General features: G+C 55.5%; 40 protein-coding genes, 3 tRNA genes and 1 pseudogene. 42 read left to right on the top strand and 2 right to left on the bottom strand.

Annotated elements, in window-relative coordinates; translation table 11 throughout:
- The coding region (locus ACR0QW_RS04060) for an IS3 family transposase (protein WP_432642436.1) at positions 1 to 78 on the top strand (78 nt) is incomplete at its 5' end.
- A 150-nt stretch (positions 79 to 228) separates the two neighbouring features.
- Here the strand turns inward: ACR0QW_RS04060 and ACR0QW_RS04055 are convergent.
- On the bottom strand, positions 229 to 1,431 hold the full coding sequence (locus ACR0QW_RS04055) for a Fic family protein (protein ID WP_432642435.1): 1,203 nt from the start codon (positions 1,429 to 1,431) through the stop codon (positions 229 to 231).
- Positions 1,432 to 1,614: 183 nt separating this feature from the next.
- On the opposite strand from ACR0QW_RS04055, the pseudogene ACR0QW_RS04050 reads away from it, so the two are divergent.
- The 20 genes and pseudogenes from ACR0QW_RS04050 to ACR0QW_RS03955 all read left to right on the top strand — a co-directional run.
- A pseudogene (locus ACR0QW_RS04050) lies at positions 1,615 to 1,720 on the top strand (IS30 family transposase); the annotation flags it as partial.
- A gap of 17 nt (positions 1,721 to 1,737) precedes the next feature.
- Positions 1,738 to 1,956, top strand: coding sequence for a helix-turn-helix domain-containing protein (locus ACR0QW_RS04045; protein ID WP_432642434.1), 219 nt, complete (start codon positions 1,738 to 1,740; stop codon positions 1,954 to 1,956).
- A gap of 138 nt (positions 1,957 to 2,094) precedes the next feature.
- The gene (gene lpxB / locus ACR0QW_RS04040) at positions 2,095 to 3,231 is read left to right on the top strand and encodes a lipid-A-disaccharide synthase (protein WP_432642433.1); all 1,137 of its coding nucleotides are present in this window, start codon (positions 2,095 to 2,097) and stop codon (positions 3,229 to 3,231) included.
- Entirely contained in the window at positions 3,228 to 4,997 is a 1,770-nt protein-coding gene (gene msbA / locus ACR0QW_RS04035; RefSeq protein WP_432642432.1) for a lipid A export permease/ATP-binding protein MsbA, read from the top strand. The genes lpxB and msbA overlap by 4 nt, the downstream gene beginning before the upstream one ends.
- 63 nt (positions 4,998 to 5,060) lie before the next feature.
- Complete coding sequence (lpxK, locus tag ACR0QW_RS04030) at positions 5,061 to 7,592, top strand: tetraacyldisaccharide 4'-kinase (RefSeq protein ID WP_432642431.1); 2,532 nt, start codon at positions 5,061 to 5,063, stop codon at positions 7,590 to 7,592.
- Positions 7,589 to 8,338, top strand: a complete 750-nt coding sequence (kdsB, locus tag ACR0QW_RS04025; protein WP_432642430.1) for a 3-deoxy-manno-octulosonate cytidylyltransferase — start codon at positions 7,589 to 7,591, stop codon at positions 8,336 to 8,338. The genes lpxK and kdsB overlap by 4 nt, the downstream gene beginning before the upstream one ends.
- 3 nt (positions 8,339 to 8,341) lie before the next feature.
- On the top strand, positions 8,342 to 9,166 hold the full coding sequence (gene kdsA, locus ACR0QW_RS04020; RefSeq protein WP_432642429.1) for a 3-deoxy-8-phosphooctulonate synthase: 825 nt from the start codon (positions 8,342 to 8,344) through the stop codon (positions 9,164 to 9,166).
- A gap of 3 nt (positions 9,167 to 9,169) precedes the next feature.
- Positions 9,170 to 10,135, top strand: a complete 966-nt coding sequence (locus ACR0QW_RS04015) for a KpsF/GutQ family sugar-phosphate isomerase (protein WP_432642428.1) — start codon at positions 9,170 to 9,172, stop codon at positions 10,133 to 10,135.
- A complete protein-coding gene (locus ACR0QW_RS04010; protein WP_432642427.1) occupies positions 10,136 to 10,678 on the top strand; it encodes a KdsC family phosphatase in 543 nt (180 codons plus the stop codon).
- Entirely contained in the window at positions 10,678 to 11,547 is an 870-nt protein-coding gene (locus ACR0QW_RS04005) for a lysophospholipid acyltransferase family protein (RefSeq protein ID WP_432642426.1), read from the top strand. Before ACR0QW_RS04010 ends, ACR0QW_RS04005 begins: the two co-directional genes overlap by 1 nt.
- 15 nt (positions 11,548 to 11,562) lie before the next feature.
- On the top strand, positions 11,563 to 12,117 hold the full coding sequence (gene lptC, locus ACR0QW_RS04000) for an LPS export ABC transporter periplasmic protein LptC (protein WP_432642425.1): 555 nt from the start codon (positions 11,563 to 11,565) through the stop codon (positions 12,115 to 12,117).
- Positions 12,117 to 12,962: an LptA/OstA family protein gene (locus tag ACR0QW_RS03995; RefSeq protein WP_432642424.1), complete on the top strand. Its 846-nt coding sequence runs from the start codon at positions 12,117 to 12,119 to the stop codon at positions 12,960 to 12,962. Before lptC ends, ACR0QW_RS03995 begins: the two co-directional genes overlap by 1 nt.
- Positions 12,963 to 12,973: 11 nt before the next feature.
- Positions 12,974 to 13,693, top strand: coding sequence for an LPS export ABC transporter ATP-binding protein (gene lptB, locus ACR0QW_RS03990; RefSeq protein WP_432642423.1), 720 nt, complete (start codon positions 12,974 to 12,976; stop codon positions 13,691 to 13,693).
- A 7-nt stretch (positions 13,694 to 13,700) separates the two neighbouring features.
- Positions 13,701 to 14,792 (top strand): LptF/LptG family permease, encoded by a 1,092-nt coding sequence (locus ACR0QW_RS03985; protein WP_432642422.1) that lies wholly within the window; start codon positions 13,701 to 13,703, stop codon positions 14,790 to 14,792.
- 372 nt (positions 14,793 to 15,164) lie between these two features.
- Positions 15,165 to 15,578 (top strand): ribonuclease Z, encoded by a 414-nt coding sequence (locus ACR0QW_RS03980; protein WP_432642421.1) that lies wholly within the window; start codon positions 15,165 to 15,167, stop codon positions 15,576 to 15,578.
- Positions 15,569 to 16,315 (top strand): DNA/RNA non-specific endonuclease, encoded by a 747-nt coding sequence (locus tag ACR0QW_RS03975; protein ID WP_432642420.1) that lies wholly within the window; start codon positions 15,569 to 15,571, stop codon positions 16,313 to 16,315. Before ACR0QW_RS03980 ends, ACR0QW_RS03975 begins: the two co-directional genes overlap by 10 nt.
- 501 nt (positions 16,316 to 16,816) lie before the next feature.
- Entirely contained in the window at positions 16,817 to 18,037 is a 1,221-nt protein-coding gene (locus ACR0QW_RS03970; RefSeq protein ID WP_432642419.1) for a DUF3084 domain-containing protein, read from the top strand.
- The gene (locus ACR0QW_RS03965; RefSeq protein ID WP_432642418.1) at positions 18,030 to 18,449 is read left to right on the top strand and encodes a Holliday junction resolvase RuvX; all 420 of its coding nucleotides are present in this window, start codon (positions 18,030 to 18,032) and stop codon (positions 18,447 to 18,449) included. Before ACR0QW_RS03970 ends, ACR0QW_RS03965 begins: the two co-directional genes overlap by 8 nt.
- 341 nt (positions 18,450 to 18,790) lie before the next feature.
- The gene (locus tag ACR0QW_RS03960) at positions 18,791 to 20,062 is read left to right on the top strand and encodes an S-layer homology domain-containing protein (RefSeq protein WP_432642417.1); all 1,272 of its coding nucleotides are present in this window, start codon (positions 18,791 to 18,793) and stop codon (positions 20,060 to 20,062) included.
- A 266-nt stretch (positions 20,063 to 20,328) separates the two neighbouring features.
- Positions 20,329 to 21,588 (top strand): S-layer homology domain-containing protein, encoded by a 1,260-nt coding sequence (locus ACR0QW_RS03955; RefSeq protein ID WP_432642416.1) that lies wholly within the window; start codon positions 20,329 to 20,331, stop codon positions 21,586 to 21,588.
- A 112-nt stretch (positions 21,589 to 21,700) separates the two neighbouring features.
- Here the strand turns inward: ACR0QW_RS03955 and ACR0QW_RS03950 are convergent, their stop codons facing one another.
- Positions 21,701 to 22,981 carry an SH3 domain-containing protein gene (locus ACR0QW_RS03950; RefSeq protein WP_432642415.1) on the bottom strand — a complete coding sequence of 427 codons (1,281 nt, stop codon included), beginning with the start codon at positions 22,979 to 22,981 and terminating at the stop codon, positions 21,701 to 21,703.
- A 658-nt stretch (positions 22,982 to 23,639) separates the two neighbouring features.
- Here ACR0QW_RS03950 and ACR0QW_RS03945 point away from each other — a divergent pair.
- The 21 genes from ACR0QW_RS03945 to queE all read left to right on the top strand — a co-directional run bounded on the left by ACR0QW_RS03945 (position 23,640) and on the right by queE (position 40,563).
- Positions 23,640 to 24,284 carry a YigZ family protein gene (locus ACR0QW_RS03945; protein WP_432642414.1) on the top strand — a complete coding sequence of 215 codons (645 nt, stop codon included), beginning with the start codon at positions 23,640 to 23,642 and terminating at the stop codon, positions 24,282 to 24,284.
- 119 nt (positions 24,285 to 24,403) lie between these two features.
- Positions 24,404 to 26,236, top strand: a complete 1,833-nt coding sequence (locus ACR0QW_RS03940) for an SH3 domain-containing protein (protein ID WP_432642413.1) — start codon at positions 24,404 to 24,406, stop codon at positions 26,234 to 26,236.
- A 109-nt stretch (positions 26,237 to 26,345) separates the two neighbouring features.
- Positions 26,346 to 26,870: an SH3 domain-containing protein gene (locus ACR0QW_RS03935; protein WP_432642412.1), complete on the top strand. Its 525-nt coding sequence runs from the start codon at positions 26,346 to 26,348 to the stop codon at positions 26,868 to 26,870.
- A gap of 66 nt (positions 26,871 to 26,936) precedes the next feature.
- A complete protein-coding gene (locus tag ACR0QW_RS03930) occupies positions 26,937 to 27,575 on the top strand; it encodes a hypothetical protein (protein WP_432642411.1) in 639 nt (212 codons plus the stop codon).
- A gap of 64 nt (positions 27,576 to 27,639) precedes the next feature.
- Entirely contained in the window at positions 27,640 to 28,545 is a 906-nt protein-coding gene (locus ACR0QW_RS03925; protein WP_432642410.1) for a VirK/YbjX family protein, read from the top strand.
- A gap of 15 nt (positions 28,546 to 28,560) precedes the next feature.
- Complete coding sequence (locus ACR0QW_RS03920) at positions 28,561 to 29,970, top strand: hypothetical protein (protein WP_432642409.1); 1,410 nt, start codon at positions 28,561 to 28,563, stop codon at positions 29,968 to 29,970.
- A gap of 177 nt (positions 29,971 to 30,147) precedes the next feature.
- Positions 30,148 to 31,776: an OstA-like protein gene (locus tag ACR0QW_RS03915; protein WP_432642408.1), complete on the top strand. Its 1,629-nt coding sequence runs from the start codon at positions 30,148 to 30,150 to the stop codon at positions 31,774 to 31,776.
- A complete protein-coding gene (gene gmhA / locus ACR0QW_RS03910) occupies positions 31,757 to 32,347 on the top strand; it encodes a D-sedoheptulose 7-phosphate isomerase (protein WP_432642407.1) in 591 nt (196 codons plus the stop codon). Before ACR0QW_RS03915 ends, gmhA begins: the two co-directional genes overlap by 20 nt.
- Entirely contained in the window at positions 32,340 to 33,818 is a 1,479-nt protein-coding gene (rfaE1, locus tag ACR0QW_RS03905) for a D-glycero-beta-D-manno-heptose-7-phosphate kinase (protein ID WP_432642406.1), read from the top strand. Before gmhA ends, rfaE1 begins: the two co-directional genes overlap by 8 nt.
- Positions 33,815 to 34,783 carry an ADP-glyceromanno-heptose 6-epimerase gene (rfaD, locus tag ACR0QW_RS03900; RefSeq protein ID WP_432642405.1) on the top strand — a complete coding sequence of 323 codons (969 nt, stop codon included), beginning with the start codon at positions 33,815 to 33,817 and terminating at the stop codon, positions 34,781 to 34,783. The genes rfaE1 and rfaD overlap by 4 nt, the downstream gene beginning before the upstream one ends.
- Positions 34,780 to 35,307 (top strand): D-glycero-alpha-D-manno-heptose-1,7-bisphosphate 7-phosphatase, encoded by a 528-nt coding sequence (locus ACR0QW_RS03895; RefSeq protein ID WP_432642404.1) that lies wholly within the window; start codon positions 34,780 to 34,782, stop codon positions 35,305 to 35,307. The genes rfaD and ACR0QW_RS03895 overlap by 4 nt, the downstream gene beginning before the upstream one ends.
- Complete coding sequence (gene waaF / locus ACR0QW_RS03890) at positions 35,304 to 36,359, top strand: lipopolysaccharide heptosyltransferase II (RefSeq protein ID WP_432642403.1); 1,056 nt, start codon at positions 35,304 to 35,306, stop codon at positions 36,357 to 36,359. The genes ACR0QW_RS03895 and waaF overlap by 4 nt, the downstream gene beginning before the upstream one ends.
- A complete protein-coding gene (locus ACR0QW_RS03885) occupies positions 36,352 to 37,377 on the top strand; it encodes a glycosyltransferase family 9 protein (protein WP_432642402.1) in 1,026 nt (341 codons plus the stop codon). The genes waaF and ACR0QW_RS03885 overlap by 8 nt, the downstream gene beginning before the upstream one ends.
- A gap of 95 nt (positions 37,378 to 37,472) precedes the next feature.
- Positions 37,473 to 37,548: transfer RNA gene (locus ACR0QW_RS03880), tRNA-Lys, on the top strand.
- 9 nt (positions 37,549 to 37,557) lie between these two features.
- A tRNA-Glu gene (locus tag ACR0QW_RS03875) sits at positions 37,558 to 37,632 on the top strand.
- A 7-nt stretch (positions 37,633 to 37,639) separates the two neighbouring features.
- A tRNA-Val gene (locus ACR0QW_RS03870) sits at positions 37,640 to 37,715 on the top strand.
- Between the two features lie 70 nt (positions 37,716 to 37,785).
- A complete protein-coding gene (locus tag ACR0QW_RS03865) occupies positions 37,786 to 38,181 on the top strand; it encodes a C-GCAxxG-C-C family protein (RefSeq protein WP_432642401.1) in 396 nt (131 codons plus the stop codon).
- Between the two features lie 251 nt (positions 38,182 to 38,432).
- On the top strand, positions 38,433 to 38,897 hold the full coding sequence (queF, locus tag ACR0QW_RS03860; protein WP_432642400.1) for a preQ(1) synthase: 465 nt from the start codon (positions 38,433 to 38,435) through the stop codon (positions 38,895 to 38,897).
- Entirely contained in the window at positions 38,890 to 39,588 is a 699-nt protein-coding gene (queC, locus tag ACR0QW_RS03855) for a 7-cyano-7-deazaguanine synthase QueC (protein ID WP_432642399.1), read from the top strand. Before queF ends, queC begins: the two co-directional genes overlap by 8 nt.
- 2 nt (positions 39,589 to 39,590) lie before the next feature.
- Positions 39,591 to 39,917, top strand: a complete 327-nt coding sequence (gene queD, locus ACR0QW_RS03850; protein WP_432642398.1) for a 6-carboxytetrahydropterin synthase QueD — start codon at positions 39,591 to 39,593, stop codon at positions 39,915 to 39,917.
- Positions 39,907 to 40,563 (top strand): putative 7-carboxy-7-deazaguanine synthase QueE, encoded by a 657-nt coding sequence (queE, locus tag ACR0QW_RS03845; protein ID WP_432642397.1) that lies wholly within the window; start codon positions 39,907 to 39,909, stop codon positions 40,561 to 40,563. Before queD ends, queE begins: the two co-directional genes overlap by 11 nt.
- Positions 40,564 to 40,802 lie beyond the last annotated feature (239 nt).

Raw genomic sequence — 40,802 nt, 5'->3', positions numbered from 1 at the left:
TACAATGAGCAAAGGATTAAGGAAAGATTAGGTTGGAAGAGTCCTGTCCAATACAGACTCTCGCAACAGGCTGCATAAAAAAGTAACGAGATGGCACAACCATCTCGTTACTAAGGTCTAACTTTTTGGGGTCACATCAAATTTACAGGATAGCTCTTTTTTGATGTGTTATAATGTTCCATAATAAGCTCCATTCTATATATAGATGAAAGCTTATAAAAATAGTAATTATTTAAAAACAATTAAATTAAGCTTATAATAATACGTTTTTCCTTTCTTTTCAATAGACAAATGATTTCTTGGAATAGAATCTATTCTTTTTTGAACTGTATTTCGAGCTTTTCCTGTAATTTTCACCAATTCGGAAATTGTTATTCCGCGTCCATAAAAGAAAGAGGCTTGTAATAGAATAAAGTAGATATGATTCAATAAAACATCACTAAGTTCGAAAGCATCAATTTTCTTTTTATACTTTTTCAATTGATCATGTTTTCTCTTTAGTAGACTAATTGTATCCTCAATGGTTCCAAGTACAATTTGCAAAAAGCCAATAATAAACGGCGTTAAATCACCACGATTGATCTCACTATCAGCTTCGGCAAAAAGTTGGTAGTATTTGGCTTTGTTGCGTTTTATATATACTGATAATCGCAAGCCGAGAAGTTTGTGGAATCCTTTCTTCAGAAAATAGGACGTGATAAAACGATCAGTCCGTCCGTTTCCATCATAAAAAGGATGAATATATGCGAAGAAATAATGGAATAGTCCCAACCGTACCAATAATGGAAAATCAGAAGAATGTAATAGCTGCAGTGCAGACTCCATTGTTTTTATGATTTTCTCTTCAGGGTATATTCCACGATGAATAATCTTACCTGTCCCTGATTCTATATCAACAGGGTCTTTACGAAAAATTTTGCCATCCAAAGCATGCTCAGGATTTTCCTTTGCAATTTCATTGTGAGTAAAATCATCATAAAAGTTACGGACATCCTGGCAACTATCAAAAGGAATCTCGACATTGTCCATTAAACTAGCATACTTATTTACAATGCTCTCCAAGCGATTGGATCTGGTCACATTTCCGTCTAAGATATCGCGTATTTCTTTGCGTGTACTATGAACTCCTTCGATGTCATTAGTGGACTTTACCTCATTCAGGATACTGAGTAAAGTAAATTGATTCAAAATAACAGGTGGAACGCTATTGACCAGATATAAAAAACGCTCATAAGCAGAATAAATCTTCTCAGTATACAAGGCGTATTCTTTCGTATAATACAAAAAAGCAGGGAATGCCAATGGGCGATGATATTGTTTGATGTTAATACCGAGATGAAAAGTAAAAGGCGCATCATATCGGTTGCGGTATACGTTCTCATACGCATCTGGGGATTTATAGTATATTTTCGTTAACGTTGCAGTTTCCATAGGATTCGGTCCTTTAATGAAATTCGATTTCAAAATTAGCATTTTTTAAAATCAAAGGAATGATTCAATTTCCAAAAAAGCATTTTTTAAAATTAAATAGTATACACATATTCTACTAAATAAATTGGTAAAAATAAAATACTTTATTTCCGGATGCTTTTAAAGAGTTAAACAGGCGGCCATAGAGAAAAAGAGCTTTCCAAACATGCGAAAGTTATGGAGACTCTAGATGGCCGTAAAATTCTATTTTCCCAAGCCTCATCAGCCCTGGCAGAGAGGAACCGTGGAAGAATTAAGGAGGAATCAATGATGACTACGATCAGAGAAGCCCGGCTCCGTGCCGGGCTTACACAACAGGCGATGTCGGATCGCTTTGAAATCGGTCTTAGGACAATTAAGGACTGGGAAGCAGGTACACATCACCCTCCCAAATGGGCGGAGCGGCTTGTTATCAGAGAGCTGGAACAAATTGCCATCATTAGGCTGGCGGCAGAAGAACGGCAGAAAGCTTCCGGGAATAAATAGGAAATGCGGTAGTTACGAAAGTATGGTTCTTCGTGACCACCGCATTTTTACTTAGTTTATTGTATATATTGGAATCAGCCCTAAATCCGTGGTAAAATATACTGTATCATTATGTTCAAAATGAGAGGAGACAACAGGGTGACCAAAGTTTTCATTTCCGCAGGGGAAGCTTCCGGCGATTTGCATGCCGCTGCGCTGACCCGTGCCATCCTGCAGCAGGACCCCACGGCCCAGGTCTTTGGCATGGGCGGAGAGGCCCTGGCCGCAGCCGGTGGTGAAGTGGTGTTCAACTATAAAGAATACAGCGTCATGGGCTTCGTGGAAGTGGTGAAAGCCCTGCCCCGGCTGTTTGGTCTGAAAAAGGCTTTCTGCCGGCTGATGGAAGAGCGGCGGCCCGACGTGTTCGTTACCGTGGACTATCCTGATTTCAATATGCGGGCGGCCAGAGAAGCCAAAGCCCTGGGTATTCCGGTGTTTTCCTACATCCCGCCGTCCGCCTGGGCATGGCGCCGGGGAAGAGCCAAAATGGTGGCCGGACTGTGTACGAAAGTGGCCTGTATCTACCCCTTTGCCGCCAAAGTCTACAGAGAGGCCGGTGCCCCGGTGGAATTCGTGGGGAATCCGCTGGTGGATATCGTCCAGCCGGAAATGAGCCCCCAGGAGGCGGAAGCCTTCATCGGCAGGCGGCCCGGCCGTCCGGTGGTCCTGCTGCTGCCCGGCAGCCGGGTAAAAGAAATCACCGGGGTGCTGCCGGTGATGCTCCAGGCCCTGCCTCTTATCAGGAAACAGCAGCCCCATGTGGATTTCATCCTTCAGAAGGCCCCTTCCATTGAACGGAGCCTGCTGGATTCCATCCTGGCCCGGTCTTCTGAACCGGTACGGGTGGTGGAGGGCCACAACTACGATGTGATGGCTGCCTCTGATGTGGCCCTGGCTACCAGCGGCACTGTCACCCTGGAAGCCGCTCTCTGCGGCCTGCCCAGCGTGATCTGCTACTGCGCCAGTGCCCTGAGCATTTTCCTTGCCAGACATCTGGTCTATGTGAAATACATCGGCCTGCCCAATATCCTGGCCGGAAAGGAAATCCTTCCGGAACTGATCCAGGAAAACATGACCCCTGAACGCATGGCGTCCTCGGTACTAGCCTTCCTGGAACCGGAAGGCGCCGCAAAAGTACGTCGCGAGCTGCAGCAGGCGGTGGCCAAGCTGGGGAAATCCGGCGCGGTGGACCGTACGGCAGCCCTCATCCTTGAAACAGCAAAGGAGAAAGAATGAACCTGTATCTGCGCATCCTGAAATTCATCAAACCATACCTGCCCCGTCTGGCACTGGCAGGGGTCTGTACGGTGCTTACTTCGGCCGCCAACCTGTACGTTCCCTGGATCGTCCGGGACGTGATCGACAAGGTATTCATTAACAACGACAGCGATCTGCTGAACCTGATCGCCGTGGGTATCGTGGTGATCTTCTTCGCCCGCGGCATTACCTACTACGGCCAGAACTACCTGATGAACTACGTAGGTGAAAGCGTGGTCATCGACATCCGGGGCCTGGTATTCAAGAAGATGATGGAACTGGATACCCGGTTCTACGATACCAACAAACTGGGAACCATCATGAGCTACGTGACCAACGACGTACAGGCCATGCAGTCTGCCATGGTGGACAACTCTGTGGAAATCATCACGGAAACGTCCGTACTCATCGGTTCCATCTGCGCCATGGTGTATCTGGACTGGAAACTGACCCTGTTTGCATTCTGCACCTTCCCGGTGGTACTGTTCTTCATGGATTTCTTCGGCAAGAAGATCCGCAAGACCGGCCACCGGATCCAGCAGGCCACGGCCGACATCACCTCCGTGCTGCAGGAAACTCTGTCCTCCAGCCGGGTAGTGAAATCCTTCGTACGGGAACCCTATGAAATCGCCCGGTTCGAACGGACCAACCGCCAGAATTTCGATGCCAACATGAAGAGCGTGCGGCTCATGGGCACCCTGTCCCCTGTCATTGAATTCATTGCCGCCCTGGGCGTGACGGCTATCATCTGGTTCGGCGGGCGGGGAGTACTCAGCGGCGACATCACTGCCGGGTCCCTGATTGCCTTCCTGGTGTATGCTGTGAACATCTCCAACCCCATCAAGCGGATTGCCCGGGTGCTGGGGAATATCCAGAAGGCACTGGCTGCTGCCGACCGTGTATTCGGTATCCTGGACCTGGATGAAGAAATCCCTGAAAAGGCAGATGCCCTTGCCCTGCCTCCGGTAAAGGGCAAGGTAGAATTCCGGGATGTGTCTTTTTCCTACAATCCGGATGAACCCATCCTGAAGCACCTGGACTTCGAGGCAGAACCCGGCCAGGCCATTGCTCTGGTAGGGCCCAGCGGCGCCGGCAAATCCACCATCGCCAACCTGCTGCCCCGGTTCTATGATGTGACCGACGGAACCATTTTCATCGATGACCATGATATTCGGGACGTGACCGTTGCCTCCCTGCGGGAGCAGGTGGGCATTGTTCCACAGGAAACCAATCTGTTCAACGATACGGTATACAACAACATTCTGTACGGGCGGCTGGATGCCACAAGGGAAGAAGTGGTGGCGGCAGCCAAGGCGGCCAATGCCCATGAATTCATCATGCAGCTGCCCCAGGGGTATGATACCCATCTGGGCGACCGGGGCATCAATGTGTCCGGCGGTCAGCGCCAGCGCATTGCCATTGCCCGGGCCATCCTGAAGGATCCCCGGATCCTGATCCTGGACGAAGCCACCTCCGCCCTGGATACGGAAAGCGAACGGCTGGTGCAGGAAGCACTGGACCGGCTGATGGTCGGCCGTACGTCCTTCGTCATTGCCCACCGGCTGTCCACCATCCAGAACGCCAGCAAGATCCTGGTACTGGACCACGGCGAAATCGTGGAATCCGGTACCCACGAGGAACTGATGGCGCTCCATGGTCTGTATGCCCATCTGCATGATATCCAGTATCGGGAAAAACAGGAAGAGGAATTGGCCGATGCGGCCCCTGCTGCCGTCACTGAATGACCGGGAACGGCGGCCCTTTCCCAAGTCGAACAGTCGATAGCCCTATGAAAACGAGGTCAAAGCATGTATTATCTATATAATTTCCTGGCCACAGTCTTATTCATCTTCGTGATCCTGCCCTACTTCACCGTGCGGTATTTCCGGGAAAAAGGATTTCCCCGCCGCTTCCGGCAGAGCATGGGCTTTATCCGGGATGACGAGATTGCAGCCGTCGCCCATAAAAACTGCATCTGGATCCACGGTGCCTCTGTCGGGGAAATCGTGGCCACCAGCCCGTTAGTGAAAGAAATCCGCAAGACCATGCCCGATGCCAAGATCCTGGTATCCGCGGTGACCACCGGAGGTTACAACATGGCCCACCAGATCATTCCGGAAGCCGATGCCATCATCTACTTTCCCCTGGATCTGCCCTTTGTGTCCGAATCCTTCGTGAAGCGGATCATGCCCCGGATTTTCATGCCCGTGGAAACGGAACTGTGGCCCAACTTCCTGCGGGCCATCAAGCTGCGCCGCATCCCCGTCATGATGGTGAACGGCCGGATTTCCGACAAATCCGTGAAGAGCTATCGTTACCTGTTCGGCATCCTGGCCGACATGATGGGAAGTGTGACCCGGTTCTGCATGCAGTCCTCCATTGATGCGGAATACATCGCTCACCTGGGCGCCGAAAAACGCCGGATCTTTGTGACCGGCAACACCAAGTTCGACCAGACCTATGCGGAAGTGACACCCGCTGATCTGCAGCAGTACAAAGAGGAACTGGGCTTGGGGGATGATTATCCGGTAATCGTGGCCGGCAGCACCCATCCCACTGAAGAAGAGATCCTGTTCCAGAGCTTCCAGGGAATCCGGAAGGAATTCCCCAAAGCCCGCCTGATCATCGCTCCCCGGAAGCCGGGACGGATCCATGAAATCAGCAGGCTGGCAGAAAAATACGGCCTGAGCCTGGGCCTGCGTTCGGCCCTGAAGGCCATGAGCAATCCCCGGCCCCGGTATGAGGTGGTACTCATTGATACCATCGGCGAACTGGGCCGGATCTATGCCGTAGGGGATGCGGTGTTCGTGGGCGGCAGCCTCATCAAACACGGCGGTCACAATGTACTGGAACCGGCGGCCCATGCAAAACCCATCATCGTGGGACCCAGCATGTCCAACTTCAAGGATTCCTTCGCCCTCCTGAGCAAAGTGGGGGCCTGCGTCCAGATCAAAGACGGCAGGGAACTCACGGAAGAATTCCTGAAGATCTTCAAGGATGATGCTCTGCGCAAAAAGATGGGGGACGCTTCCCTTCAGGTCATCAAGGAAAACCGGGGGGCTGCGGTGCGGACCATCCAGTACCTCCAGGAACTGCTGAAGCTCACCGCTACCGAAAGCATGGTGAATACCCATTACAAAATCAATACCCGGAACATCAACGATGAAGTGAGCCCGCGCATGCGCCCTGGCGATGCCGTTACCCAGTACCTGATCCAGCTGTCCCACGGCGAGGACAACGGCATCCTGGACTGGTGCGTGCTGGCTTTTCTCCGTGTGCTGTCCGTGCTCTATGAGGCAGGCGTACGGCTGAAGCTGTTCTGCTACAACGCCGGCATCGTACCCCGCACCAAATTGGACTGCTGCGTCATCAGCATCGGCAATATCACTGTAGGCGGCACCGGCAAGACTCCTACCGCCCAGAAAGTGGCCCTGATGATCCAGAAGCTGGGGTACCGGGTGGTCATCCTGAACCGGGGCTATCGGTCCCACTGGGAAGAAAAGATCGGTGTGGTGTCCGACGGCAAGAAAATCTATATGACCGCCTATGAAGCCGGCGACGAGGCCTTCCTCATGGCCAAGCAGCTGCCCGGCATTCCGGTGGTCATCGGGAAGGAACGGGCCATTACCGGCCAGTTCGCCGTGGATAAATTCAAGGCGGAAGTCATCATCCTGGACGACGGTTATCAGCACTGGCAGCTGTACCGGGATCTGGATGTGGTGCTGGTGGATACCTTGAACATGTTCGGCAACGGCTGCATCCTGCCCCGGGGCACCCTGCGTGAACCCCTGAACAACTTGAGCCGGGCCGGCCTGTTCCTTCTGACAAAATGTGACCAGAGCTCGCCCATTTCCCGGGCTACCCTGTGTGACACCCTGCACAGATACGCTCCGGCAGCTCCCATTGCCGAAAGCATCCATAAACCCTGCGATTACATCGAGATTGCAGACTGGTATAAGAATGATACGTCCAAGGCCCTGCCCCTGGAGGCTCTGCGGGGGAAACATGTGATGGTCTTCTCGGCCATCGGCAACCCGTCCTCTTTTGAGCAGACCATGACGGCGGAAGGCCTGAACATCGTGGAAGCTATCCGCTACCCGGATCACCACGACTACGGCATGGTGGAAATGCAGTACATCATGGACCGGGCCATCAGCCGGGGCGTGAAAGCCCTGGTCACCACCGGGAAAGATGCTGTTAAGATCCCGACCGAGTTCATTTACCTCCATCGGGATGTGCCTCTCTATATCCTTGATATGGAAATTCAGATTACAAGCGGCGAAGAAGCTTTTGTGGATACCATTAAAGCCGCGATGAAAAAGGAGAAACCTGCGAAATGAAAGTACTATGTGTGATTCCGGCCCGTTACGGTTCGACCCGTCTGCCGGGCAAACCCCTGGCACTGATCCAGGGCAAACCGGTGATCCAGCGTGTGTATGAGCGTGCTTCTCTGGCCCGCATCCCTGACCAGGTACTGGTGGCCACCGATGATCAGCGCATCGCCGATGTGGTGACTGCCTTCGGCGGCAAGGCCGTCATGACCTCTGCCGACCATCCCAGCGGCACCGACCGTCTGGCCGAAGTGGCCCTGAACTACGAAGATGTAGATGTAATCGTCAACGTCCAGGGGGATGAACCCATGATCCCGCCCCAGGTCATCGATGATCTGGCTCACGCCTTCGAAGAGAATCCTGACCTGGAAATGGCTACCATGAAAACGGAAATGCAGCCGGAAGATTACCAGAACCCGAATGCGGTGAAGGTGGTCACTGATCAGAACGGCTATGCCCTGTATTTTTCCCGCAGCCTGATCCCCTATCCCCGCAACGAGGAACCGGAAGTGAAGGTGTGGAAGCACATCGGCATCTATGCCTATAAGCGGGATTTCTTGCTGAAATTTGCAGCACTCCTGCCCACGCCCCTGGAAAAGGTGGAAGGGCTGGAACAGCTGCGGGCCCTGGAAAACGGGGTCAAGATTAAGGTGCTGGCCACCGATTTCCAGGGTGTGGGTATCGATACCCGGGATGATCTGGAACGGGCCAACGAAATCTTCAGCAAACTGATCGCCGAAGGAAAGGAGCAGTAACCCATGCAAATCGTCAAGATCGGGCCCTATGAAGCAGGTCAGGGCCATCCGCTTCTCATCATGGCCGGCCCCTGTGTACTGGAAGGTTACGAACGGAGTCTGGCCATCGGCAGACGGGCCAAGACCATCTGTGAAAAACTGGGTCTGCCGTACGTGTTCAAAGCTTCTTTTGATAAAGCCAACCGTTCTTCCCTGGATTCCTTCCGGGGACCGGGGCTGGAAGAAGGGCTGAAGATTTTGGCCCAGATCAAGAAAGACCTGCAGGTGCCCATCATCAGTGACGTGCACGAAACCTGGCAGGTGGAAAAAGCCGCCGAAGTACTGGACATCATCCAGATTCCGGCATTCCTGTGCCGGCAGACCGATCTTCTGGTGGAAGCCGCCCGCAGCGGCCGGGTGGTCAATGTGAAAAAAGGCCAGTTCCTGGCACCCTGGGATATGAAGAACGTGATCCACAAGGTAACCGGCTCCGGCTGCAACCAGCTCATGCTTACCGAACGGGGCGTCAGCTTCGGTTACAACACCCTGGTGACCGATATGCGCAGCCTGCCCATCATGCGGGAAATGGGTTTCCCCGTGATCATGGACGTGACCCACAGCGTACAGATCCCCGGAGGTCAGGGCACCAGGAGCGGCGGCCAGAGCAAGTTCGCCCCCCATATGGCACGGGCGGCCGCAGCCGTGGGTGTGGACGGGCTGTTCCTGGAAGTCCACGACAATCCGGCAGAGGCTCTGTCCGACGGGCCCAACATGATCGCCCTGGACAAACTGGAACAGGTACTGGCCGATGCCAAAGCCATTGACGCCATCGGCCGCAGGGAGGCGTGAGCCATGTTTGAAAAAGCCAAAGAAGCCCTGAAAATCGAAGCCGATTCCATCCTGGAACTGATTCCCCGGGTGGATGGACATTTCGGGCAGGCACTGGATATGATTCTCCACTGCAGGGGCCGGATTATCGTTACGGGCATGGGCAAAAGCGGCATCATCGCCCGCAAGATTGCAGCGACCCTGGCCAGCACCGGTACCCCGGCGTTCTTCCTCCATCCGGCGGAAGGCATCCACGGGGATCTGGGCATGGTCACGGAACACGATGTGGTGCTGGCCCTCTCCAACAGCGGGGAGACCGGTGAAGTCCTGAACATCCTGCCCAGTGTGCGGCGCATCGGCGCCCGGATCATCGCCATGGTGGGGAATCCCGAATCCACCCTGGCCAGGAATGCGGATATCGTCCTGAATGTGGGCGTGAAGCGGGAAGCCTGCCCCCTGGGCCTGGCTCCCACCAGCAGCACTACGGCAGCCCTGGCCTACGGGGATGCCCTGGCCATGGAACTGCTGAGCGCCCGCAAGTTCACGCCGGAAGAATTCGCCATCTTCCATCCCGGGGGCAGCCTGGGACGGAAACTGCTGCTTACGGTGGATGACGTGATGCATAAAGGTGATGAGAATCCTCTGGTGCCCTCCACGGTCAGCGTGAAGGATGCCCTGTTCGTCATTACCGACAAGGGCGTGGGTGCTGTTTCTGTGGTGGACAAGGACCATCATCTGGAAGGCCTGCTCACCGATGGGGATATCCGCCGGGGCATCGCCAAGGACCTGGATTGTCTGAACCGTCCTGTCGCCGAGATGATGACCAAACATCCCAAGACCATCCAGGATCACAAACTGGCGGCGGAAGCCCTTCATCTGATGGAATCCAACAAACCCCGGCCCATTACGGTGCTGCCGGTGGTGGGCAAAGACGACAAAGTGGTGGGGCTGCTGCACATTACAGATCTGGTCCATCAAGGAGTGGTATAAATGGTAACGGAAGAACAACTGGCAAAGCTCCGCCTGCTGGCCCTGGACGTGGATGGTGTACTGACAGACGGCAGTATCATCATCGGCCAGGAAGGAGAACTGAGCAAGCACTTCGATGCCCGGGACGGCATGGGCATCAGCCTGGCCATGCGCCATGGCATCCAGGTGGCCCTGATCACCGGACGCCACAGCGAGATCGTGCTCCATCGGGCCATGGAACTGGGCATCAGTTCTGTATATGAAAATGTGATCTATAAGGGAAAGACCCTGGAACAAGCTTCGAAAGAACTGAATGTGCCCCTGGAGGAAACCGCCTTCATGGGGGACGATCTGAACGATCTGCCGGCGTTCGGCCGTGCGGCGGTGACCTTTGCCCCGGCCGATGCAGCACCGGAAGTGCGGGAACGGGCCATGCTGATCTCCAATCACAACGGGGGCCATGGGGCCGTGCGGGATGTCATCGAGCGCATCCTGAAGGCCAAGGGCCTGTGGGACCAGATCGTACAGGAATACGAAGTCCAGGGGCAGGGAGACAAACAGTAATGCTTTATGGATTTTTGAAAGCCACAAGCTGGTTCATTTCCCATCTGCCCTACAAGTTCGTAGTGCGGCTGGGCAGAAATTGTGGTAAACTATACTGGCATATCGCCAAAAAACAGCGGATCCGGGCGGAAAAGACCATCCAGGAACGGATGGGCGTATCCTCCCGGCAGGCCCGGGAAATCATCCATCGCCTGTTCCTGAATCTGGGGATGACGGCCATGGAGATGTTCTACATGCCCGCTCTGAACAAGGACAATATCCGGGGTCTGGTCACTTTCGACCGGCCGGATATCCTGTGGGAAGCTCTGGCCAAAAAACATGGCGTGGTCATGCTGGCCTGCCATATGGACAACTGGGAATGGCTGGGGGCGGCCCTGGCCCTGAACGGTTTTCCGCTGAGCGCCGTGGAGAAACCCCAGCCCAATCCGGTGTACAGTGATTTCATGAATGAACTGCGCCGGGGCGTGGGACAGGAAATCTTCGCCCGGGGGACCAACGAGATCCTGGGCTGTGCCCGGGCCATGAAGAAAGGCCGCATGCTGGGGCTGATCGCCGACCAGGACGGCGGCTATCACGGTATTTTCGTACCCTTCTTCGGCAAAATGGCTTCCACCCCCGAGGGGCCGGCCTATTTTGCCCGCAAGTTCAAGGCACCGGTAGTACCCATCTTCATTGTGCGCAAACCCAGCGGGTATGGCCATCAGGTCTTTGTGAAAGAACCGATCTACTATGAAGATACGGGCAACCGGGAAAAGGATGATTACCGGATTACCCTGAAAATGACCCAGGAAGTGGAAAAGATCATCCGGCAGTATCCGGACAACTGGATCTGGTTCCAGCACCGCTGGAACACTCCCTGGAACGGTTAAAGAAAGGATGCCTTCATGCAAGTGCAAGCACACAAACGTACCATACTGGTGATCGTGGCCGCCGTGCTCCTGATGGGTGGCGTCATTGCCTGGCTGCTGAGCAGCAAGCCTACCACGGGCAAGGTGCAGGATAACGGCAAGGACGTACTCCAGGAAGTGAACGGTTCCACCATCCAGGAAACGAAAAATGGCCGGAAAGTCTGGGAGCTGACTGTTGAGTCCATGCTCTACGACAAGAAGACCCAGATCGACAAGCTGAAGGGCATCAAGGGGACCTTTTACCAGGAAGACGGACGGAGCATGACTGTCACGGCTGATGAAGGGGAAGTCCATATGGATACCAAGGACGTGATCCTGAGCGTGAATCCCCACGGCACCACTTCCGACGGGGGAGAAGCCAAAGCCGACAGGTTCACCTGGGTGAACAAGGACCAGACGGTGCTGGCTGAAGGCAATGTATACCTGAAGAAGGGTGACACCGTGGCCACTTCGAAAAAAGCTGCGTTCAACGTGGCGCTGGACCATGCCAGACTGGAACAGGATGCCAGCGTACAGAAGGGAGAATTCTAATGCTGAAACTGAAGAAATTTGCAATGCTGGGAATCCTGGCAGGCCTTCTGTCCGTGACCACTGCCTGCTGGGCTGCGTCCTCCATTTCCGCCGATGCGGTGGAATACGATTTCAAGACCGGCCAGGCGGCTGCCGAAGGCAATGTGCAGATCCGGCATGATGATGGCTCGGCCAGTGCTGCTTCTGCCGATTACAATACCAAGACCGGGGAAGGCAAACTCACCGGTTCTGTAGTGGCTGACCAGAAGGATGCCCATCTGACCAGCGGTACGCTGGTCATCAGGAACAAGGGCAAGTTCCTGTCCGCCATCGGCAATGCCGTGCTGCGGAAAGCCGACAAGACCCTGCGGGCCGACCAGGTGGATTACGATTCCGATGCCCAGTTCGCCCAGACCGTGGGGGATTGGGCCCAGCTCACCATGGATGACGGATCCAGCCTTGATTCCGCCAGTATGAAGTACAACATGCAGAGCGGCGTAGCCAATGCCGACGGCAACGTACGGCTGGTGAGCCCGCCCCGGAACCTGACGGCACGGGCCGACCGGGCCATCTACAATACGAAGGAAGCGGACGGAACCATCCGGCTGATTGGCCATGCCACCGCCACCCAAGACGATGATACAGTCAGCGGGGATACTCTGACCATTACCGGCGCCGGCGGCAAGGTGGCCATGGCCGAAGGGAACGTCAAGATGGTGGTGCTGCCCCAGCAGAGCCAGCCGGCGGTGAAAGAAGAGACACCGGTCTTCAGCCTGGCCGGGCTGACGGGCATTCCGGCCTTTGTGTACAAGTTCTATAACTGGCCCGGACAGATACTGTCTTATGGCCAGACCGAAATAGGGTAAGGGAGTCAAGAGTGAAGATACGTGCGGAGAAACTGGTAAAAGAATATGGCGGCCGGCGGGTCGTGAATGAAGTCAGCCTGGAAGTGGAGCAGGGGACCATCGTGGGCCTTCTGGGACCCAACGGTGCGGGCAAGACCACGTCCTTCTATATGATCGTGGGACTGGAACATCCCGACCGGGGTCATGTGTACCTGGACAACGAGGATGTCAGCGATCTGCCCATGTACAAGCGGGCACTGAAAGGCATCGGCTACCTGCCCCAGGAAGCTTCCATCTTCCGGAAACTCACCGTGGAAGAGAACATCATGGCCATCCTGGAACAGATCGAAAGCGACCATGCCAAACGGCAGCAGAAGATGGAAGACCTGATCCAGGAATTTCACATCGACCATATCCGCAAGAGCAAGGGCAGTGCCCTGTCCGGCGGCGAGCGGCGCCGGGTGGAGATCGCCCGTGCGCTGGCTACCGACCCCGGCTTCATTCTGCTGGATGAACCCTTTGCCGGTATCGACCCCATTGCCGTGGCCGATATCCAGGTAATGGTGGCCCATCTGGCCAAACGGGGCATCGGTGTGCTGATCACCGACCACAACGTGCGGGAAACCCTGAGCATCGTGAACCGGGCCTATATTTTGAGCGCCGGCAAGATCCTGGTGGAAGGGACCAGCCAACAGGTGGCGGAAGACCCTGTGGCCCGGAAGTTCTATCTGGGCGATAACTTTAGAATGTGAGGCTGTCATGTCCATTTTAGATAAGTACATTTTAAAACAGATGATGCAGCCCTTCGTGTTCGGGGTGGCTGCCTTTTCCACCATCTTCGTGGCCAGTTCCTTTCTGTTCCGGGTGACCCAGTACATCACCCAGTACGGGGCCAGTTACTGGTCCCTGCTCCGGCTGTTCCTGTGCCTGATGCCCGAAGTCATCAACTATACATTCCCCATGTCCATGCTGCTGGCATCCCTGCTCACCATGGGCCAATTGTCCAGCAACAGCGAAATCACGGCCATGCGCAGCGGCGGCCTCAGCTTCCGGCGCATTGCGGCCCCCATCCTGGCGGCCGGCTTCATGGTCAGCCTGTTTTCCGTGGTGTGGGCCGAAAAGGTGGTCCCGCCGGCCAAGTCGGAATACGAACGGATCATCAAAGTGGAAATCAAGCGGGATGCCAAGCCCCGGACCCAGGATCACGTCATCATCAAGCAGGTGTCCAAGGGCAAGCTGGTGCGGCTGACCTATGCCCGGACCTTCGATGAGAAGCAGGGACTCATGAAGGACATTACCGTTGAGGACTGGGACAACGGCAAGGTGGCCCGGATCCAGCGGACGCCCCAGGCCAAATGGACCCAGGGCAGCTGGATCATGGAAGACGGGACCATCACCGATTTGACCGGCAAGGACGGGATTGCCCGGACCATGACGTTCAGCAAACAGGTACTGCCCATCAGCGAGACGCCGAAAGCCATTACCCTGGACCAGAAAGACCCGGACCAGATGACCATCGGTGAACTGAAAATGTACATCAACATCCTGAAGAAACAGTATATGCCCACCAGCAAGTACGAAATGGAAATCTACCGCCGGTTCACCGTGCCTCTGGCCAGCTTCTTCTTCGCCCTGATCGGCGTGCCCCTGGGCGTACAGTCCCAGCGGACCGGGGCTTCCATGGGCCTGGGATTTTCTGTGGTGATCATCTTCATCTACTACTCCGTCATGACGTTCATGACCGGCCTGGGCCAGGGAGGGGTCATCCCGCCCATCATTGCCGCCGCCACGCCGAACCTGTTGTGCGGGGCGTTCGGATGCTGGATGATCTATAAAAAAGATAACGTGTAAAAAAGCTGCCTTCGGGCAGTTTTTTTATGGGAAGATTTTCAGGCCAGGGAAGGGCGCACCGGGCGATATTTTGCCTGCGGCAAAAATCTTGGTGCGCCCCTACGGTGTAGAGGCGTATTTTCGTTTTTTCGACGTGGGGTTTTATCAAACGGATTTGTATCCGTATTTTTGTTTTTTCACCGTAGGGGGTTACCAAGACCGGCCGAGAAAGGCCGTGTCGCCCGGTAACCCCGTCCCTGGCCTGAAAGATTATTTTTGTTCCACATGGTGAACTTTTGTTCACAATCTGCTATAATATTTTTATCCATATCCACTAAATCACCAATCACTCATCCACTAAATCCCCAATCCCCCCAAAGGAGGTCCTTACTCATGATCCTCATGACCACCATCGACGATTCCGGCGGTCTGCTCTTCAACCATCGCCGGCAAAGCCAGGACCGGATCCTGCGCCAGCGGATGCTGGACATTGCCGGCCCGTCCGGCCTGTGGATGGACAGCTACAGTGCCGCCCTGTTCACCGGCCAGGAAGCCGGGATCCATGTTTCTGAGACGTTTTTGGATGAGGCGGGGACCGGCACCTGTGCCCTGCTGGAAGACCGTCCGGCGGCGCCCTACGCATCCAGGATCGAAAAGCTTTACCTGTACCACTGGAACCGGGCTTATCCCGGCGACCTGTTTTTCGACATCGACGTAACGAAGGGCTGGCAGTTGATTTCCACCACGGAGTTTGCCGGTTCATCCCATGACAAGATTACCGAGGAGGTCTATGTCCCATGCAAGTGAAGAAACTCACATCCATCCTGGCGTCCCTGCTGGTGGCCGCCTCTCTGTTCGTAACGGGCTGCGGCTCGGCCAGCACCACTGCCAAAAAGAACGCACCGAAGGATACCACGAAACAGACCCGGCAGATCGGTAAGAACCAGCCGTCCTTCGATCTGTCTTCCATCCCGGACTTCACCAACAAGCCCTATGTGGTGCTGAACAATAATGTGCCCGATTTTCCGGACACTGACAAGACCTCCAAAAAGGCCTTCGAGCATTACAGCAGTCTGGACAGCCTGGGCCGCTGCGGCCCGGCTTACGCCAATGTATGCCTGGAAACCATGCCCACCCAGAAGCGGGGGCCCATTGGCCAGGTGAAGCCATCCGGCTGGCAGACCGTGAAGTATGACGGTATCGACGGCAAGTACCTGTACAATCGCTGCCATCTGATCGGGTATCAGCTCACTGCGGAAAATGCCAATCCGAAGAATCTGATCACCGGTACCCGGTATTTGAACGTTACCGGCATGCTGCCTTTTGAGAATATGGTGGCCGATTACGTGAAAGAAACGAAGCATCATGTGCTGTATCGGGTGACACCCATTTTCAAGGGCAATGACCTGGTGGCACGGGGCGTGCAGATGGAAGCCTACAGTGTGGAAGACAAGGGCGCCGGTGTCCAGTTCAACGTGTTCGTGTATAACAACCAGCCCGGCATCACCATTGATTACAAAACGGGTAAAAGCAAGCGGGGGTAAAACCGTCAGGCCAGGGATGGGCGCACCGGGCGATATTTTGCCAAGGGCAAAAATCTTGGTACGCCCCTACGGATTGAAAAGGAACATCCGTCCTGACGCCGCAGGGGGTTACCAAGACCGGCCGAGAAAGGCCGTGTCGCCGGGTAATCCCGTTCCAGCCCAAAGGGACATCCGTCCAGACGCCGTAGGGGGTTACCAAGACCGGCCGGAAGGCCGTGTTGCCGGGTAATCCCGTTCCAGTCCAATGGGACATCCGTCCAGACACCGTAGGGGGTTACCAAGACCGGCCGGAAGGCCGTGTCGCCCGGTAACCCCGTCCCTGGCCTCCCAGAGGTTTCTTCCGCTGGTAGCGAGGTGTGAAAAAGCATTTTTCACACCGGCTTTTCTTTTTATAAAACAAATTTATGCTATAATAATTTAGAATCAGGATGCCAGAGAAAAACGCCAGATGGCAGCTTTTTTTCTGCCATCTCATTGAGTTACGAAAGGAGAGCGCATACCATGACCGGTATTACCCTGATCCTGGTCCTGGCCCTCATGGGCGGCCTGATTGCCTATCTGGGGGACAAACTGGGAAGCAAGATCGGCAAGAAACGGCTCCGGCTTTTTGGCCTGCGCCCTCATGATACCTCCGTAGTCATGACCATCGTCAGCGGCATGCTGGTCGCCGCCCTGACCATTACCGTCCTGACCGTATCCTCCAAGGAGGTCCGTACTGCTTTGTTCGGAATGAAGCAGATGCGCCGTGAAATCGCCTCCCTGACTACGGCACGGGATCAGGCCAACCAGGAACTCAGCGCCCAGAACGCCAAAATCCAGGAACTGGACAAAAAAATCACCGAGGCCACAGAAGCAGCTGACGCCGCCAGGAAACAGGAAGCTGCGGCCAAAGCCCAGATGGTACAGGCCCAGGCCCAGATGCAGCAGGCCCGTGCCGACCTGGGCGCACTCCAGGCCCGGTACAACGAAGCCAGTGCCCGGCTGCAGCAGGCCCAGACCCAGGTGAAAGAAGCCGAAGCGGCCCGTGACAAACTCCAGCAGGACGTGAAATCCCTGGAAAACACTGCCAAAAAGCTCAAGGAAGGCATCGTGGCCATCCGGGAGGGCAATGTGGTATTCCGCAGCGGGGAAATCCTCTATTCCGGCGTGCTGAAAGGCGGCCAGAATCAGGAAGCGACCCAGAAGCAGGTACAGGATTTCCTGAACCAGGCCAATATCCAGGTGGCCGGCCGCATCGGCGTGGATCCTTCCACGCCTGTGATCTGGCTCAGCCGGGAAGCAGTGGAAGACGCTGCCCAGGAACTGTCCAGAGCCAAGGAGGATATGTACGTGCGGGTCTGCGCCGCCGGCAACATCCTGTCCGGCGAAGTGGTGGTTTCCCGTCTGGAAATGGTGGGAGATCAGGTGGTGTATCCGAAAGGTACCCTGATCCTCAGCCAGGCGATCAGCGTCAATCCCTACAGCAACGAAAGCGATCTGGCCCTCATGGCCTTCCTGAAGGATGTGAACCGGGCAGCCCAGGCCGATGGGGTCATTCCCAATCCCATTACCGGGGATGTGGGGGCCATCACCAGCAGCGAACTGACCCAGGCCAGTGAAAAGATCCGCAGCCTGGGGGGCAAGGTGCTGATTTCCGCCAAAGCGCGGCACGATATTACCGTGGCCGGCCCGGTGGTGCCGGATCTGGAAATCCGGGCAGTGGGAGGACGCAGCGATGGATGAGCCCATGGAACTGTACCTGGGGGTGGATCCCGGACGGGATAAGACCGGGGCGGCCCTGGTATGGGAAAACGGCAGGATCTTCAAGCAGGAAATCCTGCCCACAGATGATTTCTCCCGCCACTTGCAGCAGTTCCTTCCGGAGCAGCCCCTGGCGGGCTGTATCCTGGGGGATGGGACCACGTCGAAGACCATGGCAGCGCAGCTGGAGAAAGATTTTCCCCAGCTGCCTCTTTTTACGGTCAATGAGTACGGAAGCACCCAGGAGGCAAAGAAGCTGTACTGGCAGCTGCATCCGCCCAAAGGCTGGAAACGCCTGCTGCCCACGGCTTTGCTGGATGCACCGTCTGCAGTGGATGGACTGGCTGCCGTGGTGCTGGTACAACGGTATCTCCGTGATAAAACTATAAAATGACTGGCTGGTCACGTGAAAAACAAGACCAATACAAAAAGAACGATTCCTAACAATCGTCCTTTTTCTGTACCATAAACTGTCAAACAATGTGATAAAACAGCGAGCAGAAAGAAAATAATCATATAACAATGTAACTCTAGTTTAAAATTATTTCACAAATTTGCGTTTTTCTGTATCCTTATGGTAAAATAAGCATGTGACAAAGAGTTGTCACAATAGCTATGTGAAAATCCCCAAGGGCAGAAAGTTGACGAGACCAGAGGAAACAAGGATACTCGCGGCAGAAGTCAGCCGGACGCTCCCAGGGAATTTCACTCTGTCATTCCTAAGGAGGAATTCCCATGAAAAAGTCTTTAGTATTTGCTATGGCTATGGCTCTGGGTGTCAGCGCTACTGCTTTTGCTGCCAACCCGTTCTCCGATCTGCCTGCCGGCCACTGGGCTTACGGCGCTGTTGCCAAACTGGCTGCTGCCGGCGTAGTTGACGGTTATCCTGATGGCACCTTCAAAGGCGACAAGACCATGACCCGTTATGAAATGGCTCAGATCGTTGCCAAGGCTCTGGCCAAAGGCGCTATCGGTGCTGATGACAAACTGGTCAGCGAATTCGCTGATGAACTGGACAACCTGGGTGTCCGCGTTGCCAAACTGGAAAAGAACGCTGACAACGTAAAAATCACCGGCAACATCCGTACCCACTATGCTCATTCCACTGGTGATTTCGGTAAAAACAGCGTAAGCAAGACCCGTTCCCGTCTGTTCTTCACCGGTGAAGTAAATGACAACTGGCATTATGTTGGTATGCTGGAAAACAACCAGACCTGGAACAACGATGGCAAAAATGATGCCGGTGATAACAACACTTCCTTCCAGAGAGCTTTCCTGACCGGTAACATCGGTGTTGTGAACCTGACTGCTGGCCGTTACAATGGCACCTATGCCGAAGGTAACGTGTACGATACCCGTGTGGATGGGGTAACCGCCAATGTGAAATCCGGCGCTACCTACCTGGGCGCAACTTGGGGTAAACTGGCCAATAAAGATGTATTCGGCGATGGCGCTAATCAAGCTGTCGGCGGTGAATATGTAAATGCTGTTCTGGGCGGCGACATTGGCAACCTGAACCTGGAAGCAAACTACATCCATGCAAAAGATTTGAACACCAAACAAGCTACCAATACCGTTTATACGAAGGGTTGGGTAACTGGCTCTGATAACATCTGGACCGCTGCTGCCACTTACAAAGCTGGCGACTGGACTGTTGGCGCTATGTATCTGCATGGTGATGCTGATGATAAGATTGATGGCGTAGAACCTGATCATGATGGCTGGGTAGCAAAACTGGGTTACAAGGGTGCTGTTGCTTCCAAGGCTGGTTCTTGGGGCCTGTTCGGTAAATACTACGATCAGGGCGGCGCTACCTATATCGCTCATACCATGAACGGTGACTACACCAACTTTGGGCCTGACGGCTTCAAAGGCTGGATGGTCGGTGGCAACCTGGCTGTAGCCAAGAACATGGTAGCTCAGGTTGAATACTATGACCTGAAAGACAAAGGCAGCACCAGCAATCATGCAAAGACCCTGTGGTCTCAAATGGTTGTTACGTTCTAATCTCAGAACGAATTCAAAAAGACGATCTCGCAAGAGATCGTCTTTTTTTATGCAAAAAACAATGATATTTGCAAAAAAGTTGTACAAAAACAGCAATAATATCCGCCCTTGCCAAACCTTTTCTGTTCGTGTATAATTTAGAACGTAATAGTTATATTAAACTAACTGCATTTCATTTAAGTTTTGCAAAACAAGCGGAGGAAACATGGAAACTCCTGGTTGTGGCAGGACTTTGGGATGCAGGGGACACAAGGAGGAATCTTTTTATGGACAAGAAACTGGTAATGGCCATGGCCATGGCTCTGGGTATCAGCGCAACAGCTTTTGCTGCCAACCCGTTCTCCGACCTGCCGGCCGGCCACTGGGCCTACGGTGCGGTAGCCAAACTGGCAGTTGCCGGTGTGGTGGATGGCTATCCGGACGGCACTTTCAAGGGCGATAAGACCATGACCCGGTACGAAATGGCCCAGATCGTGGCCAAGGCACTGGCCAAAGGCGCTATCGGTGCCGATGACAAACTGGTCAGCGAATTCGCTGATGAACTGGACAATCTCGGCGTTAGAGTTGCCAAACTGGAAAAGAATACTGACAACGTAGCCATCACTGGTGAAGTGCAGATGAGCTACCGGAACGATAACGGTGCCGCCACCGGCAAGGGCAGCGAATCCGACCTGCGGACCCGTCTGTGGTTCACAGGAGAAGTGAATGACAACTGGCATTATACTGCGATGCTGGAAAACCATCAATACTTCGGCGGCCGCAATGAATCCGGTGACAGCGATACCGACTTCCAGCGGGCTTTCCTGGACGGCAATATCGGGGCTGTGAACCTGAAAGCCGGTCGGTATGACGAATTCCTGGCGGACGGGAATCTGTACGATAACCCGGTGGACGGGATCAAAGCCCAGGTGCCTCTGGGCCATGCTTCCTACCTGCAGGCAGCCTGGGGCAAGCTGGCTGATGTGAATAACCTCGGCAATATGAATGACGAGTCCGTGGGCGACAAGTTCTGGACGTCCGAACTGGGCGGTGACATCGGCAACCTGCATCTGGTTGCCACCTACACCAAAGCTGATCACCTGACCTTCCTGGATGGGGCCGACAACAAGATCTGGACCGCCGGAGCAGGTTACACTGCCGGCAAGCTGGGCGTCAACGCCATGTACTTGCGGGGCAGCAACGACTATGCCGATGCCCGTAATTGGGATAAGGACGGCTGGGTAGCCGGCCTGACCTACGGCGGTGCGGAAAGCGACAAGCCGGGCAGCTGGGGCCTTCTGGCAACCTACTATGACCAGAGCGCTTCCACGGTGATCGACCATACTATGGACGGCAACTGGGATGCCTTCATCCCCGGGGACAACGGTGTCACCAACGGCTTCAAAGGCTGGAAAGTGGGTGGCAACCTGACCCTGGCCAAGAACATGGTAGCCGAAGTGGACTACTATGACCTGAAAGGCAAGGCAGGGGACCAGAACGGCAAACACGCCCGGACCCTGTGGAGCCAGTTTGTGGTTACGTTCTGATTTCCTTCCACTGACCACTAGCCACTACTCACTAAATCACTAATCTCTGATTCATTCCGGCAAAAAAATGCAGGAACTGTGAATTTGTTTTTCACAGCTCCTGCATTTTTTGTTACTTCCACGTATTGCATTGGGTCATCTGGTCCACCAGCGGAGTGCCGCTGCCGGCCATCAGGTCCACCTGGCTGACCACCACCTGCATGATCCGGCTTTTTACCACGCCGCTGCCGGTTTTTACGCCGTAGGACGCCAGGGAATGGATCATGTACGGGGTGCCCTTGTAGTTCCCCAGCAGCATCATGACATGGTACGGGGTGAACAGCAGGGAACCCGGGGCGGCCGTCTTGATGTAAGCCAGCTTCTGGTCGTGGCTCATCCCGTAGAAACTCTTGCCCGGGAAGGACTGGGCCTGTTCATCCCCGTTCCGGGGCAGCTGGATGCCCATGGTCTTGTACACATCCTGCACAAAGGCGGAGCAGTCCACACTGTTGTGCATGCCGCCCCAGCCGTAGGGAGCACCCAGGTGTTTGAAGGCCATCTGGATGGTGTTGTTGGCGGTGTAGGGCAGGTAGCCCTGGTGCAGGTCGGTCCCGTAACTGGCCTTTACCGGTACGATTTGCAGGTAGCCTTTGTGATCCCGGGTGGGCAACAGCAGGCTGCCGTTTTTGGTGGGGATGGCCGTGCCCATCTGGTACAGCTGGGTATCGGTGCCGGCCTTGAAGCTCAGCAGTTTGCCGGTGACCACGGCGGGAGAAGCCGGATTGGCATAGGTCTGCCAGGTTTTGGCGTCGGTGATGGCCACCTTGTTCCGGGGTACCCAGCCCCGGTAATGGGGCGTACGGACGAAGATGAAGTTGCCCTGGGGATTGGTGTGGTACACCCGCACCGGCGTGGACGGATCCACTGCTGTTTCCTGCCAGTTGTCGAACTGGGTGTCGGAGGCGGAATCGAAAGCCCGCTGCAGGGTGGGGAAGGAACGCAGGTCCACCCGGTCTACGACCACGCCGTATTTTACCGTATTGGTGGACTGGATATTGGCCCTGGCATCCTGCACCAGCTGCTGGGCGAAACTGTGGCTCAGGGGGGCGCCCTGTACGTATTGGTCCTCATCCATGCCAAAGGCGTTCACATAGGCGGTGAGCTTGTCGCCGGAAATGGTGGCGCCCAGGTCCTGGATGGAGTCCCCGAAGATGGCCTTGTCCATCTGGGCATTCATGGCCTTGATTCGTTCCGGGGTGGCCAGCACGGTGTTTCCCTGAGCCGTGGTCCAAGCCGAAGGGGAATTCAGGGCGGCCGGGGTGCCGGGCATGGCCGCCGCGGCAAGAGCCACCGAAGCCGAAAGGCAAAGGGCTCCTGTGAAAACAGAAATCCGTTTCAATGTATGGTACAGCAAAGCAAAAACCTCCTTTGGGATATCGGGTACCATTATAGCATACAGAAGGTATTGGTGACAGCGGATACTCCCTGTTTATTGATGAAAACAATATGATACCTGGAATGCCCGCCGGGAGGCCAGGGAAGGGCGCACCAGGCGATATTTAGCCTGCGGCAAAAATCTTGGTACGCCCCTACGGATTGAAATGGAACATCCGTTTTGACGTCGTAGGGGTTTACCAAGACCGGCCGCAAGGCCGTGTCGCCCGGTAAACCCGTTCCAACCAGAAGAAGGGCGCACCGGGCGATATTTTGCCTGGGGCAAAAATCTTGATGCGCCCCTACGGAATGAAATGGACCATCCGTCTAGACACCGTAGGGGTTTACCAAGACCGGCTGCAAGGCCGTGTCGCCCGGTAAACCCGTTCCAGCCGGGGAAGGGCGCATCGGGCGATATTTGGCCGTTGGCAAAAATCTTGATGCGCCCCTACGGATTGAAAAGGGACATCCGTCCTAACGCCGTAGGGGTTTACCAAGACCGGCTGCAAGGCCGTGTCGCCCGGTAAACCCGTTCCTGGCCAGTTGCTTTTATCCATTCCGATTTGTGTTGGCAAATTTGCTCCGCTGGCCTGTATGGTATAATAGGAACAAAACCAACACGAAAGGAACAACGCAACATGGGAAAATATGTCATTGCCCAACCGGCGGTCAGCGAACTGGTGGTGGAAAAATCCCGCTTTATCTGCACCCTGGCCCGGGTAGAAACGGAGGCCGAGGCCCAGGCCTTTGTAAAGGCCATGAAAAAGAAATACTGGGATGCCCGGCACAACTGCTCCGCCTACATTGTGGGCGCCGACAACCGGGTGGAACGTTCCAGCGATGACGGGGAACCCAGCGGCACCGCCGGCTCTCCCATGCTGGAGGTGCTGCGGCGGAAAGGACTGTATAATACTGCCGCCGTGGTCACCCGTTACTTTGGGGGCATCAAACTGGGTGCCGGGGGCCTGACCCGCACCTATGGAAAATCCGTGGCCCAGACCGTGGAAAAGGCCGGACTGGCCGAGCTGGTGCCCATGGGAGACTACATCTTCGTCTGGTCCTTGGACGACGTGGGACGGGTGCTGAATTTGTTGTACCAGCAGAGCCTGTTCACCGTAGGGGACGTGGAATACGCAAACCGTGCCAGACTGCATCTGATCATGCCTGAAAGCGATAAAGAAAAAGCCGAAGCCTGGCTGACAGAAGCCCTGAGCCGGACGGTGACGATAGAGGAAGAAAAGAAGTTCTTTAAAGAATGCAGCGTGAAGGGGAATCCTGCATAAGATGTCAGGTGTCAGCTGCCCTTGATTTTCCCCTATCATTACAGTACACTAATACTATTGATTCCAATGCATGATTTGATGGGGAAAATCCATTCTATAGAAGAAAGCAGGCTTTATTGATGTTGAAAAAAACGTGCGCTGTCCTGATGAGCTGTCTGGTGCTGGGCACCGCGACCGCTCCTGTATGGGCAGCTGACCTGGAGGCACCGGTTAAGACGGTGACCAGTACCCAGAATAAAGTGACCATCGAATGTCCGCAGGTGGTGGGCGGTAATAAGTCCGCCAACGAGAAAATCAACCGGGCCCTGAGCAGCCAGGTAGCTTCGTTCGTCAGCGAAGCTTCCACCCTGGGCGGCGGCAAGGTCCACTACGATGTACACAAATCGGACGAAGACGTAATCAGCTTCACCATTGTCATGACTCCTGCCATGGGTGTGGAAGAAAGCCAGGGCATGACTTTCGATCGGAAAAGCGGCCAGCTGCGTCCCCTGAACTACTATTACACTGATGATCAGCTGCACGTGTTGGCAGAAAACGGACTGAAATACCTGTACGATGTGGAACAGAGCAAGCTCCAGACCCTGCCTGATACCTATTACATCGACAAGGACGGCAGCCTGATCGGGCTGTACCATGCCGGTGCCGTGCTGGACAAGAACGAAGGGGAAATCGAAGTGAACCTGTCCGCAGCCAGCGTGGATGATGACGGCAATGTGGTGGAGACACCGATTGACCATCCTTCCAGTGAAAAAGCAGTGGCTGTGAAGACGGACGAGGACAGCGACCAGACGCAGGCCGAAACCGGCAGGGGGAAGGGCCTGTCCAACCTGCAGAAACGGGCCGCTGCCCGGGAAGCAACACGGCAGAGGGCAGATGAGGAAAAGGCCCGGAAAGAGGCGGCTAAGAAGGCTGCCAGAGAGAAGGCTGAAAAAGCAGAAGAACAGCCGGCCGATAACACCCAGGCAAAGGCGGACATTGCCCGCCTGGCTGCCAGGTATCGGGCTGACAAAGCTGCCGATGCCGAACTGGATGCCCGGATCGCTGCAGATCAGAAGGCCCAGCTGGCACAGGAAGCTGCCGCAAAGAAGGCTGCAGCGGAAAAGGCCAGACAGGAAGCCCAGCAGAAGGCCAAGGCAGAAAAAGTCAGAGCCAGGGCCGAAGCCAGACCGGAAGCTAAGGTGGAAAAAGCCGGAGTGAAGGCTGAAGCCAGGACAGAAAAAGCCAAAGTGAAGGCCGAAGCCAAACCGGAAACCAGGATGGAAACACCGGCCAAACCTCTGACTGTGAAAGAAAAAGTAGCCATGATCGAAGCGGAGGCTGCCCGGAAAGAGGCGGAAGAAGAAGCCGCCCGGATGAAACAGCTGGTAGCCATCAAGGAAGCCGCTGAAAAGCGGGCTGCCGAAGAAAAGGCCCGCCAGGAAGCTGCCGCACGGGCTGCTGCTGAAGAACGGGCCCGTCAGGAAGAAGCCCAGCGCCAGGCTGAAGCAGAGGAAGCCGCCCGGCAGGCCGCAGCTGCGGTGGATTATGACACCAACGGTTCCGGCGTGATCACCGGGACTGACGTGCGGATGCGTTCCGGCGCCGGTACGGACTGTGATGTGATCGGCGTGTTCGACAACGGTGAGACCGTACAGGTACTGGCCAGCGCCCAGGCTGACGGCCTGACCTGGTACCAGGTCAGCCGCAGCGACGGCAGCACTGGCTGGGTGGCCTCCGATTACTGCTCCATGGGCGGTGATACTGCCGCGAATTCTGCAGGTACCATTACTGGTACCGATGTGCGGATGCGGGCCAGCTACAGCACTGACAGCGATGTGCTGGGCTATTTCGACAACGGGGAAAGCGTCACCATCCTGGATGATGTGACCAGCGGCGGCCAGCGCTGGCTGAAAGTACAGCGCAGTGACGGCAGCACTGGCTGGGTGGCAGCGGATTTCGTGGCGGAGAATTAGCAGCCGGCGGATAAGAAGTCTATAGCACTGCCGCTCACTTCGTGATACAATGACTACATAAAATATAAAATAAAGAAATCAGTTGCATAAGCGTGAGAGGAGGCAGACCATGATGAAGAAATTGGTACGGATCCTTGCTGCAGCCTGCTGTCTTTTGGGTCTGACATTCCCCCTGGAGCGGAAAGCAGATGCTTCTGCCACCGGGACCATCATCGGTACGGAAGTACGGATGCGCAAAGGGGCAGGGACAAATACAGCGATCATCGGATACTTCGAGGACGGCGAAAAGGTGGAAGTGCTGAAGAGCAACGTGAGCGAAGGCCGCAAATGGTACGAAGTGAACCGTCAGGACGGTACCCAGGGCTGGGTGGCCGGCGAATACTGCCGGGTGCCGGACGGTTCCCTGATCCCTTCGGAAGCCCGCCTGCAGGACCGCAGGGGCAAGATCATCGGCACGGATGTGCGCATGCGCAGCGACCCCAACCAGAATGGGGACGTACTGGACTACTTTGAAAAAGGCGAAGTGGTCACCATCATGGACGCTGCCGACGGGGGCGGACTGCACTGGACCAAAGTGGAACGGGAAAACGGAGACATCGGCTGGGTGGCTTCGGACTACCTGCAGGAAATTTAATTGACTGGTCAAAAACCAGCTCCTATGATAAAATATAAAGAATGACAACTAGGAGGTTGTAGCACCATGAAAAAATTCTGGCAAACTTTGTCTGCCGTCGCTTTTTGTGCAGCCCTGACGCTGCCGGTGATCCCCCAGGCGGAAGCCGGGACTTTCACCTTTACGCCGACCAAACCGGCGGAAACCACTTCCCAGCAGCAGACCCCTGCTGCCACGCCGCAGGTGAAATCCCTGAAGCTGGCTGTGGTGCCTCTGATGATCGGTGAAAAAGTCGAAGACAACGAAGGGATGAAACCCATCGTATACAGCAACGAAATCGCCAAGAAATTCCAGTATCCGGAATATGACATGGTCGATTCCGATGTGGTCCGGAAAGTGGCCCTGCAGGAACAGGACAACCTGTTCACCCAGGAAGGGCTGCAGGCTGTGGCCAAGGCCAGCGGGGCCGATGTGGTCATCGCCATGGCCGTGGACAAGTTCGATGTAACGGAAGACAACTTCCGCCGGGAACCCATGACCATCCTGGATTACCGGGGCCGGTTCGCCACCCTGAATACCATCAACGGCAAATTCAAGGATGACCACTGGAGCTACAGCCGCGAAATGGAAAGCGGCGCCATCAATCCCCGGTCTGACTGGCCTCATCACGAGTTCGGCCTGTTTGTACGGAGAGAGTTGAACAAAGTCATCAAGAACAACAAATAACAAACAGGGGGCTATCGCGGCAAAGGCGACAGCCCTTTCTTCATGAAGAAAGGAATGGGGGAGCATGGATTGGGCAGAGATCAAGGCAGCCGGAAAGGCCTGCTATAATTTGGAACATTTAAAGGAGCGGAAACGGTACTGGGTATACCTGCTGCGCTGCCGGACCCACAGCCGTCAGATGGATGGCCTGCAGAAGTTCTTCCACGCCACGCCCCTGCGCCGGGAAGTGCTCCAGGGCATGCCCTGCCTGCTGGAACAGGGCACCCGTTCTTTTTTCTACAAGGGTGCCACCTGGAAGGAACGATGCAGGCTGATCACCTACCACATTTTTGCCCTGGAACAGCTGCTGCAGCCGGACTTTCTGCGGCGGATCTACGTGGAACACGGCAAGGTGAATCTGTGGACGGATGCCTTCCAGGACAAGCCACTGACACTGGACCTGCTGTTCCATCCGGGCCAGCGGAAGGAAGGATGCCTGTCCCTGGTGCTCCACTGGGGCGAACTGGATTTCTACCAGATCATGTTCTGGCTGGAACCGGATCCGGAAACGGGCAAGCCCTGCGTGTGGGTGGGGGCCCTGCAGGGAACCACCCTGGGCAACGATGCGGTAAAGGCCATGACGAAGAAATTCTTCGGGTACCGCACCAAGAACCTGATTTTCTACGGGCTGCGGACTCTGGCGGATCTGATGGGCTGTGAATCCATCTATGCGGTGTCCAATGCAGGGTATTACGCCATGAACCATGTGCGCATGGACCGGAAGCTGAAGACCAATTTCGGGGATTTCTGGGAAGAATGCGGGGGTACGGCCTGTGCGGATCCCCGGTTCTACAAGATCCCTCTGGAGGAGAAACGGCGGGAGCTGTCGGAATTCAAGCCTTCCAAGCGGGCCAACCACCGCCGCCGCTACGAGCTGATGGACCGCATGCGGGCGGAGATGGAAGAAAAGCTGGCGCCGTGGAAAAAATAAAGGAACTATGGTACAATGAAACTACATTATTCTGAAATTACCCTGACGGAGGTGTCTGGAGTGAAGAAAAAATTCATCAGCCTGTTTTTGACAGCGCTTCTTTGTCTGACCTGCCTGATCCCGGCCTTTGCCGAGGAAATGGCAACCAGCAGCACGGTGGCCGGGAAACTGGAAACTGCGGAAAGCTTCCTGTATGGTGCGGTGCAGACCGGTTCCCTGGTGTCCCGGGTGGACAAGATGGAAATGGAAATGTACGGCCAGAAGAGCACCGGTTCGGTGATGAGCCGGGTGGACCGTCTGTACAATGGCCTGGAGGGGGCTCCTGCCAACGGCAGGCTTTCGGCTGCCACCATGCTGAACGTCATCGAATGGCAGTTCTCCGACCGGATGAGTACGGATGCCGCCAAGAACCGGATCGGGTCTCTGGAAACCCAGATTTTTGGTACGGAATATGCGAAAGATACCTTCAACAGCCGCCTGAACCGGCTGACCAAGGCCGCTTTTCCTACCGGCAGCCTGACCTCCAGCATGGTGGTGCTGCCCAAGGATTCCCTGATCAAAGTGAAATTCATGCAGGACATCGACAGCAAGACCAACCAGCAGGGCGACAGCATTGACTTCGTTGTGGATGACAACGTTTACGTAGGCGATGCGCTGGTACTGCCCAAGGGTTCCAAGGGTTACGGCCAGATCAAGAAAATCGTGCAGCCCCGGATCTTCGGCCGGGATGCCCGGATCGACCTGGACTTCTCCCATGTGGTAGCCGTGAACGGCGGTGCCATCCCTGTTACGGTGGGAGAACTGGCCAAACAGCAGGCCAAGACCGCTGCCGGTGCCGCCGGTGCCTCCATCGGGGGCATGATCCTGTTCGGGCCGGTGGGCGTTGTGGGCGGTGCCTTTGTAAAAGGTTCCTCTGTGACCATCCCTGCAGGGACCAATACTTATGTACAGGTTGCGGAAGATACCAGCGTGGATGGCGTAATCCTGGCCGGGAACACGGCCAAGGGCCAGCAACTGGACAGCAATGAAAACGCCAGCGGCCCGGCAGCCGCTGAACCTGCTTCCGGCGTGGCTGTAGCTGCCGGTGAAACTGCTGCTGCCCAGCAGCCGGCGGCTGACACGTCCACCGGCAAGGAAACCGCTGCTGCCGTGACGCCCAAAAAGGACAGCGGCGTGGCTCTGGATGAATCCGATGCCGATGTGACCGCTGCGGAAGACAGGACGGTGTCCCAGGATGCTGCGGAACCCAAAACTGCTGATAAGGAAGAAGGCGGTGACAGGGCGGACGCTGAAACGGAAGCTGCTGCCGATGCAGCCCAGAAACAAAAGGATGACGAAGCCAGGAAACTGGTGCGCAAGAACGACAGCAGCCAGCCCATGCTGGATGAAGATGACGGTTCTGCCTACGACTCCAGCACCCTGTGAGCAATTGAACAAAACAGCAGGTACCCATGGCGGTACGGCTGGCCGGAACCCGGCTCTTTCACACAAAGTTGCGGAAGAGCCGGGCCTTTTGTGTTATAATGTGGAAGAGTGTATCTTTGTTTGTGATACGGATGAAAGATTTGATCAGCGAATTTTACCAGTGGAGGACAAGATCCTATGAACAAGAAGGCATTGGCCTTAGGAATTACATGGACGCTGCTGCTGCCGGGGATGGCCAGCGCAGCCGTCACCTATGACGGGGGCAAGCTGAGCAGCAAGGACGGCCCGGCTTACCAGCCCCGGGCGTTCCAGAACGCACCCCAGAGCCTGGATGAAGTGGAATCCTATGCCCATCAGCGGGAAGGCATCCGCCGGATCCAGGATCAGCCCGATGCCAAAGTGGAAGCCATTACCCAGGCGGGGAAAGAGACATCCAAAGAGCAGAAGGAACGGGAAAAGCGGGGAGAAACCGTCCCCAGTGAATCCACTCTGCCCATTACCATCTATGGGGATCAGGTGAAATACAATACGGAAACCGGAGATTTCCAGGCTACCGGGAATGTGCGCCTGTACCAGGGCAACCAGAAGCTGTATACGGCCCAGGCCCAGGGCAACTCCAAGACCGGGGATGTGTACCTGCTCACCGGCGGGCGGATCGTAGACGATACCAGTACCGGAACCAGCGTGACCGACGGCAAATGGGGACACTACAACTTCCTGGACAAGACCGGTACGGTGAAGGATATTTCCGGTCACAACGGCAAGGACATCTACAAGGCGGACATCGGGGAAATCTACCCCGACCGGGTGGAACTGACCAGCGGCGGATCCACTACCCGCTGCCCGGCCGTCTACCATCCGCCCTGTGTGGAAGTGAAGGCCGACAAAGTGGTGATCTATCCCAAGGATAAGATCATCGCCTATAACGTGAAGGTATATGTGAAGGGCAAGCATATCTATTCCCGGGACCGCTGGATCAACCGGATGCAGGATGACGGCAGCAAGCAGAGCCTGCTGCCCCATATCGGCTACGATTCGGACCATGGCGTGAAACTCCGTTACAACCTGGACATCCCCCTGAGCAACAAGAACAATCTGGATGCAGAGCTGAAGTATTATTCCAAGATCGGCTGGCGGCCTTTGTTTACCGATGTGCAGAACGAAAAGAACTTCTATGTGCAGATCCAGGACGGCCATACGGAAGACTCGGACAATAACTGGATCCGCAAGGAACGGGATGTGAAAATCGTCTACAAGAGCCACAAGTTCGACAAGAACGTGCCGGTGAACTATTCCGCCTATGCCAGCCACGGGCTGTGGAAAGATAACTGGAAGCGCAGCTGGCACACGGAATATGGGGTCTACCTGAATCACGATCCCATCCGGCTGACCCATGAAAAGAAGCCTCTTTTCCTGAATCTGGGCGTGGGGCACAAGTGGGTCCGTGAAAGCATTACGGATGAAATGAAAAAGACCATGCTGTATTCCGCCACCCTGAATAAGGCCTTTGAAGGAGGCTGGAACACCTGGCTGGGTTACTACTACGAAAAGGAACACAGTTCCGTATTCTCCTACTCGGATCCGGATATGGCCAAGGAACTGCAGTGGGGCCTGTCCAAGAAGCTGGGGATGAACGACTGGGTGAATTTTGTGATGCGGTATGACCAGGGCAAGAGCAGCGTCTATGAGTACATTTACCGGTGGTATCATGATTTCTGCTGCTTCCGGCTGGGTCTGGAATACCGGGATAAGAAATACAACAATGATCATGAATGGAGTGTGACCTATGACCTCTATCGGTGGTAAAGTGCAGGAAACAATCAGCGCCCGGCTGCTGGAACACGAGAAGCTGGTCCATAAAGTCATGGGCAGCAAACGGCTGCTGAAGGCAGTGGAGGAAGCTGCCGGAATGATTTCCCTGACCCTGGCTTCCGGCGGCAAAGTGATGTTCTGCGGCAACGGGGGATCGGCAGCGGATGCCCAGCACTGGGCTGCGGAAATCGTGGGCCGGTTCCAGAAGGAACGGCCGGGGATGGCGGCACTGGCACTTACGACGGATTCGTCCATCCTGACGGCCATCGGCAATGATTATGGCTATGACAGGATCTTCTCCCGGCAGGTGGAAGGACTGGGCCGGGAAGGGGATGTGCTGGTGGGCATTTCCACTTCCGGCAACAGCGGCAACGTGCTGGAAGCCATCGCCAAGGCACGGGAAAAGGGCATCCGGGTCATCGGTTTTACGGCCAAAGGCGGCGGCAAGATGGCCGATCTGTGTGATGTACTGCTGGATGTGCCGTCTGCCAATACGGCACGGACCCAGGAAATCCACGAAATCCTGGGACATATTATCTGTGAGCTGGTGGAAGACTATGCGTAATACGAAAAGTACCCAGTTCCTGACGGAAACCATCCAGAAGCTGCGGATCGCAGTGATCGGTGATGTGATGCTGGACCGCTATATCTACGGGGAAGTGAAACGGATCTCGCCGGAAGCCCCGGTGCCGGTGAACCATGTGCGCCATATGGAAAGCGTACTGGGCGGGGCCGGCAATGTGGCGGCCAACCTGGCCGGCCTGGGGGTGAAAGTGTTTGCCGCCGGGGTCACCGGCCTGGATGAGCACCGGGAAGCCCTGGAACAGAAAATGGCGAAGGCGGGGATCGATTTTACCGGCCTGCTTCCCATGCCCGGACGGAAGACCATTACGAAACTGCGGGTCATCGGCGGCCGGCAGCAGATGCTGCGGCTGGATTTCGAAGAACCCGGCGATCTGGACCCGGACGAGGAAAAACAGCTGCTGGACTGGCTGCAGAAACGGCTGCAGCAGGGCCTGGACGGCATCGTGCTCAGCGACTATGCCAAGGGTGTGTGTTCGGATCATTTCTGCCAGACGGTGATGGCCCTGGCCCGCAAGGCCCAGGTACCTGTACTGGTGGATCCCAAGGGCAGCGACTGGCGGAAATACACGGGCTGTGATTTCATTACCCCCAATGTGAAAGAAATGTGCGAAGCCGGGGGCAGGGTGGTCCCCAATGAGACAGCTCCCCTGGTGGAACTGGCAGCCAAAGCACGGGATGCCTTTCATATCAGGAATGTGGTGGTGACCCGGTCGGAAAAAGGGGTCTCCCTGATCAACAACCAGGAAGTGATCACCGAAGCGGCCACGGCCCGGGATGTGTTCGATGTATCCGGCGCCGGGGATACGGTGGCGGCGGTGCTCCTGGCAGCGGTGGCAGGCGGCCTTTCTCTGGGTGATGCCCTGAATCTGTCCAACAAGGCGGCGGGCATCGTGGTGTCCAAAGTGGGGACGTATCCGGTGCACCGGGAGGAACTGCTGAAGGAAGTGCTGGCCAGCGAAGAACGGGAAGGCCGGGATTACCGGCCCCTGAGCTGGGACGAAGTGACCAGCCTGGCCCGTACCTGGCAGGCCGCCGGGGAACGGATCGTGTTCACCAACGGCTGTTTCGACATTCTGCACGCCGGCCATGTGCAGTACCTGGAACAGGCGGCCAAGCTGGGCCAGCACCTGATCGTGGGCGTGAATACCGACGCATCGGTGAAACGGCTGAAAGGGGAGACCCGTCCCCTGAACCAGGAAAATGACCGGGCCCGGCTGCTGGCCGCCCTGGCCTGTGTGGATGCGGTGGTACTCTTCGGGGAGGATACCCCCGCGGAGCTGATCAGGCGGATCCGTCCGGATATCCTGGTGAAAGGCGGAGATTACAGGCCGGAGGAAGTGGCCGGCCGTGAATATGCCGGAAAAGTGGAAATTTTGCCCTTCAAAGAGGGCTATTCCACTACCGGTGTGATCCAGAAAATCGTGAAACTGGTCAAGGAGGGCAAATTATGATCATCGTAACCGGCGGGGCCGGTTTTATCGGCAGCAATATCATCAAGGGCTTGAACGACATGGGCCGGGACGACATCCTGGTGGTGGACAACCTGACCAACATGGTGAAGTTCAAGAACATCCAGGGCCTGAAGGTGCTGGATTACTTGGACAAATATGATTTCATCCAGCGGGTGCGGGACGGCAAGTTCGACCATGAACCCATCGATGTGATCTTCCATGAAGGGGCCTGCTCCGATACCATGGAATACAACGGCAAATATATGATGGAAAACAACTTCGAGTACACCAAGACCCTGATGCACTTCGCTCTGGACCGGCGCATCCAGTTCCTGTACGCCTCCTCTGCTTCCACCTACGGCAGCGGCAAGCACGGGTTCCGGGAAGAACCGGCCTGTGAGGAAGCGCTGAACGTGTATGCCTTTTCCAAACTGTTCTTCGACAACTATGCTCGTCGGTACTTCGACAAGGCGGAAAGCCAGATTGCCGGGTTCCGGTATTTCAATGTATTCGGGCCCCAGGAGAACCATAAGGGCAAGATGGCTTCCATGGTACGCCAGATGTTCCTGCAGTGGAAGGCGGAACACAAGGTGAAGCTGTTCGGGGAATACGACGGGTACGGCCCCGGTGAACAGACCCGGGATTTCGTCTACGTCAAAGACGTGGTCAAAGTGCTGCTGTATTTCTGGCAGCATCCGGAACTGAAGGGCATTTACAACCTGGGTACGGGTCACGCCCATACTTTCAATGATATGGCAAAAGCCCTGCTGGAATTCTTCGGCAGCGGTGAGCTGGTGTACGTTCCCTTCCCGGAAGTGCTGAAGGGCAAGTACCAGAGCTACACCCAGGCCGATGCCACCAAACTGCTTTCTACCGGATATGACGGCGGCTTCACGGACTTCAGCCAGGCTGTGAAGGAATACTGCCAGGTGCTGCAGGATTCTGACGGTTATTACAAAGCATGACAAAGGGCAGGAAAGCGGTGTTCCTGGACCGGGACGGGGTACTGGACATCGACAAGGGATACATCTACCGTCCGGATCAGGTGGAATGGGTGCAGGGCGCCAGAGAAGCGGTGGCCCTGCTCCACAACCTGGGCTATGCTATCTACGTGGTGACGAACCAGAGCGGCATCGCCCGGGGCTATTATACCCAAAAAGACATGGAGGCTCTCCATGCCTATATGGCGGAAGAAATGGAGAAAGCCGGCGGCCAGATCGACGGCTTCTATTTCTGTCCTCACCATCCCACCAAAGGGGTGATCCCGGAACTGACCATTGAGTGCAGCTGCCGAAAGCCCAAACCGGGGATGATCCTGAAGGCCTTGGCGGACCATGGCCTGAGCCGGAAAGGATCCTTCCTGATCGGGGACAATGAAAGCGATGTACAGGCGGCCCTGGCGGCCGGTATTCCGGGCTATCGGTTCACGGGTACGGACCTGAAGGCCTTTGTGGAACGGGTGCTGCAGCGGCAGGCGGAGGAAAAGTGACATACAAGAATATTTTGATCATCAAGATGAGTTCCCTGGGGGATGTGATCCACGCCCTGCCCTTTGCGGCGGCCCTGCGGCAGACCTTTCCCCAAAGCAGAATCAGCTGGCTGGTCCATCCCCAGTTCAGCGCTTTTGTGCCAGAACCGCCCATCGTCGATGAGATCCTGTATTTCGATAAGGCAGCTTTCGGGAAGATGGACTGGAGCAGCCGGTGGAAGACTTTAAAGAAGACCCGGGCCATGCTGCGGAGCAGGCACTTCGACCTGGTCATCGATCTGCAGGGCCTGTTCAAGAGTGCCGTCATGGCCTGGCTCACCGGCTGTCCCAACCGGATTGGCTACTGTGAGATGCGGGAGGGCAGCGGACTGATTTCCAGAGCCATTACCGGAGCTCATGCCCACGACCATGTGATCGAGCGGTATCTGGATGTGGCCCGGTATCTGGGAGCCAAAGTGGATACCATTACGTACCCCATGCCGGCCCTGACGAAAGAAATGGAAGAGGTGCGCCTGCGGCTCATCAAAGCGGGGATTCCGGATCAGAAGGGACCACTGCCCTATGTGGTATTTGTGCCCGGCGCCCGCTGGGATACGAAGCGCTGGCCCTTGGATCATTATGCAGCCCTGGCGAAGAAATTCCTGGAACGGGGCCTTTATGTGGTGCTGGCCGGCGGACCGGGGGATGCGCCTCTGGGCGAGGCCATCCTCCGGCAGGTGGGGGCAGAGTCCCGTCTCATCAACTTGATCGGCAGGACCAGTCTGCGGGAACTGGGGGCCTTGATCAAGGGGGCCCGGTTCTATGTGAGCGGGGATACGGGGCCTCTGCATATCGCTACGGCGCTGCAGAAGCCCCTGGTGACCATGTATGGACCGACCCGGCCGGACCGGACGGGGCCCTACGGGAATCCTCGTGCCACAGTGCTTTTGAGCCCTGTGGAGTGCGCCGGCTGCCTGAAGAAACATTGTGACCATTGGACCTGTATGGGGGCTGTGACCCCGGAGCAGGTATTCATGGATTTCTTGAAAAAGGAGGGGAAGGCTTGTGATTGAACTGGCGGGAAAGAAGATTATCGTCACATTTTTAATGCATCTGGGCGATCTGGTGCTGACTACCCCCTTCCTCCATGCCCTGCGCAACGCAGCGCCGGGGGCGGACATTACCTACCTGGTGGATGAGAAACTGAAGGATATCGTGGCCTGCAATCCCAACATCGACCATGTGTGGACCATCGACAAGAAGGGGAAGGACAACAATCTGCCCGCTCTGTGGCGGATGAGCCGGAAGATCACAGACGCCCATTTTGACGTACTGATCAACCTGCATCCCAATGAACGGTGTTCTTTCATCGATGCCATGGCCGTGGTGCCAGTGAAGGTGGGGGCGTCCCACTTTTTGTTCCGGGGATTCTTCCATCCCTGGCTGAAACTGAACCGAAAAATCCATGCGGCAGATATGTACCTGGATGTGCTGAAACGGATCGGGGTGCAGGATCTGTCTAATAACGGCCTGGAGGTATTCCCCGCCCCGGAGCACAGGGCAAAGGCCGAGGCCTTCTGGAAGGTGGAAGGAATGAAGCCGGGCGCCAAGCTGGTGGGCTTCAACATCGGCAGTGCCGTAGTCACGAAGCGCTGGGCACCGGAACGGTTTGCCCAGGTGGCGGATACCCTGGCCAGGGAAGGATACCGGACCGTGTTCTTCGGCGGTACCATGGATGAAGAGATGGTACAGGAAGCCGTCGGGTACATGAAGAGCAGGCCCATTGTGGCGACCGGGAAATTCGGCCTGGGCGAACTGGCGGCAGCCATGAGCCGGTGCTGCCTGATCATCACCAACGACAGCGGGCCCATGCATGTAGCCATCAGCCAGAAGGTGCCCATTGTGGCCATGTACGGTCCCAGCCATCCGGAACTCTATGGACCTTATACGAAACAAGCTACCATCGTGCGGGCCATCCCGCCCTGTGACGGATGCCGGAAGGGCATGAAGCACCACTGCGATGACATGCGCTGCATGAAGGAACTGACCGTGAAACAGGTGCTGAAAGCAGCCCATAAATGGCTGAAATAAAAAAACTGGACTTTTTTTGAAAAAAGGGTTGCCAAAATAAGGAATATCGGTTATACTAACATAGTCGACGGTTGAGAGATACCGAAAGACATGATGGTCCGCTAGCTCAGCTGGTAGAGCACCTGACTCTTAATCAGGGTGTCCAGAGTTCGATCCTCTGGCGGATCACCATTTTTTTTTGGCCGGATGGTCAAGCGGTTAAGACACCGCCCTTTCACGGCGGTATCGAGGGTTCGATTCCCTCTCCGGTCACCATTTTCATGGGCGCTTAGCTCAGCTGGGAGAGCGTCTGCCTTACAAGCAGAATGTCAGCAGTTCGATCCTGTTAGCGCCCACCACGAAGAAGACGATACATGCGCAACGCTGTATCGTCTTTTTATTATGCCGATTGCGAGGGGAGTCATACCAATGAGTGAACAAATGGATCGGGCCGAGAAGGCCGTTGCATACAAACACGCCAAGGTGCACAATAACTGTGCGCAATCCGTACTCCTGGCCTTCCAGGATAAACTGGGCAAATCCACGGACGAACTGCGGGCCCTGGGTGACAGTTTCGGGCTGGGCATGGGCGGCATGGAAGCTACCTGCGGCGCTCTGACCGGAGCAGCTATGGTGGTGGGGCTGCTGAACCACAGTGACAGACCGTCCAAACAGATCATGAACGACATCCTGCATGATTTCCAGGATCAGGCCGGGGCCACCCTGTGCAGAGAACTGAAAGGGCGGGATACGGGCAAAGTGCTGTGTTCCTGTGATGACTGTATCCGGATTGCTGTCCGGGAACTGGAGAAACATCTGGCCTGAGTTGTCAACATTCCAGGTGGAAAAACAGGGAGTTATCCACGATTTGGTGGATAACTCCCTGCTTTTGTACAGCGGAAAACGGTGTACTGTAAGGAAAAGTACCTGCCGCTTTTTGTGAAATTACAGGCGACCATGGAAAAGGATTGGCTGTAAGCTGAGAATGCAGTATAATAATATTTCGTGAGTCCGCCTGGAACTGTTTTTTCCGGCTGCGGATATCCCCAGAACTGTACTTTTTGGAGGAATGAGTCATGAGAACAAAAGAAGAATTGCGCGGCGTCACGGAGCTGGGCAGCGGCCATACGGTGTACCAGAATACCTACGCCCCGGAAGTACTGGAGTGCTTCCCCAACAAACATGAAGAAGCGGACTACATGGTGAAACTGAATTGCCCCGAATTTACCAGCCTGTGTCCAAAGACGGGCCAGCCGGATTTCGGCCGGATCGTGATCAGCTATATCCCGGATCACAAGCTGGTGGAAAGCAAATCCCTGAAGCTGTACCTGTTTTCCTTCCGGAACAACGGGGATTTCCATGAGGACTGTGTGAACATCATCAAGAACGATCTGGTGAAGCTGCTCCAGCCCAAGTATCTGGAAGTGGCCGGATATTTCAATCCTCGGGGCGGCATCAGCATCCTGCCCTTTGCCGTGTATTACCAGCCGGACTATAAAGAAATGGCCCAGCGGAGAATGGAGGCGTTCGTCCATGAATAAGAAAGCCCTGGTCCTGTCCAGCGGCGGCGTGGACTCCACTACCTGCATCTCCGTGGCCGTCGAAGAATTCGGGAAAGAGAACGTTTCTACTGTATCCATTTTCTATGGCCAGAAACATCGGAAAGAGCTGGAATGTGCCCAGAAAGTGGCCGCTTATTACGGGCTGCCCCATTATGAGCTGGACCTGTCCCGGATTTTCCAGTATTCCAACTGTTCCCTGCTGAGCCATTCCACGGAAAAAATCGTCCACGAAAGTTATGAGCAGCAGATTGCGGAGAACGGGGAGGGCAAGGTTTCTACCTACGTGCCCTTCCGCAATGGATTGATGCTGTCCGCCGTGGCCAGCCTGGCCATGAGCATCTATGAGAAAGACGATGTATCCATTTTCATCGGGGCCCATGCGGATGATGCGGCGGGCAATGCCTATGCGGACTGCAGCGAGGCTTTTATCCAGGCCATGGGGCAGGCCATTTCCATCGGTACTTATAACCAGTGCCATATTACAGCGCCCTTTGCCGCCTGCAGCAAGGCCGGTGTAGTGAAACGGGGGCTGGAACTTCATACCCCCTACGAACTGACCTGGAGCTGCTATGAAGGCGGAGACAAACCCTGCGGTACCTGCGGGACCTGTATCGACCGGTCCCGGGCATTTGCCGCCAATGGGGTCAAGGACCCGGCACTGGAGGATTGACCATGTACACAGTCACAAAACGGATCGAAGTCAGCGGGGCCCACTGCCTGCAGCTGCCCTATGAAAGCAAATGTACCCGTCTCCATGGGCACAACTGGATCATCGATGTGACCTGCAGGCGGCAGGAACTGGATGAAAACGGCATGGTGGTGGATTTCACAAAAATCAAGAAAGTGGTCAAACAGCTGGACCACGCCTTCCTCAACGATGTTATCAAGGTGAATCCTACGGCTGAGAACATTGCCAAATGGCTCCATGACCAGATTCCCTACTGCACCCGGGTTTCCGTCCAGGAATCAGAAGGGAACGTGGCCATCTATGAAGACTGAGAAATTTCCCATCGTCGAAATCTTCGACTCCGTGGAAGGGGAAGGGAAGCGGACCGGCTATATGGCCGTGTTCGTCCGGTTTGCCGGCTGCAACCTGCGCTGCAGTTACTGCGATACCGGGTATGCCCTGAAGCGGGAGGATGCGGCGGAGCATCTGGATCGGACACGGCTGCTGGAACGGATTCATCAGTATCCCTGGGAAAAAATCACCCTTACCGGCGGGGAACCGCTGCTGCAGCCTCTGGAAGGGCTGTGCAGGGAACTGAGCCGGGAAGGGTACGAAATCAACATCGAAACCAACGGGGCGGTGCCTCTTTTGGAGGAGCGGCCGAAACGGCTGTTCTACACCATGGATGTAAAATCTCCGTCTTCGGGCATGAGGAGCCGGATGCGCATGGAGAACCTGCCCCGGCTTACGGAGGACGATGTGGTGAAGTTCGTGGTGGGCAGCATGGAAGACCTGCTGGATATGGAGCGTGTACTGCAGGAGTATCCCATTCGGGGGCAGATCTATGTATCTCCGGTATACGGCGCCATCGAGCCCAAAGCTCTGGTGGAATTTGTCCGCCAGCACAAACTGGAGAAGGTCTGCACCCAGGTACAGCTGCACAAAGTCATTTGGGATCCCAACGAGCGGGGGGTATGAGGAGCGGGCGTGTGAAAAATATTTTTCACACGCCCGCGATTAGTGACTGGTGGCTAGTGACTAGGCACCAGCTGATGCTGGCAAAAAACAGGAACTGCGAAGGATCATTCACAGTTCCTGTTTTCTTGTCGGGTTTGAAAACCCCACGCTATGCGTGGGGTTCTGGAAAGCTTTTAGCTATACCAAAAAATCCTCCTTTGGTAAAATGAAGATGGCTACCAACCACTTCATTTTGAAAG

The sequence above is a fragment of the Acidaminococcus sp. genome (genome assembly GCF_050873445.1).
Taxonomy (GTDB): Bacteria; Bacillota; Negativicutes; order Acidaminococcales; family Acidaminococcaceae; genus Acidaminococcus.
The sequence above is the reverse complement of the archived record's forward strand: the minus strand, read 5'-3'. Positions and strand labels throughout refer to the sequence as shown.

Excerpts from the sequence above, each read along its gene's own strand:
- ACR0QW_RS03865 (WP_432642401.1), top strand. The coding sequence starts at position 37,786 with ATGAGTGAACAAATGGATCGGGCCGAGAAGGCCGTTGCATACAAACAC.
- gmhA (WP_432642407.1), top strand. The coding sequence starts at position 31,757 with ATGACCTCTATCGGTGGTAAAGTGCAGGAAACAATCAGCGCCCGGCTG.
- ACR0QW_RS04045 (WP_432642434.1), top strand. The coding sequence starts at position 1,738 with ATGATGACTACGATCAGAGAAGCCCGGCTCCGTGCCGGGCTTACACAA.
- ACR0QW_RS03945 (WP_432642414.1), top strand. The coding sequence starts at position 23,640 with ATGGGAAAATATGTCATTGCCCAACCGGCGGTCAGCGAACTGGTGGTG.
- ACR0QW_RS03995 (WP_432642424.1), top strand. The coding sequence starts at position 12,117 with ATGCTGAAACTGAAGAAATTTGCAATGCTGGGAATCCTGGCAGGCCTT.
- msbA (WP_432642432.1), top strand. The coding sequence starts at position 3,228 with ATGAACCTGTATCTGCGCATCCTGAAATTCATCAAACCATACCTGCCC.
- kdsA (WP_432642429.1), top strand. The coding sequence starts at position 8,342 with ATGCAAATCGTCAAGATCGGGCCCTATGAAGCAGGTCAGGGCCATCCG.
- ACR0QW_RS03915 (WP_432642408.1), top strand. The coding sequence starts at position 30,148 with ATGAACAAGAAGGCATTGGCCTTAGGAATTACATGGACGCTGCTGCTG.
- rfaD (WP_432642405.1), top strand. The coding sequence starts at position 33,815 with ATGATCATCGTAACCGGCGGGGCCGGTTTTATCGGCAGCAATATCATC.
- ACR0QW_RS03935 (WP_432642412.1), top strand. The coding sequence starts at position 26,346 with ATGATGAAGAAATTGGTACGGATCCTTGCTGCAGCCTGCTGTCTTTTG.
- ACR0QW_RS03925 (WP_432642410.1), top strand. The coding sequence starts at position 27,640 with ATGGATTGGGCAGAGATCAAGGCAGCCGGAAAGGCCTGCTATAATTTG.
- ACR0QW_RS04010 (WP_432642427.1), top strand. The coding sequence starts at position 10,136 with ATGGTAACGGAAGAACAACTGGCAAAGCTCCGCCTGCTGGCCCTGGAC.
- queF (WP_432642400.1), top strand. The coding sequence starts at position 38,433 with ATGAGAACAAAAGAAGAATTGCGCGGCGTCACGGAGCTGGGCAGCGGC.
- kdsB (WP_432642430.1), top strand. The coding sequence starts at position 7,589 with ATGAAAGTACTATGTGTGATTCCGGCCCGTTACGGTTCGACCCGTCTG.
- ACR0QW_RS03955 (WP_432642416.1), top strand. The coding sequence starts at position 20,329 with ATGGACAAGAAACTGGTAATGGCCATGGCCATGGCTCTGGGTATCAGC.
- lptC (WP_432642425.1), top strand. The coding sequence starts at position 11,563 with ATGCAAGTGCAAGCACACAAACGTACCATACTGGTGATCGTGGCCGCC.
- ACR0QW_RS03970 (WP_432642419.1), top strand. The coding sequence starts at position 16,817 with ATGACCGGTATTACCCTGATCCTGGTCCTGGCCCTCATGGGCGGCCTG.
- rfaE1 (WP_432642406.1), top strand. The coding sequence starts at position 32,340 with ATGCGTAATACGAAAAGTACCCAGTTCCTGACGGAAACCATCCAGAAG.
- ACR0QW_RS03930 (WP_432642411.1), top strand. The coding sequence starts at position 26,937 with ATGAAAAAATTCTGGCAAACTTTGTCTGCCGTCGCTTTTTGTGCAGCC.
- lpxK (WP_432642431.1), top strand. The coding sequence starts at position 5,061 with ATGTATTATCTATATAATTTCCTGGCCACAGTCTTATTCATCTTCGTG.
- ACR0QW_RS03965 (WP_432642418.1), top strand. The coding sequence starts at position 18,030 with ATGGATGAGCCCATGGAACTGTACCTGGGGGTGGATCCCGGACGGGAT.
- ACR0QW_RS03985 (WP_432642422.1), top strand. The coding sequence starts at position 13,701 with ATGTCCATTTTAGATAAGTACATTTTAAAACAGATGATGCAGCCCTTC.
- ACR0QW_RS04005 (WP_432642426.1), top strand. The coding sequence starts at position 10,678 with ATGCTTTATGGATTTTTGAAAGCCACAAGCTGGTTCATTTCCCATCTG.
- ACR0QW_RS03895 (WP_432642404.1), top strand. The coding sequence starts at position 34,780 with ATGACAAAGGGCAGGAAAGCGGTGTTCCTGGACCGGGACGGGGTACTG.
- queE (WP_432642397.1), top strand. The coding sequence starts at position 39,907 with ATGAAGACTGAGAAATTTCCCATCGTCGAAATCTTCGACTCCGTGGAA.
- ACR0QW_RS03975 (WP_432642420.1), top strand. The coding sequence starts at position 15,569 with ATGCAAGTGAAGAAACTCACATCCATCCTGGCGTCCCTGCTGGTGGCC.
- ACR0QW_RS03960 (WP_432642417.1), top strand. The coding sequence starts at position 18,791 with ATGAAAAAGTCTTTAGTATTTGCTATGGCTATGGCTCTGGGTGTCAGC.
- queD (WP_432642398.1), top strand. The coding sequence starts at position 39,591 with ATGTACACAGTCACAAAACGGATCGAAGTCAGCGGGGCCCACTGCCTG.
- ACR0QW_RS03980 (WP_432642421.1), top strand. The coding sequence starts at position 15,165 with ATGATCCTCATGACCACCATCGACGATTCCGGCGGTCTGCTCTTCAAC.
- ACR0QW_RS03920 (WP_432642409.1), top strand. The coding sequence starts at position 28,561 with ATGAAACTACATTATTCTGAAATTACCCTGACGGAGGTGTCTGGAGTG.
- ACR0QW_RS04015 (WP_432642428.1), top strand. The coding sequence starts at position 9,170 with ATGTTTGAAAAAGCCAAAGAAGCCCTGAAAATCGAAGCCGATTCCATC.
- ACR0QW_RS04055 (WP_432642435.1), bottom strand. The coding sequence starts at position 1,431 with ATGGAAACTGCAACGTTAACGAAAATATACTATAAATCCCCAGATGCG.
- ACR0QW_RS03940 (WP_432642413.1), top strand. The coding sequence starts at position 24,404 with ATGTTGAAAAAAACGTGCGCTGTCCTGATGAGCTGTCTGGTGCTGGGC.
- queC (WP_432642399.1), top strand. The coding sequence starts at position 38,890 with ATGAATAAGAAAGCCCTGGTCCTGTCCAGCGGCGGCGTGGACTCCACT.